49 protein-coding genes and 1 tRNA gene (1 of these 50 cut by a window edge) are annotated in these 57,671 nt (G+C 64.8%); 28 read left to right on the plus strand and 22 right to left on the minus strand.

Annotation, left to right across the window (positions count from 1 at the left end; translation table 11 throughout):
* Window positions 1–155, plus strand: the 3' portion of a protein-coding gene (locus M2331_RS08880) for a hemerythrin domain-containing protein (RefSeq protein WP_264573067.1). It extends 301 nt beyond the left edge of the window; the window shows 155 of its 456 coding nt (coding positions 302–456); its start codon lies off the left edge, out of view; the stop codon is at window positions 153–155.
* Window positions 156–161: 6 nt separating this feature from the next.
* On the opposite strand, the gene M2331_RS08885 is transcribed toward M2331_RS08880, so the two are convergent.
* Together M2331_RS08885 and M2331_RS08890 are read right to left on the minus strand one after the other, a co-directional pair.
* A complete protein-coding gene (locus tag M2331_RS08885; protein WP_264592342.1) occupies window positions 162–1,415 on the minus strand; it encodes a pyridoxal-dependent decarboxylase, exosortase A system-associated in 1,254 nt (417 codons plus the stop codon).
* Entirely contained in the window at window positions 1,412–2,956 is a 1,545-nt protein-coding gene (locus M2331_RS08890) for an AMP-binding protein (RefSeq protein ID WP_181559948.1), read from the minus strand. Before M2331_RS08890 ends, M2331_RS08885 begins: the two co-directional genes overlap by 4 nt.
* A gap of 143 nt (window positions 2,957–3,099) precedes the next feature.
* Here M2331_RS08890 and M2331_RS08895 point away from each other — a divergent pair, with 143 nt between their 5' ends.
* Window positions 3,100–3,405, plus strand: a complete 306-nt coding sequence (locus tag M2331_RS08895) for a phosphopantetheine-binding protein (RefSeq protein ID WP_181561439.1) — start codon at window positions 3,100–3,102, stop codon at window positions 3,403–3,405.
* A 185-nt stretch (window positions 3,406–3,590) separates the two neighbouring features.
* Window positions 3,591–3,887 carry a hypothetical protein gene (locus M2331_RS08900; RefSeq protein ID WP_181559949.1) on the plus strand — a complete coding sequence of 99 codons (297 nt, stop codon included), beginning with the start codon at window positions 3,591–3,593 and terminating at the stop codon, window positions 3,885–3,887.
* A gap of 111 nt (window positions 3,888–3,998) precedes the next feature.
* Here the strand turns inward: M2331_RS08900 and trxB are convergent, their stop codons facing one another.
* The 5 genes from trxB to M2331_RS08925 form a co-directional block, all read right to left on the minus strand.
* Window positions 3,999–4,970, minus strand: a complete 972-nt coding sequence (gene trxB, locus M2331_RS08905; RefSeq protein ID WP_181559950.1) for a thioredoxin-disulfide reductase — start codon at window positions 4,968–4,970, stop codon at window positions 3,999–4,001.
* Between the two features lie 163 nt (window positions 4,971–5,133).
* Window positions 5,134–5,868 carry a peptidase gene (locus M2331_RS08910; RefSeq protein WP_264573071.1) on the minus strand — a complete coding sequence of 245 codons (735 nt, stop codon included), beginning with the start codon at window positions 5,866–5,868 and terminating at the stop codon, window positions 5,134–5,136.
* Between the two features lie 55 nt (window positions 5,869–5,923).
* On the minus strand, window positions 5,924–6,763 hold the full coding sequence (locus tag M2331_RS08915) for a transglutaminase family protein (RefSeq protein WP_181559952.1): 840 nt from the start codon (window positions 6,761–6,763) through the stop codon (window positions 5,924–5,926).
* 18 nt (window positions 6,764–6,781) lie between these two features.
* Window positions 6,782–7,714: an alpha-E domain-containing protein gene (locus M2331_RS08920; protein WP_181559953.1), complete on the minus strand. Its 933-nt coding sequence runs from the start codon at window positions 7,712–7,714 to the stop codon at window positions 6,782–6,784.
* A gap of 79 nt (window positions 7,715–7,793) precedes the next feature.
* A complete protein-coding gene (locus tag M2331_RS08925; RefSeq protein WP_181559954.1) occupies window positions 7,794–9,200 on the minus strand; it encodes a circularly permuted type 2 ATP-grasp protein in 1,407 nt (468 codons plus the stop codon).
* Window positions 9,201–9,606: 406 nt separating this feature from the next.
* Here M2331_RS08925 and leuA point away from each other — a divergent pair, with 406 nt between their 5' ends.
* The gene (leuA, locus tag M2331_RS08930; RefSeq protein ID WP_181559955.1) at window positions 9,607–11,301 is read left to right on the plus strand and encodes a 2-isopropylmalate synthase; all 1,695 of its coding nucleotides are present in this window, start codon (window positions 9,607–9,609) and stop codon (window positions 11,299–11,301) included.
* Window positions 11,302–11,389: 88 nt separating this feature from the next.
* On the opposite strand, the gene M2331_RS08935 is transcribed toward leuA, so the two are convergent.
* Complete coding sequence (locus M2331_RS08935; RefSeq protein ID WP_181561440.1) at window positions 11,390–11,917, minus strand: cytochrome b; 528 nt, start codon at window positions 11,915–11,917, stop codon at window positions 11,390–11,392.
* A gap of 91 nt (window positions 11,918–12,008) precedes the next feature.
* Window positions 12,009–14,036, minus strand: a complete 2,028-nt coding sequence (locus M2331_RS08940; RefSeq protein WP_181559956.1) for a TonB-dependent receptor domain-containing protein — start codon at window positions 14,034–14,036, stop codon at window positions 12,009–12,011.
* A 122-nt stretch (window positions 14,037–14,158) separates the two neighbouring features.
* On the opposite strand from M2331_RS08940, the gene M2331_RS08945 reads away from it, so the two are divergent.
* On the plus strand, window positions 14,159–15,127 hold the full coding sequence (locus M2331_RS08945) for a helix-turn-helix domain-containing protein (RefSeq protein WP_181559957.1): 969 nt from the start codon (window positions 14,159–14,161) through the stop codon (window positions 15,125–15,127).
* A 4-nt stretch (window positions 15,128–15,131) separates the two neighbouring features.
* On the opposite strand, the gene M2331_RS08950 is transcribed toward M2331_RS08945, so the two are convergent.
* Window positions 15,132–16,124 carry a bile acid:sodium symporter family protein gene (locus tag M2331_RS08950; RefSeq protein ID WP_264592343.1) on the minus strand — a complete coding sequence of 331 codons (993 nt, stop codon included), beginning with the start codon at window positions 16,122–16,124 and terminating at the stop codon, window positions 15,132–15,134.
* Window positions 16,125–16,389: 265 nt separating this feature from the next.
* On the opposite strand from M2331_RS08950, the gene M2331_RS08955 reads away from it, so the two are divergent.
* Together M2331_RS08955 and M2331_RS08960 are read left to right on the plus strand one after the other, a co-directional pair.
* Complete coding sequence (locus M2331_RS08955; RefSeq protein ID WP_319800985.1) at window positions 16,390–18,399, plus strand: S9 family peptidase; 2,010 nt, start codon at window positions 16,390–16,392, stop codon at window positions 18,397–18,399.
* A 97-nt stretch (window positions 18,400–18,496) separates the two neighbouring features.
* Window positions 18,497–19,036, plus strand: coding sequence for a PEPxxWA-CTERM sorting domain-containing protein (locus M2331_RS08960; protein WP_181559959.1), 540 nt, complete (start codon window positions 18,497–18,499; stop codon window positions 19,034–19,036).
* A gap of 178 nt (window positions 19,037–19,214) precedes the next feature.
* Here M2331_RS08960 and M2331_RS08965 read toward each other — a convergent pair whose 3' ends face one another.
* On the minus strand, window positions 19,215–20,687 hold the full coding sequence (locus tag M2331_RS08965; RefSeq protein WP_181559960.1) for an aldehyde dehydrogenase: 1,473 nt from the start codon (window positions 20,685–20,687) through the stop codon (window positions 19,215–19,217).
* A gap of 209 nt (window positions 20,688–20,896) precedes the next feature.
* Between M2331_RS08965 and M2331_RS08970 the strand changes: the two genes are divergently transcribed.
* Complete coding sequence (locus tag M2331_RS08970) at window positions 20,897–21,322, plus strand: SRPBCC family protein (protein WP_220128537.1); 426 nt, start codon at window positions 20,897–20,899, stop codon at window positions 21,320–21,322.
* Window positions 21,323–21,341: 19 nt separating this feature from the next.
* Here the strand turns inward: M2331_RS08970 and M2331_RS08975 are convergent, their stop codons facing one another.
* Window positions 21,342–22,226: an SDR family oxidoreductase gene (locus tag M2331_RS08975; RefSeq protein ID WP_181559961.1), complete on the minus strand. Its 885-nt coding sequence runs from the start codon at window positions 22,224–22,226 to the stop codon at window positions 21,342–21,344.
* A gap of 161 nt (window positions 22,227–22,387) precedes the next feature.
* On the opposite strand from M2331_RS08975, the gene M2331_RS08980 reads away from it, so the two are divergent.
* Window positions 22,388–23,305 carry a ketopantoate reductase family protein gene (locus M2331_RS08980; protein WP_264592344.1) on the plus strand — a complete coding sequence of 306 codons (918 nt, stop codon included), beginning with the start codon at window positions 22,388–22,390 and terminating at the stop codon, window positions 23,303–23,305.
* A gap of 18 nt (window positions 23,306–23,323) precedes the next feature.
* On the opposite strand, the gene M2331_RS08985 is transcribed toward M2331_RS08980, so the two are convergent.
* Complete coding sequence (locus M2331_RS08985) at window positions 23,324–24,664, minus strand: HD-GYP domain-containing protein (RefSeq protein ID WP_181559963.1); 1,341 nt, start codon at window positions 24,662–24,664, stop codon at window positions 23,324–23,326.
* Between the two features lie 180 nt (window positions 24,665–24,844).
* Here M2331_RS08985 and ybaK point away from each other — a divergent pair, with 180 nt between their 5' ends.
* The gene (gene ybaK, locus M2331_RS08990) at window positions 24,845–25,318 is read left to right on the plus strand and encodes a Cys-tRNA(Pro) deacylase (protein ID WP_181559964.1); all 474 of its coding nucleotides are present in this window, start codon (window positions 24,845–24,847) and stop codon (window positions 25,316–25,318) included.
* Between the two features lie 9 nt (window positions 25,319–25,327).
* Here ybaK and M2331_RS08995 read toward each other — a convergent pair whose 3' ends face one another.
* Both M2331_RS08995 and M2331_RS09000 read right to left on the minus strand, forming a co-directional pair.
* Window positions 25,328–26,434 carry an ATP-binding protein gene (locus M2331_RS08995; protein WP_181559965.1) on the minus strand — a complete coding sequence of 369 codons (1,107 nt, stop codon included), beginning with the start codon at window positions 26,432–26,434 and terminating at the stop codon, window positions 25,328–25,330.
* A complete protein-coding gene (locus M2331_RS09000) occupies window positions 26,431–27,132 on the minus strand; it encodes a response regulator transcription factor (RefSeq protein ID WP_181559966.1) in 702 nt (233 codons plus the stop codon). The genes M2331_RS08995 and M2331_RS09000 overlap by 4 nt, the downstream gene beginning before the upstream one ends.
* 271 nt (window positions 27,133–27,403) lie before the next feature.
* Here M2331_RS09000 and M2331_RS09005 point away from each other — a divergent pair, with 271 nt between their 5' ends.
* Genes M2331_RS09005 through M2331_RS09015 form a run of 3 tightly spaced genes read left to right on the plus strand, consistent with a single transcriptional unit; the run spans window position 27,404 to window position 33,045 of the window.
* The gene (locus M2331_RS09005; RefSeq protein ID WP_264592345.1) at window positions 27,404–28,450 is read left to right on the plus strand and encodes an efflux RND transporter periplasmic adaptor subunit; all 1,047 of its coding nucleotides are present in this window, start codon (window positions 27,404–27,406) and stop codon (window positions 28,448–28,450) included.
* A 16-nt stretch (window positions 28,451–28,466) separates the two neighbouring features.
* Window positions 28,467–31,616, plus strand: coding sequence for an efflux RND transporter permease subunit (locus tag M2331_RS09010; protein WP_181559967.1), 3,150 nt, complete (start codon window positions 28,467–28,469; stop codon window positions 31,614–31,616).
* Window position 31,617: 1 nt separating this feature from the next.
* A complete protein-coding gene (locus M2331_RS09015; RefSeq protein WP_181559968.1) occupies window positions 31,618–33,045 on the plus strand; it encodes an efflux transporter outer membrane subunit in 1,428 nt (475 codons plus the stop codon).
* Here the strand turns inward: M2331_RS09015 and M2331_RS09020 are convergent.
* The gene (locus tag M2331_RS09020) at window positions 33,018–35,498 is read right to left on the minus strand and encodes a putative bifunctional diguanylate cyclase/phosphodiesterase (RefSeq protein ID WP_264592446.1); all 2,481 of its coding nucleotides are present in this window, start codon (window positions 35,496–35,498) and stop codon (window positions 33,018–33,020) included. The two genes, M2331_RS09015 and M2331_RS09020, sit on opposite strands and share 28 nt — an antisense overlap.
* A gap of 189 nt (window positions 35,499–35,687) precedes the next feature.
* On the minus strand, window positions 35,688–36,461 hold the full coding sequence (locus tag M2331_RS09025) for an enoyl-CoA hydratase-related protein (protein ID WP_181559970.1): 774 nt from the start codon (window positions 36,459–36,461) through the stop codon (window positions 35,688–35,690).
* 327 nt (window positions 36,462–36,788) lie between these two features.
* On the opposite strand from M2331_RS09025, the gene M2331_RS09030 reads away from it, so the two are divergent.
* The gene (locus M2331_RS09030; protein ID WP_264592346.1) at window positions 36,789–38,162 is read left to right on the plus strand and encodes a helix-turn-helix domain-containing protein; all 1,374 of its coding nucleotides are present in this window, start codon (window positions 36,789–36,791) and stop codon (window positions 38,160–38,162) included.
* A 21-nt stretch (window positions 38,163–38,183) separates the two neighbouring features.
* Here M2331_RS09030 and gor read toward each other — a convergent pair whose 3' ends face one another.
* Window positions 38,184–39,527 carry a glutathione-disulfide reductase gene (gene gor / locus M2331_RS09035; RefSeq protein ID WP_181559972.1) on the minus strand — a complete coding sequence of 448 codons (1,344 nt, stop codon included), beginning with the start codon at window positions 39,525–39,527 and terminating at the stop codon, window positions 38,184–38,186.
* A 249-nt stretch (window positions 39,528–39,776) separates the two neighbouring features.
* Here gor and M2331_RS09040 point away from each other — a divergent pair, with 249 nt between their 5' ends.
* From M2331_RS09040 to mltG, 3 genes are all read left to right on the plus strand, one after another.
* Window positions 39,777–40,010, plus strand: a complete 234-nt coding sequence (locus tag M2331_RS09040; RefSeq protein WP_181559973.1) for an acyl carrier protein — start codon at window positions 39,777–39,779, stop codon at window positions 40,008–40,010.
* 170 nt (window positions 40,011–40,180) lie between these two features.
* Window positions 40,181–41,440, plus strand: a complete 1,260-nt coding sequence (gene fabF, locus M2331_RS09045; protein WP_181559974.1) for a beta-ketoacyl-ACP synthase II — start codon at window positions 40,181–40,183, stop codon at window positions 41,438–41,440.
* Between the two features lie 8 nt (window positions 41,441–41,448).
* Window positions 41,449–42,420, plus strand: coding sequence for an endolytic transglycosylase MltG (mltG, locus tag M2331_RS09050; protein ID WP_181559975.1), 972 nt, complete (start codon window positions 41,449–41,451; stop codon window positions 42,418–42,420).
* Between the two features lie 7 nt (window positions 42,421–42,427).
* Here the strand turns inward: mltG and M2331_RS09055 are convergent, their stop codons facing one another.
* Window positions 42,428–42,832 carry a sugar transporter gene (locus tag M2331_RS09055; RefSeq protein ID WP_181559976.1) on the minus strand — a complete coding sequence of 135 codons (405 nt, stop codon included), beginning with the start codon at window positions 42,830–42,832 and terminating at the stop codon, window positions 42,428–42,430.
* An 86-nt stretch (window positions 42,833–42,918) separates the two neighbouring features.
* Between M2331_RS09055 and M2331_RS09060 the strand changes: the two genes are divergently transcribed.
* The gene (locus tag M2331_RS09060) at window positions 42,919–43,446 is read left to right on the plus strand and encodes a 2'-5' RNA ligase family protein (RefSeq protein ID WP_181559977.1); all 528 of its coding nucleotides are present in this window, start codon (window positions 42,919–42,921) and stop codon (window positions 43,444–43,446) included.
* 82 nt (window positions 43,447–43,528) lie between these two features.
* Here M2331_RS09060 and M2331_RS09065 read toward each other — a convergent pair whose 3' ends face one another.
* Window positions 43,529–45,910, minus strand: a complete 2,382-nt coding sequence (locus M2331_RS09065; RefSeq protein ID WP_181559978.1) for a TonB-dependent receptor — start codon at window positions 45,908–45,910, stop codon at window positions 43,529–43,531.
* A gap of 205 nt (window positions 45,911–46,115) precedes the next feature.
* Between M2331_RS09065 and M2331_RS09070 the strand changes: the two genes are divergently transcribed.
* Window positions 46,116–46,628 carry a MarR family winged helix-turn-helix transcriptional regulator gene (locus M2331_RS09070; protein ID WP_181559979.1) on the plus strand — a complete coding sequence of 171 codons (513 nt, stop codon included), beginning with the start codon at window positions 46,116–46,118 and terminating at the stop codon, window positions 46,626–46,628.
* Here the strand turns inward: M2331_RS09070 and M2331_RS09075 are convergent.
* A complete protein-coding gene (locus M2331_RS09075; protein ID WP_181559980.1) occupies window positions 46,625–47,857 on the minus strand; it encodes an NAD(P)/FAD-dependent oxidoreductase in 1,233 nt (410 codons plus the stop codon). The two genes, M2331_RS09070 and M2331_RS09075, sit on opposite strands and share 4 nt — an antisense overlap.
* Before the next feature lie 141 nt (window positions 47,858–47,998).
* Here M2331_RS09075 and M2331_RS09080 point away from each other — a divergent pair.
* Window positions 47,999–48,075 (plus strand) — tRNA-Met (locus tag M2331_RS09080).
* Between the two features lie 82 nt (window positions 48,076–48,157).
* On the opposite strand, the gene M2331_RS09085 is transcribed toward M2331_RS09080, so the two are convergent.
* On the minus strand, window positions 48,158–49,273 hold the full coding sequence (locus M2331_RS09085; RefSeq protein ID WP_181559981.1) for an NADH:flavin oxidoreductase: 1,116 nt from the start codon (window positions 49,271–49,273) through the stop codon (window positions 48,158–48,160).
* A gap of 293 nt (window positions 49,274–49,566) precedes the next feature.
* Here M2331_RS09085 and M2331_RS09090 point away from each other — a divergent pair, with 293 nt between their 5' ends.
* From M2331_RS09090 to miaB, 8 genes are all read left to right on the plus strand, one after another.
* Complete coding sequence (locus M2331_RS09090) at window positions 49,567–52,521, plus strand: M16 family metallopeptidase (protein ID WP_181559982.1); 2,955 nt, start codon at window positions 49,567–49,569, stop codon at window positions 52,519–52,521.
* Window positions 52,522–52,631: 110 nt separating this feature from the next.
* A complete protein-coding gene (locus M2331_RS09095; RefSeq protein WP_181559983.1) occupies window positions 52,632–53,219 on the plus strand; it encodes a NifU family protein in 588 nt (195 codons plus the stop codon).
* Between the two features lie 37 nt (window positions 53,220–53,256).
* Window positions 53,257–53,931, plus strand: coding sequence for a tRNA (adenosine(37)-N6)-threonylcarbamoyltransferase complex dimerization subunit type 1 TsaB (gene tsaB, locus M2331_RS09100; RefSeq protein WP_181559984.1), 675 nt, complete (start codon window positions 53,257–53,259; stop codon window positions 53,929–53,931).
* The gene (locus M2331_RS09105) at window positions 53,931–54,425 is read left to right on the plus strand and encodes a GNAT family N-acetyltransferase (protein WP_264592347.1); all 495 of its coding nucleotides are present in this window, start codon (window positions 53,931–53,933) and stop codon (window positions 54,423–54,425) included. The genes tsaB and M2331_RS09105 overlap by 1 nt, the downstream gene beginning before the upstream one ends.
* 109 nt (window positions 54,426–54,534) lie before the next feature.
* On the plus strand, window positions 54,535–54,954 hold the full coding sequence (locus tag M2331_RS09110; RefSeq protein ID WP_181559985.1) for a MucR family transcriptional regulator: 420 nt from the start codon (window positions 54,535–54,537) through the stop codon (window positions 54,952–54,954).
* A 135-nt stretch (window positions 54,955–55,089) separates the two neighbouring features.
* Window positions 55,090–55,521 carry a Fur family transcriptional regulator gene (locus M2331_RS09115; protein WP_181559986.1) on the plus strand — a complete coding sequence of 144 codons (432 nt, stop codon included), beginning with the start codon at window positions 55,090–55,092 and terminating at the stop codon, window positions 55,519–55,521.
* Entirely contained in the window at window positions 55,522–56,247 is a 726-nt protein-coding gene (locus M2331_RS09120) for a lysophospholipid acyltransferase family protein (RefSeq protein WP_181559987.1), read from the plus strand.
* 50 nt (window positions 56,248–56,297) lie between these two features.
* Window positions 56,298–57,647: a tRNA (N6-isopentenyl adenosine(37)-C2)-methylthiotransferase MiaB gene (gene miaB / locus M2331_RS09125; RefSeq protein WP_181561445.1), complete on the plus strand. Its 1,350-nt coding sequence runs from the start codon at window positions 56,298–56,300 to the stop codon at window positions 57,645–57,647.
* Window positions 57,648–57,671: the final 24 nt, after the last annotated feature.

Raw genomic sequence — 57,671 nt, forward strand, 5'->3', positions numbered from 1 at the left:
AGGAACCCGAAGCCTTTCGCGCCGCCCTCAGGCCCGCGCTGGAGGCTCTGGTCGACCGCATCCAGCGGGAAGAGCAGATGCTCTATCCGGCCTATCTGGAGTCGCAGGGCCTGAGTGGGATCGGGATTGCGCCCGATCAGGCATCAGCCGCCTGACGCGCATCAATCCTCTTCGACCAGCAACTCGGGGGCCGGGGCATGGCCCAAGAAGGCCGCCGGACTCGCACTCGCGCCATAAGCGCCGGCCATGAACAGCGCGACGAGATCGCCGACCGCGACAGGCGGGAGCATCACGGCATCGCCGAGCCGATCCAGTGGCGTGCAGAGGCACCCGACCACATGGACCGGCTCGCTCGCCGGCGGCTCATCGAAGCGGTTTGCCAGCGCTATCGGGTAATTGCGGCGGACCACCGTACCGAAATTGCCGCTGGCCGCGAGCTGATGATGCAGGCCGCCATCCACCACGGCGAAAGTCTCTCCGCGGCTTTGCTTCACGTCGATCACGCGGCTGAGGTAAATGCCGGCTTCCGCCACCAAGAAGCGTCCCAGTTCAAGCGCGAACCGGCTCTCGCGCAGGATCGCGGGGCGGTCGGCCAGCAGACGGTTCAGCCCGTCGCCGATGATGGAGAGGTCGAGCGACAGGTCACCGGGGAAATAGGGCACCCCGAAGCCGCCGCCGAGATTGACCAGCGGCGGGCTTAGCCCCACCTCCTCCGACAAGCGCGCGACAAGCTCCATGGTGGCCGACTGGGCCGCGACGATGGCCTGCGCATCCAGCGACTGCGAGCCGGCAAAGACATGCCAGCCACGCCATTCCGCTCCTGCGGCGATCAGGTGGCGGGTCAGTGCGGCCGCACGATTCGCATCCACGCCGAAGGGCCGCGCCCCGCCGCCCATCCGCATGCCCGAGCCCTTCAGATCGAAATCAGGATTGACGCGCACCGCGAGCCGGGGCCGGATATTGGCGCGTGCAGCCAGCGCGAGTGCGCGCTCGGCTTCGCGTTCCGACTCCAGGTTGATCGTCACGCCCGCGGCAAGGGCGTCGGCAAGCTCCCGGTCGGTCTTGCCCGGTCCGGCAAAGCTGATCCGGCTGCCGTCCACCCCGGCTGACCGCGCCATCTCCAGCTCACCGGCGGAGGCAATGTCGAACCCGTCCACCAGCCCCGCCATGAGTGAGAGAAGCGGCGCGAAGGGATTCGCCTTCATCGCATAATGGAGATCGACCCCGGCAGGCATGGCCGCCCGCAGGGCCCCGACACGCTGGCGGAGCTTGCCGGCGTCATAGAGAAAGGCCGGCGTCTCTCCGATCTGATCGATCAGCGCGGCCACGCCCTGTCCGCCGACCAGCAGCATGCCGGCCTCGCTCTCATAACCGGGCGGGATCGGCCCCATCGGCTTGGGCTTGAGGGACGTCATGCCAAGCCCTCCCCGGCCAGCGCGGCAAGCGCCACGCGGTCGATCTTGCCATTGGGGTTACGAGGCATCTGCGCCACAATCCTGATCTCCGCCGGTTGCATGAAATTGGGCAGCGTCTGCCGCAGCTGCGCGGACAGACGCCCACCGAGCGAGCCGCGATCGGTCTCGCATAATGCCGCTTCCGCCCGCACGAACAGCACGATGGCTTGGCCGAGGCGCTCATCCGCGCGACCAAGCGCACAGGCTTCGGCCACGCCCGCGACGGCCACCGCCGCCTCCTCCACCTCGCTCGGGCTGATGCGATTGCCGGCGCTCTTGATCATCGCGTCGTCCCGGCCGACGAAGCGCAGCAGGCCCTCGCCATCGCGCACCACGGTGTCGCCGGACCATACCGCCATGCCGCGATAAGCGGAAGCAGCCGGCGCCGGCTTGAACCGCTCCGCCGTCCGTGCTGCATCCTGCCAATAGCCTTGCGCCACCAGCGGGCCGCTATGAACCAGTTCGCCGGGCTCATCATCGGCGGTCAATGTGCCATCGGGGCGCACGACGAGCACTTCTGCATCCGGTATCGCCTGGCCGATGCTGTCGGGGTGGCGATCCAGCAGCGCGGGGGGCAGATAGGTGGAGCGAAACGCCTCGGTCAGCCCATACATGGCGAACACGTCCACACCGGGGAACGTCTCGCGCAAGCGGGCGATCAACGGACGGGTGAGCGCGCCGCCGCTGTTGGTGAGCCGACGCAAGGCAGCGCGCGCCTCTGGCGGCCAGTCGATCTCGGTCAATTGCACCCAGAGCGGCGGGACGCCGGCCAGCGTCGTGATCGCATGCCGGGCAGCGACTTTCGCGACCTCGCGCGGCAGCAGATAATCGAGCGGCACCACACATCCGCCGGCCCACCATGTCGAGAGCAGTTGGTTCTGCCCATAATCAAAGCTGAGCGGCAGGAGCGCGAGGGTACGGTCCGTCGCGTCGAGACCGAGGTAGCCGGCCACTGACCGCGCGCCAATCATCAGATTGGCGTGGCTGAGCATCACGCCCTTGGGCCTCCCGGTCGATCCCGATGTGTAGAGAATCTCGGCCAGATCGTCGGGGCGTCCCGTGCCGGGCGGCAACGTCGCGGCGTCCGCATCTTCAATCACTCCGAGCAGCGCGGCCTCTTCCACGCGCGCCACAGCCTCGGCCATATCGCCCGGCTCCAGCGTCCCCAGCCGCGCGGGTTGCGAGATCAGCATCACCGCGCCGCTATCCCGCACGATATGGGCAACCTGCGCCCGTTTGAGCAGCGGATTGATCGGCACATAGACATGCCCGGCCCGCACCACGGCCAGGGGCAGCAGCGCTGCCAGAAGGCCCTTGGGCAGCCACGCCGCCACCCGACTGCCGGCGGGCGCGCCTGCCCCGTCGAGACGCGCGGCGAGCAGGTGCGCGAGCCGCCCCACCAAGTGCTCCATCGTCGCATAATCGATCGCGCCGAACTTGCCCGCCAGAGCAATGGCAGTCGGCTCGCCCTGCTGTGTCAGATGGTCGAGGGGCGGTAGCATCCTCCGCCCATATCACGTTCTTTCAAGGCATGAATAGGCGCGCACGTGGCGAACGTGGATCGGCCGCAACAGTCGGGCAAGATCGGCCCGGCCCCGCATCGCCATGCTTTCCAAAATGATATCGACCCGCTAGGGGCCCGATGATGCAGACGAGCCAGGATCGAGAGGGCAATGGCGCCTCCAACAGCGCGGCCAGCGATGCGTTGCGCGCATCGCTCGTGGATGTGCTCGGGCTCGCCCCTCAGCGTGTCGATCTGTTCGACGAGGAGACGGGTCTGTTCGGGTCGCTGCCGGAACTGGATTCCATGGCTGTCGCCACCTTGCTGACCGATCTTGAGGATCGGCTCGATATCGTCATCGATGATGATGATGTGGATATGGACAGCTTCGAGACGTTCGGCAGTCTGGCAGCCATGCTGAGCCGCAAGCTGGACAGCCGCGCCGCCTGACAGGCGAACTCTTTCGCATTCGCTTGCCGCACGCCGCGCGCTGCACCGCGCCATCGGTTTGCATCAAATGCAATCGCTCCGCCGCTTTTTGCGTTTGTGAGCCATGGTGCAGCGCAGCACTATGGCCACGGAAGAACATGGGATGCCGAGCAAGGCTCTTTTGCAACTGACAAAGGAGACTGTTCGTGAAAAATGCTTTTTTTGCCGCCGCACTGCTTGCGTTTGCCGTCGTCACACCCGGCCACGCGAAAGAGGCTGAGAAGACCTTCACGCATGAAGGCGTCAGCTACACCTACACCGTCACCGAACTCGGCGACAGCCGCCGGGTGATCGAGGGCCGCGCAACGCCCGGCTCGACCTTCCGTCTCACCGTCGCCAAGGGCCGCGTGATCGGCAGCGCCAACGGCATGCCGGTATCCTTCCGCGTGAAGGATGCGGTCCTGCTGAACGAGACGCCGCTGACCAAGGTTGCCTCGCGCTAATCGCGACACGTGACCCGTCTGGGCTCGCGCTCAGGCTCAGGACAAAGGAAAGCCGGGCAGACCTTCGCGGTCGCCCGGCTTTTCACATTCTAGTTCACCGTGATGCCGCGCTCAGGCCGGCACATGCTCGCGCTGAGATTCAAAGTCGGCTTCCGCGAGGAACCGCTCGGCATCTAGCGCCGCCATGCAGCCCATGCCGGCCGCCGTCACCGCCTGACGGTAGATCTTGTCCGTCACGTCGCCGGCCGCGAACACGCCCGGAATGCTGGTACGGCTCGTGCCTTTCTCGACGACCAGATAGCCTTCATCGAGCGGCAGCTTGCCCTCGAACAGCTCGGTTGCCGGCTTGTGCCCGATGGCGACGAACGCGCCGTCCGTCTCGATATGGCTCTTCTCGCCCGTCTCGGTATCGATCAGATCGACACCGACGAGACCTTCCGGATCGCCACCGCCGACAAACCGCTCGACGGCCTTGTTCCACACCACCTTGATGTTGGGATGGGCGAACAGGCGATCCTGCAGGATTTTTTCCGCGCGCAGACTGTCGCGGCGGTGGATCAGCGTCACATCATGGCTGTGATTGGTGAGGTACAGCGCTTCTTCGACTGCGGTGTTGCCGCCGCCGATCACCACCACCTTCTTGCCGCGATAGAAAAAGCCATCGCACGTGGCGCAGGCCGAGACCCCCTTGCCCTGCAGCAGATGCTCGCTCTCCAGCCCCAGCCACTTGGCCTGCGCGCCGGTCGCGATGACCAATGTGTCGCCATAATATTCGGTGCCGCCGTCACCGGTCAGCTTGAAGGGGCGCTTGCTGAGGTCGACGTCGACGATCTGGTCGTACATCATCTGCGTACCGACATGCTCGGCCTGCGCCTGCATCTCTTCCATCAGCCACGGGCCCTGAATGACCTCGCGGAAGCCGGGATAATTCTCGACATCGGTGGTGATGGTCAGCTGACCGCCCGGCTGCATTCCCTGCACCACGATCGGCGCCATGCCGGCGCGCGCGGCATAGATGGCGGCCGAAAGACCGGCCGGCCCGGAACCGAGAATGATCATGCGCGAGCTGTGCGTGGCGGTCATGGGTCGATGTCTTCCTTCGCGGAGAGATAGGTCAGATCGTCGCTGGCACTGCCTAGCGAACGTCATTCGCATTTAGGGTTTGTGGCGCGGAACTCAATGCTCGGCGGACGAGGTTGGCCTTCAAATCGCCCCTCCTCTGAAGAGGAGGGGCTCAGATTAGGCACTACGATCCCGCGCCGATCATCGAGGGCAGCGAATCGAAGCCGGACTTCAGTACCTCGCCCCATTGCCGGGAAATGGTTGAGAATTCCGGGTCGTCCGCTTCGATCCGGCGACGGACGCTGAACTCATATTGATCGCGCGGGATGATGCTCAGATCGAGCGGCATCCCCACCGACAGGTTGGAGCGCAGCGTCGAATCCATGGAGACGCACACCGCCTTGGCGGCGTCGGAGAGCGACGTGGTCGGCTTGATCATCCGGTCAAGGATCGGCTTGCCATATTTGTGCTCGCCGATCTGGAAGAAGGGCGTGTCCGCCGTCGCTTCGATGAAATTGCCTTGCGAGTAGACCAGGTACAGGCGGGGCTTGCCGCCCTTGCGCTGCCCGCACAGCAGGATGCTGGCACTCAGTGAGGGGCTGGTGCCGCTCATCCCCTCGCGCATTTCCTTCTGAACCGCCTTCATCGCCTCGCCGACCAGATGGGCGGCGCGGTGCATGGTGGCGCAGTTCAGCAGGGTCTCAACCTCGGGATTGTCGACCGCGTCCTTCATGGCGCGGGAGAGCTTGGTGCGCACTTCCTGCGTGACCGAAAGGCTCCCGGAACACAGCAGCGCAATCGCCCGCTCGCCGGGGCGCTCATAAGTGAAGGTCTTGCGAAACATGCCGATATTGTCGAGCCCGGCATTGGTCCGCGTGTCAGAGAGCATCACCAGGCCGGCCTCGACCCGCAATGCCACGCAATACGTCATTTTATGCCCCTTTTTCATGCCCGCACCGAGCCGCCCGCCCGACTCACTGTTGCGTCTGGGATTGTGCGGTATCCTCAGATGGCAGACTGGCAATCTGCACGTCGTGCGACAATGCGGTTTCGCCCCCTGCGATCATCACGCCCCGAATCGGCGCGGCATCTGCGGCATCAAGGCCACAGCACAGGCGCACATGCCCCTCCACCGGGCAGATGCCCAGGGTAATATCGAACCCGATCCAGCCCAGCCCCTCTACCCAGGCTTCCGCCCAGGCATGGGGCTCATGGTCGCTATCCGGCCGCTCGTCGTCCCGCAGATAGCCCACCACATAGCGGGCCGGGATCAACAGGCTGCGCGCCGCTGCAATGAAGACATGCGCCTGATCCTGGCAAACCCCCGATTTCTGGGCAAAGGCCTGCGCGGCCGTGGTTTCCATGCTGGTGCTGCCGGATCGATATTCGATCTCCTCGTGCACCAGATCGGAGAGGGCGTGGAGGCTGGCGAGCACGCCCTCCTCCCGCCGCGCGCGCTGGGCCAGATCGGCAATCGCCGGGTCGATCTCGGTCAGCGGTGTTGCGCGCAGGAACAACTGGGGCCGTACCGCGCCATCGGCAGGCTTGAGCACGCCGGCGCAATCGACTGTCCGCACCGTCCCTTCTGAGAGGATCGTGACGCTGTCGACACGGCCGGGCGCACGCCACACTGCCTCGGCATCGCCATAACCGTTGATGATCCAGCGTTCGATGGGCTGGCCGTTCGCTGTCACCGTCCATTGCTCGACGGTTTGCGCGTTGCTGGTCGCGGGCAGCAGGCGCAGGCGCATGACCACGCCGCCAGCCTCCTCCTCATACCGATAGACAGTCTCGTGACGGATCGTGATCCGCATGGCCCGGTCGCCTCCCGCTCAGCCGAAATGATAGGCTTGTGCGATTTCGTGCCCAAGCATGTTGCACTGGACAATCTTGCTCTGGACGGTTTCGTGCAAGCCCCGGCGGAAAATATCTCCGCTATTGGCCTGCGCGAGCGTCTCCACCATCTCCTCGCTGCGCAGATTGGCCGGCGTGCGCTGGCCATGCCAACTGGCGAGCCGCTGCAGCCGATAGGCGATCTGGTCGAAGCAATAGAGCGTGCTGCGCGGAAACTGCCGATTGAGCATCAAGAAGTCCGTGATCTGCGCCGGCGTGTAGGAGCCGCCATAGACATGGTGATAGGCGCGGCTGCCCGACAGAGCGTGCAGCACCGAAGTCCATTGATAATGGTCGCGGTGACCGCCGACCACTTCGGTCTCCGGCAGCAGGACGTAATATTTGACGTCCAGCAGCCGCAACGTCATCTGCGCCCGCTCCAGCGCGCCACCGACCCGCAGGAAATCATGCCCCTCGTTGCGCAACTGGCCGCTCTCGGTGGCGCCGCGGAAGATCATCGCGCGGGTCTTCACCCAATCGATGATCTCGGCGAATTCACGGCGCGCATCGTTGACGCCATAGGTTTCCAGTTTGCGCCAGCCCTCGTTGAGCGCTTCCCACATCTCCTGGGTAAGCGCGGTGCGCACCGACTTGCCGTTCTGCCGTGCCCGCGCGAGGCAGGCGCGGATGGAAGCAGGGTTATCGGCATTGAGAATGAGATGTTCGACGATGTCGCTCTCGCGGATAATGGCATCCTTGCCGAACACATCCTCGCACTCGGTAACCTGCACGACCGAGCGCCACTCGTCACGCATCGTCGCGCCGGGGAGGATGGTCATCCGCTGCCCCATGGTGAGCAATCGCGCGGTGGCTTCGGCGCGCTCCATGTAGCGGGCCATCCAGAACAGATTTTCGGCGGTCCGGCTCAGCATGGGCGGCCTCCCTTTGGTTGGACCTGCATGTCGCAAACGGCCTCGCGCATCATGGCCGCCTCTCTCATCGCAGCCCCCCTCACCGGAGCACCCACGTGTCTTTGACGCCGCCGCCCTGGCTTGAATTCACCACCAGCGACCCTTCCGCCAGCGCAACCCGCGTCAAGCCTCCAGGCACCAGCCTGATCTCCTTGCCGACAAGGCAGAAGGGCCGGAAATCGACATGGCGCTGTACCAGCCCGACCGGCCCGAGTGTGGGCGCGGCCGAAAGGTCGAGCGTCGGCTGCGCAATGAACTCGGAGGGATTGGCGCGGATGCGCCCAGCATAAGCCTCGATCTCGCTCGCGCTGGCCTTGGGGCCGATCAGCATCCCATAACCGCCCGAGCCGTGAACTTCCTTCACAACCAACTCGGGGAGATGGTCCATCACATAAGCGAAATCGTCCGGCTTGGAACATTGCCAAGTCGGCACATTCTGCAGGATCGCCGTCTCGCCCAGATAGAAGCGGATCATCTCCGGCACATAGACGTAGATCGCCTTGTCGTCCGCGATGCCCGCACCGGGCGCGGAGCAGAGCGTTACGCCGCCCCCGCGATAGGCATTGAACAGCCCCGGCACGCCCAGCAGGCTATCGGGCCGGAAAGCGAGTGGATCGATGAAATCATCGTCGATGCGCCGGTAGATCACATCCACCCGGCGGGGGCCGCGTGTGGTCTGCATGAAGACCAGCCCGTCTTCCACGAAGAGATCGGCCGGCTCGACCAGCTCGACGCCCATCAGGTCGGCCAGATAGCTGTGCTCATAATAAGCGCTGTTAAACGAACCGGGGGTAAGCACCACGACCTGCGGCACGCCCTTGCAGGCGGGCGGCGCCACCTCCTGCAGCGAGCGCAGAAGCTGGCTCGGATAATCGTCCACCGGCGCAACCCGCTGCCGGGCAAACAGCTCCGGGAACATCCGCGTCATAATCTCGCGATTTTCCAGCATGTAGGAGACGCCCGAGGGCGTGCGACAATTATCCTCCAGCACCATGAAATCATCGAGACCGGTGCGAACGATGTCGATGCCGACGATATGGCTGTAGACCCTGCCCGGCGGGGTGAAGCCGGCCATCTCCGGCTTGTAGGCCTTGTTCTGATAGACGATGTCGCCCGGCACGATCCCGGCCCGGATGATTTCGCCGCGATTATAGACGTCGAGCAGGAAGGCATTGAGCGCCGCCGCGCGCTGGCGAATGCCGGCTTCCAGGCGCGCCCATTCCGCAGCGGTAAAGATGCGCGGCAGCAGATCGAAGGGAATAAGCCGCTCCGGGTCACCGCCCTCCCCGTACACAGCAAAGGTGATGCCGATGCGCCGGAAGATCGCTTCCGCCTCGCTCAATCGTCGGTGCAGCCCCTCGATGCCGGTCTCATCCACCCATTGCTGAACCACCGCGTAACAATCGCGAACGTCTCCAGCCTCACCCAGCATCTCGGAACATGTCATCAGCGTATGCGTTTCTCTATCTTATTGTGCATTGCAGCATAGTGAGCCGGGGAAATTCAAAATCAAGAGTAAAAATCGCGGGAGGGACGATCACGTTCCGCGCGGTTAAAAATATCTCGGCAAGGCGTCATAGCGGATTGACGCACCGCGAAAAATATGGCCGATTACCGCCGTTTTTCTACTTCATGCTGGACGGACGCTGATTTTCCGTGCATGGGAGCGCGCATGGACTTTTGGCTGGCCCTTCGCCTCACGCGACTTACGCGCCCTTAGGCGCGATACCCAAGCGGTTGCCGCAGGCGGCCCGCTGCGCCTAAGGGCCTTTTAGCCACAGAATCAGATCCTCATCAGTGCAAATGCATAGCGCCTGCGTGCATTTGGCTGTGAACAATGAAATGTCCGAACCATGATGCTGAGCGACCCGTCACAGAAATACCGTCCCTTCCCGCAAGTGGACCTGCCCGACCGGCAGTGGCCCTCGCGCACGATCACGCAGCCGCCCCGCTGGCTCTCAACCGATCTGCGCGATGGCAATCAGGCGCTGATCGATCCGATGGATACCGAGAAGAAGACCCGCTTCTTCGAGCTGCTGACCCGCGTCGGCCTCAAGGAGATCGAGGTCGGCTTCCCCTCGGCCGGCGCGACCGAGTTCGATTTCATTTCCGGTCTCGTCAAATCGGGCCGCATCCCGGACGACGTGATCATCCAGGTGCTCACGCAGGCCCGCCGTGACCTCATCGAGCGCACGTTCGAGAGCCTGCAGGGCGCGCGCCAAGCCATCGTCCACGTCTACAACGCCGTCTCTCCGGCGTGGCGGCGGATCGTGTTCAACATGGAGCGGCCGCAGATCAAGCAGATCGCCGTCGATGCCGCCAAGATCATTCGCGACGAGGCCGCCAAGCAGCCGAACACCGATTGGCGGTTCGAGTACAGCCCGGAGACCTTTTCCACCGCTGAACTGGATTTCAGCCTGGAGTGCTGCGAGGCGGTGATGGACATTCTCCAGCCCACGCCGGAGAAGCCGCTGATCCTCAACCTGCCCGCCACGGTCGAGGCCGCGACGCCCAATATCTATGCAGACCAGATCGAATGGTTCTGCCGCCACATCCGGAACCGCGACAGCGTGGTCATCTCGCTGCACCCGCATAACGACCGGGGCACCGGCGTGGCGGCGGCGGAGCTGGGCCTGATGGCCGGCGCCGATCGCGTCGAGGGCTGCCTGTTCGGCAACGGCGAGCGCACCGGCAATTGCGATCTGGTGACCGTGGCACTCAATCTTTACACGCAGGGCGTCTCGCCGGGCCTCGACTTCTCCAACATGGAAGAGGTCGTGCAGACGGTGACCTACTGCAACCAGCTCCCCGTCCATCCCCGCCACCCTTATGCCGGCGATCTGGTTTTCACCGCCTTCTCCGGCAGCCATCAGGACGCGATCAAGAAGGGTTTCGCCGCGCAGGAACAGCGCAATGACGAGATCTGGGACGTGCCTTATCTGCCCATCGATCCGGCGGATATCGGCTGCTCCTATGAAGCGGTGATCCGCGTCAACTCGCAGTCCGGCAAGGGCGGCGTCGCCTGGGTGCTGCAGCAGGACAAGGGCCTCAAGCTGCCCAAGCGGATGCAGGGCGATTTTTCCAAGGTGGTGCAGGACCTGGCGGACAAGTCCAGCCGTGAACTGCATGCCGCCGACATCTGGGAAGCGTTCGAGCAGCATTACTGCCTCACCGGCCCGCAGCCTTATGCGCTGGTCGACTATGTCGAGAGCGGTCCCGCCGGGAACCGTGTGTTCACCGGCAAGATCGTCCATGACGGCAAGGAGCGCAGCATTTCGGGCCGCGGCAATGGCCTGATTTCGTCGGTCCTCTCGGCCCTGCGCGATGAACTCGGCATCGGGCTCGACGTGGTCGATTATAATGAGCACGCCATCGGCACCGGCGGCAACGTCCGCGCGGCGGCCTATGTCGAATGTCGCACCGATGATGGCACCACATTCTTCGGCGTCGGCACGGATGAAGACGTGGCGACGGCATCGGTGAAGGCCGTGCTGTCGGTCGTGAACGCCTATCACCGCCGCCAGAATGCAGCAGCAAAAGCTGCCTGACAGAGAGATCCTTCAGAGCATCGATAAACCCGGCCGGAGCATCCTCCGGCCGGGTTTTTCATATCTCGCACAGGTTAGGGCCGCAGCGTCACACCATCCGGATAATCAGCCCATCCCGCCGGATGAACTGGTGCCACAGCGCCGCGCCGATATGGCCGATCACCAGCGCCCCGAAGATGAGCCCAAGCACCTCATGCGAACCGGCCACGGTCACGATGGCATCGCCCCGCGCCACCGCGAATTTGGGCACGTCGAAGACATTGAACCAGTTGAGCGGACGCGGCCCTGCCGAGGACATGATCCAGCCGGTGAGCGGCATGAGGATCATCAGGGCATAGAGCAAACGGTGCATCAACGCCGCCGCGCGCTTGGTGCGTCGGGATATGGTCGTCGGCAGCGGCGGCGGGCTGTTCATCAAGCGCCAGAGCAGCGCCAGTACGGACAGGACGAGGACGGTCAGCCCGATGGATTTGTGAATATTCATGACGCCGGGGATCACCGCACCCAGCGGATCGTGCCCGAGGCCGATCGCGATATTGGCGATAATCAGTAGCGCAATGATCCAGTGCAGCCAGATCGCCACCATGGAATAGCGCACCCCCGCGTAAGTCCCCATCACGTCCTCCAACATGCCAATGAGGGGCAGAATGCGGACAAGGACCCCGCTGCGCAAGAGGCCGCTCAAATATCCGAGCGCGACGGAGGTGCTATCCCGCGATCTGGATGCCGATCCAGAAGGTCTGAGGCGTGCCGAGGTCTGTGCTCACGGCGCCATTGGCCGAGGTCACCTGCCGGGTGACCACGCGTTCATCGAACAAGTTCTCGACCCGGCCGACCAGCGCCATCCGGCCGGTCAGTGGCACGCGGGCATAGCCGTCGAGTGTCGTCGCGGGGGGCATCCGGTCGGCCTGCAGATCGTCCTCATATTGCGGGCCGACATGGCGGACGGTGAGCGCAAGCCGGGCATTGCCAGGCGCATGCCAGCCCAGCGTGGCGCTGGCGCCATGGCGCGGGCTTTGTGCCGGTTGCAGGCCATCGAGTTGAGCCGCCGCGCCGCTCGCCTCCACGCGGCTGTCATTATAGGCATAGGATGCCGAGAGATCGAAATCCCCGAGCGTCATCGTCCCGCTCACTTCCACGCCCTTCGCCACAATCGCATCGACATTGCGGCGCTGGCGCAGATTGGTGCCGATCGTCACGTTCGCGACGGCATCGGCCAGATGATTGTAGAAGGCGGTGGCAGAGAGCGTCAGGCCGGGCGCCGGGGTCAGATCGAACCCGGCCTCGACACCGCGCAGCCGCTCGGGGGCGAGATCGGCATTGGCCTGCGTCGTCACCGGAAACACCGTGAAGCCGCGATACAGCTCGTTGATCGTCGGCAGGCGGAAGCTGGTATAGCCTGCTGCACGCAAAGCGACGCCCGGCGTTGCCTGCCAGATCAGCCCCGCGCGGAAGCTGCCCTCCCAATCCTCGCGGTCGGCATAGGTTACCGTCCTGACTGCGCCGGAGGCCGGCGTTCGCTCGGTGAAGCGCCCACCGCTGATCCGCCAATAGTCGAGGCGCGCGCCGCCGGTCAGGATGAGGCGCCCGAGCGACCAGTCATCCTCCATATAAATGCCGCTCGTGACCTGCCGGCCACTGGCTTCACGCCGCGCGGTGGCGGCGCCGGTCGTGGCGTTGAGCGCCTCCTCATACATGTCCGCGCTCGCGAACCGGCTATCGGCGCCGATCCGCAGCAGATGATCCTCACCCACCGGCGGGCGCACCTCCAGCTTGCCGCCGAGCCCTGTCGACGGAGTGTTGCGCTGGTTCAGCGTCGGGCGAAAGCTCGTCGCGCTGACCACGATGTTGCTGAAGTTGCGCAGTTGCAAATAGCCCAGCGCCTCGACCTGCCAGTCGCCGCGCCCGACATAACGGAGGCTGGCGTCCTGCCCTTCCTGCGCGCTGTCGGCCCCGGCGAAGCGCAAGGTCCGGTCATCGCGAAAAAGGCCGATCCGCGCCTGAATCTCACTTGTCTCGCCCACGGCGGCAACGCCCCGCGCGCTCACCGCCCATGTCTCGTAGCCCGCCGGAACGCTGGCCGCGACGCGCTGGTCCGCAGGCGTCGTCCAGAAACCGTCGCCGCGCGCATAGCTGCCGGAGATGGAGACGAAGCCATTGCCCAGATCGGGACTAAGGCTCGCCTCGATCTGCTGGGCATTGCGCGAGCCATAGAGCGCCCGCGCGCTGTAGCCCGGCAATTGCGTGCGGTCGGCGCTGAACAGTTCGATGCTGCCGGCGACCGTGCCGGCCCCGAAACTGCCCGCGCCGCCGCCCCGCGTAATCCGCGCCGCGCCAATACCGTCGAGCGGCAAAGCATTGAACGGGATGGAACCGAAGAAGGGATCGGCCAGCGGCACCCCATCGAGGAGCACGACCGCCCGGCTGGTCGCATTGCCGCCCAGCGCGCGCAGCGTGACGCCCTGCGCCGACGGGTTGGCCGAGCGGCTATCCGACCGGCGGAACTGCTGGAAGCCGGCGACATCGCCCAATGCATGTTCGATGGTGCCGGATGCGTCTTCCGCCAGCCGCGTCTTTTCGAGCGTGACCGATCCATAAGCCGGCGTGCCCGGCGGCAGCGCAAGCCCCTGCCCCAGCACCACCACATCCGGGCCGGTTTCCTGCGCGTGAAGGGGCATGGAGAGGAGCAGACTGGTGCCGCTGAGCAGCGCGACGAAACGGAAATGGGTCATCATGGGGCTGGGCCATGCCGGATCGGCCCGGCCTTGGCAACGCCGCGATAAATAAGCGGGGATGTCTGACCATTTGCTTTGACAAGGCCCGGCACCTGTCTCAATACAGGATTGGAGTTGAGGAGATGGAAGCAGTCAATCTCGAGGGTCTATCCTCGGTTGTCGACCTGAGCGGCTTTGATCGGGCCAAGCGCGCGGACATATGGGCTGGCGCGGCGCCGAATGTTTTTCCCGGCCTGTGCGTACAGGCAATCGAGGCCAATCCCACAATCGGAGCGATCCTGCATCGCCGTGTTGGCCCGGGCGCGCTGTTCGCCGTGTCCTCCGCCCCGGCCGAGGTGACATACGCGCCCACCGGCAGCCCGGAATCCCACCAGTTTCTCACCATGATGCTGCAGGCTGAAGGCAGCTCTCTTGCCACCCAGCGGCAACGCCAGTGCGAGATGGCGCCGGGCGACATCTGCTTTATCGACGAGCGCTACCCGTTCCGCCTGTGCGGTCTGGATTACAGCCAGCTGCTGCTGCTGCGGATGCCGCGCGCGCTGGTCATGAGCCGCTTCCCCGACATGGAGCATCTCGTCGCGACGCTCATTCCCGGGCGCGATGCCGGCACCTCCCTGCTCGCTCACACCGTGCTGCACCTGCTGCGCGTGGCGGGCGACCTGCGAGAGGCGCAGCAGCACGCGGCAATGAATGCCGTCATCCAGCTCCTTGGCGCGACCTCCGGCCTCGCGGTGGAGCTGGAGAATGTCCACTGGCGCGTGCAGAAGGCGCTCGACTACATCGAGCTCAATCTCTCGATCCCCGGCCTGACCGCCGAACAGATCGCGCAGGCGCAGCATATCAGCCGCCGCCGGCTCGATCAGCTAATGCGCGATGCGCTCGGCGTCTCGATCACCGGGCAAATCTGGAATCGCCGCCTGCAGCGCGCTGCCGACGATCTGCGCGATGCACGCTGGGCGGGCGCCTCGATCTCCCAGATCGCTTTTGCCAACGGCTTCGAAGACCCGGCCCATTTCGCCCGCGCCTTCAAGCGCCGGTTCGAGACGACGCCCGGGCAATGGCGCGCCCTCGCCCGGCCTTTGACTCACTGACCAGTCAGGACTCGTTCGGTGCCGCCGCAATCGCGCGGCGCTCATAGGCGCGCGCCAGGAACGCGCCGGTCACCAGCTGGACGATGTGGAACATCATTACCGGCAGGACGACGGCGCCGGCCATGGCTGCCGGGAAAAGCACATTCGCCATCGGCACGCCCGTCGCCAGCGACTTGACCGATCCGCAGAACACCAGAGATGCCTCGTCAGGACGCGCCAGGCCGGTCAGCCGCGCCGCCAGTCGCAGCACGATGACGATCACGGCCAGAATGAGCAGGCAGAAGCCGAGCAGAATGGCGATGTCGATGCCCGAGATCGCCTGCCAAAGGCCGCCGGTCACCGCCTTGCCGAATGCCCCATAGACCATCACCAATATGGCGCCGCGATCCACGAAGGAGGTCAGCATCTTGTGGCGCAGCAGCCAGGCGCCGATCCAGCCGTGCAGCGCCTGACCGATGGCGAAGGGGATCAGGATCAGGCCCACGATTGCCCAGACCGCATCCATGTTGATCGCCGCGCTGCTCGCCAGCAGCAGTCCCGTCAGCAGCGGCGTAAAGACCACGCCGGCCAGATTGGAAGCAGCCGCCGCGCACACCGCCGCCGGCACATTGCCCCGCGCGATCGACGTCAGCGCGATGGACGACTGCACCGTCGACGGCAGGCAGCACAGGAAGAGAATGCCGGTAAACAGCATCGGCTCGATGACCGGTCCGGAGAGCGGCTTGAGGGCGATGCCGATCAGCGGAAACAGCGCGAAGGTCGCCGCGAGAATGAGCAGTTGCAGCTTCCATTGGCCGATGGCGCCGACCACCGCCTCGCGCGGCAGACGCGCGCCGTGAATGAAGAACAGCGCAATCACCAGCACCTTGCCGAGCAGATCCACCGCCGGCACCAGACTGCCGCGCGCCGGCAAAAAGCTCGCCAGCAACAGCGTGCCCAACAGCATCAGCGTGAAGCGGTCGATCTTCAGCCAGGCAAGGCGACCGGTCTTTTTCAATTGCTATCCCCCAATCGGATGAATGTCTGGCAGGCACCCTTAGGGCCATCCCGGCAAAGCCCATAGGCTCATGGCGCACAAATTCTAGTCGGCAAAACCCTCGGACGTCTGCCGCACGCCTTGGCCCGCCATCCATAAAGCCTCAGCCGGCTAGCCCGTCGCGGAACCATTCGATATGCTCGCGCTATTCCGAAACAGCCGGCTCCCCCTTCCCAACGGACGACCGGCCCATCGAGAGACATGCTTTATGAAGAGGCCGACCTGCGTGACGACATTTGCCCTTGGTTTCATGCTGGCTGCCGGCGGCGTGCCCGCGACGGCGAGCTTCGCGCAGGATGCGCCGATCATCGAGCGGCAGCGCCTGTTCGGCAACCCAGACCGCGCCCAGCTGCGGGTGAGCCCGGATGGCAAATATCTCTCCTGGCTCGCCCCGCGCGATGGCGTGATGAACATCTGGGTCGCCCCGGCCGACCATCCCGATCAGGCCAAGCCGATGACGGCCGAGAAGGACCGGCCCATCGGCGTGCATTACTGGACCGCCGATTCCGCCATGCTGCTCTATGTGCAGGATAAGGGCGGCGATGAGAATTACCTGCTTTACGGGGTCGATGTCGCCACCGGCGCCGAGAAACTGCTCACGCCCTTCGAGAAAACGCGCGTGATGATCGTCGGCACCTCTACCACGATCAGCGACCGCATCCTCGTCGGCATCAACAACCGCGACGAGCGCTGGCACGATGTCTATAGCCTCAACCTGAAGACTGGGGCGCTGACCGAGGTCATCCGGGGCGATGGCTATGCCGGCTTCCTCGCCGACAATAATCTCGTGCTGCGCATGGCACTGCGGCCCAATGCCGAGGGTGGCTATGATTTCTTCCGGGTCACGAACAACGTCGTGGAAGACAAGCCCCTCTCCCGCACCACGCTGGAAGATGCCCTGACCACCCAGCCCGCCGGCTTCACCACGGATGGCAAGACGCTCTACTGGCTGGACAGCCGGGGCCGCGACACCGCAGCATTGATCGCGCAGGACGTCACCACGGGGAAGAGCCAGGTGCTGGCCGCCAATGACAAGGCCGATGTCGGCGGCGCGATGGCCGATCCCGTGACCGGCGAGATCGAGGCATATTCGGTGGAGTATCTGACCACAGAGTGGACGGCGATCGACCCGGATGTCGGCCAGTCGCTGGCATGGCTGCGCGAGCGACTGAAGGGCGATTTCCAGGTCACCTCCCGCACCCGCGACGATAGCGTCTGGACGATCTACAACGATCCCGTGACGGCCCCGGCCGCGGCCTGGCTGTACGACCGCAAGAAGGGCGAGCTCACCAAGCTCTATGTCAGCCGTCCCGATCTGGAAGGCGCGCCGCTGGTGCCCATGCATGCACGGGAGATCCCTGCGCGCGACGGCCTCACTCTGGTCTCCTATCTCACCCTGCCGCCGGGCAGCGATGCAGATGGCGGCGGCGTGCCGGACAAGCCGGCGCCGATGGTCCTGCTCGTCCATGGTGGGCCGTGGGCGCGGGACAGCTTTGGCTATAACAGCTATCATCAATGGCTGGCCAATCGCGGCTATGCTGTGCTGTCGGTCAATTTCCGCGGTTCGACAGGCTTTGGCAAAAGCTTCATCACGGCGGGCAATCTGCAATGGGGCCTCAAGATGCATGACGACCTGATCGACGCGGTCGATTGGGCGGTCAGCAAGGGCATCACAGCCAAGGACAAGGTCGCGATCATGGGCGGCAGCTATGGCGGCTATGCGACGCTCGCCGGCCTCGCCTTCACGCCCGACACCTTCGCGTGCGGCGTCGATATCGTCGGCCCCTCCAATCTGGAGACGCTGCTGAACACCATCCCGCCCTATTGGACCGCCGGCATCGAGCAATTTCACCAGCGCATGGGCAATCCCAATACGCCCGAGGGGCTGGCGCTGCTCAAGGCGGCCTCGCCGCTGCACAAGGCGGGCCAGATCAGCAAGCCGCTGCTCATCGGCCAGGGCGCCAACGACCCGCGCGTGAAGCAGGCGGAGAGCGACCAGATCGTCGAGGCGATGAAAGCCAATAACATTCCCGTCACCTATGTGCTCTACCCGGACGAGGGCCACGGCTTCGCCAAGCCGCAGAACAATATCGCCTTCAACGCGATCACCGAGAGCTTCCTCTCGGCCTGCCTCGGCGGGCGGGCAGAGCCGATCGGTGCCACGGTGAAGGACTCGAGCGCCAAGGTGCTGGCCGGCGCAGGCATGCTGCCGGGCCTGAGCGATGCGCTGAAGTAACTCGAAACAAAGGCAGGCCGGTGCCGCCCGGCCTGCCGCGATCTAGGCGAATGTTCGAAAATGAGACAGTCTGGCGCATCCTTTAGGGAGGCGTTCCATGTTGAAGCCTGTGCTCGCGGCCGCTCTGGCCACCCTGTCTCTCCCCGCTCATGCCATTACCCCATTCGAGATCAGCGGCACTGCCGATGTGTACCGGATCGATCAGGTCGCGCAGACCACGACCTATCTGGGCAAGACGACATTCTTCGCCAGCGGCGATCTCGCAGTGGGCGGTAATGGCGGTGGCACCATGCCCGGCGATTTCACCTATTCCGCCCTGTTCGGCCATGTGACGCGCTGGGACATCGGCTTTTCGTTCGGGCCGGAGACGGTTGATCCCTTCGATGGGCTGTTTCACGCCACGCAGGGCGGCGGCGTCTTCATGTCCGGCTACGAGGTGTTTGATCGCGCTGATCTGACGATCACCAGCGCGCACATGTGGCAGGATGAGAGCTGGCCGGCCGAACCCTTCCCCGATATCCGCTTCGGCTCCTTCGTCCCCGAACCCGCAAGCTGGGCCATGATGATGGGAGGCCTGGCGCTGGTGGGTGCGATGATCCGGCGGCGGGAGATGTCGTTGAGCTTGGCGCGGGCCTGAGGACCAAACCTCCCGAACAGCACCACTAGTGCTCCTGCGAAGGCAGGAGCACAGGGCCCAACCACAGCGCGCTATCGCCCTGGGCTCCTGCCTCCGCAGGAGCACAACCGTATTTTTACCCAGTTAGAACGCAAAGTGGCGCCCGCCCGCGTAGATCGCAGGCAGGCGCCGGACTGCATCAGGCGAAGTAAACCGCCTTCGTCTCGGTGTAGTTTTCGAGACCTTCGATGCCGCCATCGCGACCAAGGCCGGACTGCTTGAAGCCGCCGAACGGCATGTGGATGTCCACCATCATGCCGTTGATCGTCACCGACCCGGCGCGATATTCGCGCGAGACGGCGAAGCCGCGCTCGGCATCCTGCGTGTAGATTGCGCCGTGCAGACCGTAGACGGTGTCATTGGCCTTGGCCATCATGTCCGCCTCATTGTCATAATCGACGAACGAGACGACCGGGCCGAAAATCTCCTCCTGGAAGATCGTCATGCTCGGATCGACATCGGTGAACACCGTCGGCTCGATGAAGAAGCCACGGTTGAGGTCGGCCGGGCGACCGCCGCCGAGCGCAAGCTTGGCGCCCTCGGCCTTGCCCTTGGCGATATAGCCCTGCACGCGCTCAAGCTGGCGCTGCATGGTGAGCGGGCCCATGCCGGTATCGGCCTCGAACGGATCGCCGACCTTCACCTTGGAAACGGCGCTCGTATAGGCGTCGATGATCTCGCTCTTGCGGCTCTTGGGCACAAGTACGCGGGTCAGCGAGAAGCAGACCTGCCCGGTGATCGGCATGGAATAGGGCACGAGGCTCTTGAGCACATGGTCCATATCGGCATCGTCGAGAATCATCGCCGCCGACTTTCCGCCCAGCTCCAGGCTGACGCGGGCGAGACGCTCGGATGCGACGCCGGCAATGTGCTTGCCCGCCGCGGTCGAGCCGGTGAAGCTGATCTTGTCGATGCCCGGGTGACGGATGAGGTGATCGCCCACCTCGCGCCCGGCCGGCAGCATGTTGAACACGCCGGCGGGGATGCCCGCTTCCTTGATCGCTTCAGCGAGGATGTGCGCGTCGATGGGCGTTTCCGGTGAAGGCTTGCAGACCATGGTGCAGCCGGCGGCCAGCGCGGCTGCGACCTTGTAGACCAGCAGCACCAGCGGCGCGTTCCACGGCGTGACCGCCGCGACGACGCCGACCGGCTCCTTCACCACCCGCACCTTGTTGCCGCCCATCGAGCCGATGCGCTCATCGACGAACTTGTAGCTGTCGCACAGCTCGCCATAGAATTTGAACAGGCCGGGCACCTGATAGCTGGCCTTGCTGGAGAAGCCGATCACGGCGCCGACCTGGCCCGTCCAGGCCTCGGCCAGCTCGGGCATGCGCGCCATCAGAATGTCGGAGACCTTCTTGAGGTACACGCCGCGCTCCGCCGGCGCCATGCGCGGCCACGGGCCAGTGTCGAAAGCCTTGCGCGCGGCGGCGACAGCGACGTCCACGTCCGCCGTGGTCGGCTCGAAATAGGTGAGGACGGTTTCCTCGTCATGCGGGGTCACCACCGACAACTCATTGGTGCCGCTGCTCTTGCGCCATTCACCGTCGATGAACAGCTGTGCCGCGCCGCGATCCTTTATGCCTTTGATCGTCTTGTTGAAATTTTCCATGCCGAATCTCCTAAGATCGAACGTCCTCTTCGTGGCGCCTTAATTGGCGATTGGCGCGCGAAGGCGCAAGCATGCGATGGCCACTTTCCGGATCGATCCCTGCCTCATGCTGCATTGACAGGGCGCCCGGCCGTGCCGAAGAAGGAGCGGAAAGGCATCGCGAACCGATGGGAAGGCGAACGCCTGCCGGCAAAGAGAGATCAGCCATCATGACCAGCGAAATGATCACCGTCGAAGCGCTTGTGGAAGCGCCCATCGATCATGTCTGGCGGTGCTACACGACGCCGCAGGACATCATGCAGTGGAATGCGGCATCCGATGACTGGCATACGACCGCGGCAAGCGTCGACTTGCGTGAAGGCGGCGCATTCTCCTCGCGCATGGAAGCCAAGGATGGCAGCGTCGGCTTCGATTTCGCGGGCACCTACACCCGCATCGAACCGGAGCGCCTGATTGAATATGCGTTCGGGGAGCGCACGGCCCGCGTGACGTTCGCGTCCGAAGAAAATGGCACCCATGTTCAGGTGCAGTTCGAGCCGGAGGACGAACATAGCCGCGATTTGCAGCGGGACGGCTGGCAAGCGATCCTCGACAATTTCGCGCGCCACGCCAAACAGGCGCATCAGGCAGGCTGATCTGCCCAAGGGGTGGCGGTCAGTCGATCACGTTCATCGCCATGAGCCGCGCGACCGTCTCGTGCCGGAAGCGCTCGAAACTGCTGCGTGCGTCGGGCACCGGCAGACCGGTCACGAAAGCGGTTTCCAGATCCTGATGCATCGCGCGCATTTCCGGCAGGAATTCGCTGTGCGTGAGGATGTGCGGGCGGTTTTCGCGGATCGCCTCGACAACCAGCCGGCCCATTTCCAGAGGGTCCATGGCCGCGCGCATCGCGGCCCAGAAGCGCTTGACGAACACACCCTCCTCGCCCGGCGGCGCGCTGCTGTCATCTTCCGGCACCGGCATCAGCGCGCTCTGCACGGCGCCCGGATAGAGGCAGGACACGCCAATGCCATGCGGCGCCAGATCGAGCCGGAGCGTCTGGGTGTAGCCGCGCACGGCATATTTGCTCGCGGCATAAGCGCCGGCGCCGGGCAGCGGCACCATGCCGGCCATGGAGGCTGTGTTGATGACATGGCCGCCCTCACCCTGCGCCTTGATGATCGGCACGATGATCTTGCAGCCGTTGACCACCCCGCCCAGATTAATCCCGATGGTCCGGTCCCAGTCCTCAAAGTCAGGATCATCCGCCGCACCGCCACCGCCGACGCCGGCATTGTTGGCCAGCAGGTGGATCCTGCCGAACACGTCCAGCGCCTCCTGCGCCGCTGCGCGCAGGGCGGCCCGGTCGGTCACGTCCACCTTGATGAAGTGCGTGGCATTGTTACCGGTCATGAGCTCGCGGGCGGCGTCGAGATGATCCTGATTGTAATCGGCGATGACGAGCTTCATGCCCTCGGCCAGAAACGTGCGCGCCATGCCAAGGCCAATGCCGCTTGCCCCGCCCGTCACGAAGGCAACCTTGCCCGCAAAATTCTTCATGCCCGCCTCTCCTCATGGTCCGTGCGCCTTTGAACGTCACGCATTGCAAACAGGGTAACCCGCCGGAGGATCGGCGCCAAGCGGCTTGACCCATGCCGGACCGGACGCCATCAGGGCGGCGCGTGAAGGCTGCCGGGCAGCGATGGAATAAGGAGACGCAGGTGCAGTCCATTTTGGTGATCGGCGCGGGTTCGATGGGCTGCCTGTTCGCGGCACGTATTGCCGAGAGCGGCGCGGACGTCCTGCTCATCGATGTCGACAAGACCCGCATCGAAGCGATCGACCGCGACGGCATCCACCTCACCGACGACAATGGCACGCGCACCATCTCGCTGCGTGCCGGGCTTGCGGCCGATGCCCAGCCGCCCATCGACCTCGCTCTGCTCTTCACCAAGGGGATGCACAGCCGCTCGGCGATCCAGTCGATCGCGCATCTCGCGGCCAGCGGCACCTATGTGCTCACGCTCCAGAATGGTCTTGGCAATCCGGAGATTGTGGCGGAAAGTTTTCCTCAGGACCAGATCCTCAAGGGGATCGCCGCACTTCCTGCCGACCTCCATGGCCTCAATGGTGTGGAATCCCACGGCACCGGCCATGCCGAGTTGGGCGCGATGACGCCGGCCGGCGCGCAAGCGGCGCAGGATGCGACCGCCCTGCTCGCCCGCGCCGGTTTCGACGCGCGCTACAGCACGGACATTGATGTCGCGATCTGGGAAAAGGTCGCCTTCAACGCCGCGCTCAACCCGCTCGGCGCCGTCACCGGCCAGCCCAATGCCGGCGTGGACAACGCCCCCGGCCGCCGCATCATCGCAGCGATCGTCGACGAGGTGGTGGCCACGGCCAAGGCCCATGGGGTGACGGTCGACCATGCTCGCATCACCGCCAGCATCGACCATGCCCTGGCCGAACATCGCGGTCACAAGGCTTCCATGCTGCAGGACATGATTGCCGGCCGTGCCAGCGAGATCGACTTCATCAACGGCGCCATCTGCGATCGCGCCCAAGCGGTCGGCGTCCCCGCGCCCAGCAATCAGACGATGGCCGATCTCGTTCGGTTGATGGAGATGGCCCGGCGATAATCCGAGCTATAACATCTTTTATTGCAGCGCCTTGCAGGCCGCATTGAAGACCATCTCTCGCAGTGCCGGAAAATCGTCGATGCCGTAGTCGGCAGCGTCATCGCTGCAGGCGATCTCGACGCGGCCTTTCCACAGCCGCAGGTCAATATCCTCCGGCTTGATCACCCGGCGCGCGGCGATGTCGTAGAAGCTCCAGACGCGCGGCGTGGTATATTCGCCGACATTCTGCTCCACCACCAGCGCCAGGCGCCCGTTGCTCAGGCGCACCACCGAGCCGATGGGGTAGACGCCCACGCTCTCGATAAAGTGATCGAGAATCTCGTCATCCAGCTCGCCTTCCATGCCCCGCATCAGGCCGAGCGCGGCATTGGGGTCGATCCGTGGCCGATGCGGCCGGTCGGACGTCATTGAGTCATAGACGTCGCATACCGCCGCCATGCGGCCAAACAGGCTGATATTCTCGCCAGTCAGTTGGTTGGGATAACCGGAGCCATCGCAGCGCTCGTGATGCTCAAGGCAGACCAGTGCGACATCCTCGGCAATTTCGCCGCCCATCTGGAGGAACTCATAGCCGAGCGTGGTATGCGTCTCGACGATCTTGCGCTCGCCCTCACTCAGATCATCGCTGATCGTCGCCACGTCAATGGGCAGATGGCCCATGCCCACGTCCATCAGCAGCCCGGCCAGCCCGGCTTCCTTCACCCGAGCATCATCGAGGCCCATCTGGCGGCCCAACGCGATCATCAGCGCGCTCACCGCCAGGCCGTGCGCATAGAGCGAACTATTCTCGCGGCGGATGCGCATCAGGCCGTTGAAGGCGTGCGGATTGCGCTGCACGGAGGCGAACAGATCCTCGATCACCGGCTCCACCTGCCCGCGCGAGATCGCTTTGCCCAGCCGCGCCTGCTCGAAGACGGCGCTCATCACGCGATTGGACCGCGCCACGACGGCCTTGGCATGGCCCACCTCCGCACCGACGCTCAAGGCCGTCGTGGAGCGTGGGTTGAACGGAACGACGTTCGATCCGCTCGCGCGCTCCGGCACCAGCTTGCGCAGCCGCTCCATGCGCACCCGCTCGGCGAGGCCAACACCGCCGGAGGGCGCAGACGAGCCCGCCGCCACGAGCGGTCGACGCAGCGTCGTCGCCGACGGACGCGGACCGCCCGCACCCGCGACATCATCGCCCTTGTCGATGTCGATCATCACGCCCTCGACCTCGCTGGCGCGCAGGTCGGCGAGTATCTGGGGGTCGGTCAGCAGGAATTTCGTCCGCCAGAACGGGTGCTTGAGCCACGGCCCTTCAAGTTTGTGAATGAACATGCCGAGTTTCACGTCAGCAACATCGATTCTCTTGAGCATCTGGACTCCGCCGGTCAGGTACGAGCGACGACGATGGCGCCCGCACGATACTGAACGGCTAAGAGCCATGGTTATTTAATGGTTCGCCTTGTCCATGCACCATGATTGTCGGCCTTTTTACGGCCAGGGACGAAACGGCGCTGCATTGACATCGTGAACAGGACGCAGCACGCAGCGCGCATGGCAAAGGAAACCCGCGCCACTCGGGCGCTGAGCAAGGCCGGCATCGCCTTCACCGTCCATCTCTACGATTATGATCCGGCTGCCGCCCATATCGGCTTGCAGGCCGCCGAGGCGTTGGGTGAGCCACCAGAGCGCGTCTTCAAGACACTCATGACGCTGGTGGATGGCAAGCCGGCCTGCGCCATCGTCCCGGCGAGCAGCGAAGTGGGGATGAAGAAGTTCGCCGCGGCCCTGTCCGCCAAGAGCGCTGCGATGATGAAGCCGGCCGATGCCGAGCGCCTGAGCGGCTATAAGGTCGGCGGCATCAGCCCCTTCGGCCAGATGAAGCCCATCCGCGCGGTGATCGACGAGAGCGCTTTGGCCCAGCCGCACATCTATCTGAATGGCGGCCAGCGCGGCCTGCAGCTATGCTTGGCGCCAGATCAGGCGGTCGCCGCGCTCGGCGCGACGGTGGCGGCCATCACCACCTGACGCACAGGATCACGCGAGATCGCCTTGCGTGGGCGCCGACGGGCCGCGCGGCTTCCATCGCGACAGGGTGAGGGTGAAGCAGGAGCCCCCATTGACCGTGCGGTAGGTCGCCGCACCGCCATGCGCCTCAGCAATGCCCCGCACCACGGAGAGGCCAAGACCGCTGCCTTTCGCCGCTCCGCCCTGCTCCATATAGCGACGGAACGGATCGAAGGCATGGCGGGCGAACTCCTCCGTCATCCCGGGGCCCTCGTCGGTCACGCTCAGGAGCACGCTGGACGAGGAGATGCGCAGCGTCACGGCCAATTGACCGGGATCGGCATGGCGATGGGCATTCTCGAGCAGCGCCATCAGGGCCTGTCGAATACGTGCGGTATCGACATAGCATAGGCCGCGATCGAAGACGGTGACGATGCGGAAGCCCGCGGTCTCCAGCTCGGGCTGCATCAGCCGGACGACCGTCTCCATTTCTTCGGCGAGATCGACCTGCTGGAAGCGCATGTCCAGCCGGCCGCCTTCCATGAGGCTCACCGTGCGTAGATCCTCGATCAAGCGGGTCAGGGCATTCACTTGCGTGACGAGCGAGCGCAGCAGCGGCGGATCGGGCGCAAACACCCCGTCGGCGAGGCCCTGGAGACGCCCGGAAAGGATCGTCACCGGGGTGCGCAGTTCATGCGCGATGGTCGCGTTCCAACGGCGGACGGCCTCCCCCGCCTGCTCCAGCCGGTCGGCCAGCAGATTGAAGTCCTCCACCAGCATCGTGGCCTCGGTCGGCGCCCGATCATCGCTGCGCGCACGGACCTTGATATTGCCATCCGCAATGATCCGAGCGGTCTGCGCAACCGAAACCAGCGGCTGAACGATCCGCCGGGCCAGTCGCGTGGCCACCAGCACGGCGATTCCGGTCGAGACGACGCAGAACAGCCCGATGAGCAGCCATTCGATGCCGTGCGGGCGCCAGTCATCCGTCAGCGGAAACAGCATATGCGGCGCTACACGGATGATGACGCCATAAAAGATATAGAGCCCGATGATCGTGATCAGCACCGAGGCGACGGTGGAGATCACCGTGGACAACACGATCTGCCGCCCCAGACCGCCTGCCGGCTTCTTCATGAAATATCTGCCAGGCGAAAGCCGACGCCGCGCACATTATTGATGAAGCCGTGGGCGCCGGCGTCCTCCAGCTTGCGCCGCAGCTTGCTCAAATGCGTATCCACCGTCCGGTCGAGCGCGTCGCCGCCCGGCAGGCAGGCATCGACCAGTTCACCACGCGAGAACGCCCGCCGGGGCGCGCGCGCCATGTGCGCAAGAATGCGGAACTCGGTGAGGGTGAGAGACAGGCTCACGCGTTGCGGATCGTCCCCGACAATCACGCTGGCCAGATGGCTATCCATATCGATTTCGATGGGCCCTACCCGCAGGGTGGAGCCCCGGCTGCCACCCGACCGGCGCAGCACGGCGCGCGCCCTTGCGGCCACCTCCAGCGCGTTGAACGGCTTGACGACATAATCGTCCGCGCCGATGCGCAGCGCCTGCAGTTTGTCGATATCCTGATCGAGCGCAGTCAGCATGATCACCGGGGTCGAGCCGCGACGCCGCAACTCGGCCAGAACGTCCCAGCCATTGAGCCGCGGCATCTGCACATCGAGCATCACGAGGTCCGGCTTGAGGGCAAGGTGCAGCTCCAGCGCGGTCCGCCCATCTGCGGCACGGACCGTCCGGAAGCCCTCCCGTTCCAGATAGGCGGCGATGACATCGGCGATTTCCGGTTCGTCTTCCGCGACCAGCACGAGCGCGTTTTCGGCATCCATAGCATATCCTTCTGCCTGCAAGCCGTTACCGCAGTTCCAAACGGGGGGCCACCTGCCTCCACAATTTCTCTACACTTGACCAACACTGCCTCGACAAGCCAGTCCCAAAGGGCCAGCGCGGACAAGCAAAAATCAAGAGTCGGACATGATGACAAAATGCCCCCCCAGGCGCTCCAGCGCCTATATCGTTATCGCGTCGATGGCGCTTGTATTGTCCGCCTGCTCAGGAGGTGAGACCCCATCCTCGCCTCCGCCGCCAGAGGTATCGGTCGTGAAGGTCTCCCCCTCGCGTGTCGACGTGGCGGACGAACTGCCGGGCCGGGTGATGGCCTTCCGTGTGGCGGAAATCCGCCCGCAGGTGAATGGCGTCATCCAGCGCCGGCTGTTCGAGCAGGGCTCCGAAGTGCGGGCCGGCCAGCCCCTGTTCCAGATCGATGCGACCCCGTTCCGGGCGGATACGCAGAGCGCCGCGGCCGCCGTGCAGCGCGCGCAGGCTGCTTTGAACCGCGCCCGCATCCAGGCCGAGCGCCTGGCGCCGCTGGTGAAGGTCGATGCGATCAGCGGACAGGCCTATGACGATGCCGTCGCCGCGCGCGATCAGGCCGCTGCCGACCTCGCCCAGAGCCGCGCCACGCTGGCGCGCCAGCAGGTCGATCTCGGTTTCGCCACGATCCGCTCGCCGATCAGCGGCCGGATCGACCAGTCCATGGTGACCGAGGGCGCCCTCGCCGCAGTCGGCGGAGCAGAACCGCTCGCCACCGTCCAACAGATTGACCGCGTCTATGTGGACGTGCGTCAGCCGGCCGCCCGCCTCGAAACGCTGCGCGAGGCGGCGCGTGCCGGCAATTCCGCCCAGGGCGCGCCCGTGGAGATCCTCTCGTCTGAGGGCAAGCCCTATGCGGAGACCGGACGCCTGCTCTTCTCCGGCATCAGCGTCGATCCCGGCACGGGCGAAGTAATCGCCCGGGTCGAGGTGCCCAATCCCACGCGGGCACTGCTGCCCGGCATGTTCGTGCGCGCGCGTCTGCCCCGCATGGTCCTCCCCAATGCGCTGACTCTGCCGCAGCAAGCCGTGCTGCGTGATCCCGCCGGTCAGGCCAGCGTCCGGATTGTTGGGAAAGACGGCAAGGTCGAGCTGCGGCCGGTGCAGACCGGGGATGTACGCGACGGAAACGTCCTGATCACGCAGGGCATCAAGGCTGGTGAAACCGTGATTGTCGAAGGGCAGGACCGGGTCCAGCCCGGCGCCACCGTTTCGGCCAAGCCATGGCGCCCTGCCGCCGCCGCCAAGCCCGCCGCGCCCGCGGCCGCGCGCTGAAGACGAAAGCGAACCCATGCCCCGTTTCTTCATCGATCGGCCCGTTTTCGCCTGGGTGGTCGCCATCGCGATCATCCTTGCAGGCGTCATCGCCATCCCGCGCCTGTCGCTGGAGCGCTACCCGAGCATCGCGCCGCCAAGCGTCGAGATCACCGCGACCTATCCCGGTGCCACGCCGCAGACGCTGAATGACAGCGTCGTTAGCCTGATCGAGCGCGAACTCTCAAGCGTGCGCAACCTGCTGTACTTCGAGAGCTCGACGGACACCTCAGGTCAGGCGACGATCACCGCGACCTTCCAGCCGGGGACCAATCCGGAACTGGCGCAGGTCGACGTGCAGAACCGGCTCAAGGCCGCCGAGCCGCGCCTGCCGCAGATCGTCCGCCAACTCGGCATCCAGGTCGATTCCGCCAATCGCAACTTCCTCAATCTGGTGAGCCTGGAATCGTCTAACGGCCAGCAGAACCTCGAGGAACTGTCGGATTATGCAGCGCGCTATGTAGTCGAGGAGCTCAAGCGTCTCCCCGGCGTCGGTCGTGTCCAGCTGTTCGGCGCCGAGCGCGCGATGCGCATCTGGGTCGATCCGGCAAAACTGGCGTCCTACGACATTGCGATGAGCGATATCACGGCGGCGATTGCGGCGCAGAACACACCGGTTTCGCCCGGCGTGCTGGGCGGCGAGCCGATTGCCGAAGGCCAGCGCGTCAAGGTTCCGATCACCGTCGAGGGCCAACTGAAAACCCCCGAGCAGTTCCGCGAGATCGTGCTGCGCGCCGGGACCGACGGCTCCGCCCTCAAGCTGGGCGATGTCGCCCGCGTCGACCTTGGTTCCGCGTCCTACTGGTTCCAGACTCGCCTCAATGGCAAGCCCGTCGCCTTGATGGCCGTCCAGCTCGCGCCCGGCGCCAATGCGGTCTCCACCTCCGCCCGCGTGCATGAGCGCATGGTCGAGCTCGCCAGGGCCATGCCCAATGGCATGTCATACCGCATTCCGTTTGACACCGCGCCTTATGTGAAGATCTCGATCGAGAAGGTCATCGAGACACTGGTCGAGGCCATGGTGCTCGTCTTCCTGGTGATGTTCGTCTTCCTCCAGAAATTCCGCTACACCATCATTCCCGCCGTCGTCGCGCCGATCGCCCTGCTCGGTACCTGCGCGGTGATGATGCTGGCCGGCTATTCCGTGAACGTGCTGACCATGTTCGGCATGGTCCTCGCCATCGGCATCATCGTCGACGATGCCATCGTCGTGGTCGAGAATGTCGAGCGCATCATGGCCGAGGAAGGGCTGCCGCCCAAGGAAGCGACGCGCAAGGCCATGGGCGAGATTACGGGTGCGATCATCGGCATCAGCCTCGTCCTCACCGCCGTGTTCGTGCCAATGGCATTCTACAGCGGCTCGGTCGGCGCGATCTACCGGCAGTTCACCATCTCCATGGCGGTCTCCATCCTGTTCTCGGCCTTCCTTGCCCTAAGCCTGACGCCGGCGCTCTGTGCGACATTGCTCAAGCCGGTCACTGGCCATGAGACCAAGAAGGGCTTCTTCGGCTGGTTCGACCGCAAGTTCGACACGATGACGCACGGCTACCACAATTGGGTGACGCGCGCCCTGAAGCGCAGCGCGCGGATGATGGCGAGCTTCGCGGCCATCGTAGTGCTGATGATCGTCGGCTATACGAACCTTCCTTCCTCGTTCCTGCCCGATGAAGATCAGGGCTATTTCATGACCGTCTTCCAGCTCCCGTCGGACGCGACGTCCGGCCGGACGCTGGAAGCGCTGGAAGTCTTCGAAAGGCACACCGCGCAGCGCGCCGGCATTGCCGACACCATCTCGGTGCTGGGCTGGGGCTTCTCCGGCGCGGGCGCCAATGTCGGCCTCGGCTTCACGATGCTCAAGGACTGGAGCGAGCGTGACGGCGCGACCGCATTTGGCGAGGCCGGTGCAGCCAATCAGGCCACCGGTGCCGGCGTGCGCGAAGGGCTCGTGATGAGCCTCATCCCGCCGTCCATCGACGGCCTTGGCACCACCGGCGGCTTTTCCGCGCGCCTTGAGGACCGCTCGGGCCGTGGGTTCGATGCCCTGATGGCCGCGCAGTTCCAGCTGCTCGGCATGGCCGCGAAAAACCCGGCCCTTGCCGGTGTCTACCCGGAAGGCTTGATGCCGGGTACCAGCGTCGAGATGGTGATCGATCGCCAGAAGGCGCAGGCCATGGGCGTGCCCTTCGAGTCCATCACCTCCACGCTGAGCGGCGCCATGGGCTCGGCCTATGTCAACGACTTCCCCAATAATGGCCGGATGCAGCAGGTCATCGTGCAGGCGGATGCCCCCTTCCGCATGAACCTGGAGGACGTGCTCAAGCTCTATGTCCGCAACGCGGCCGGAAACACGGTCCCGCTCTCGGAGCTGGTCACGCCGCGCTGGGAGACCATGCCGCTGCAGCTGGTGCGTTATAATGGCTATCCCGCCATGCGCATTGCCGGCCAGCCCGCGCCCGGCCACTCCAGCGGCGAGGCCATGGCGGAGATGGAGCGGCTTGCGAGCCAGCTGCCGCCCGGCTTCGCCATCGAATGGACCGGTCAGTCGCTTCAGGAAAGGCTCGCTGGCAATCAGGCGATCCTTCTGCTGGGCCTCTCGATGCTGGTCGTCTTCCTGGTGCTGGCCGCGCTGTACGAAAGCTGGGCAATCCCGGCGGCGGTGATGCTGGTCGTGCCGCTCGGCGTGCTCGGCGCCGTGCTGGCGGTCACCCTGCGCAGCATGCCCAACGACGTGTTCTTCAACGTGGGCCTCATCACGATCATCGGCCTCAGCGCCAAGAACGCGATCCTGATCGTGGAGTTTGCCAAGCACGCTTATGATAACGGCATGTCTGCGGTCGACGCCGCGTTGCACGCCGCGCGCCTGCGCTTGCGGCCGATCCTGATGACCAGCTTCGCCTTCACGCTCGGCGTGGTTCCGCTGATGCTGGCGGGCGGTGCGAGCAAGGAAACCCAGCGGGCCATCGGCACGGGCGTCTTCGGCGGCATGATCAGTGCCACCATTCTCGCGATCTTCTTCGTCCCGGTCTTCTTCGTGGTGGTGATGAAGCTGGTCGAGCGGCAAAAGCGCAAGAAGCATGTCGATGGTTCATCGCAGACGCCCGCCGCCTACCCCGCATCGGAGAATTGAGATGCGTAAATTTGCCCTCGCAGCGCTGCTGCTGACCAGCGCCTGCTCGATGAACCCGCGGCTGGAGACACCGCCTGCCCCGGTTGCGCCGGTCTACCCGCTCGCCTCTCCCGAAGAGGCAGCCAGTGCCGCGGCACTGGACTGGCGCGAGATGTTTGGCGATCCGCGCTTGCAGCGGCTCATCGAGCTGGCGCTGGAGAACAACCGCGATCTGCGCGTCGCCACGCTCAACGTCGAGGCTGCCCGCGCGCAGTTCCGCGTCGCCAGGGGCGCGCAATTGCCGACGCTGGATGCCAGCGCCGCTTATTCCCGGCAGCGCGTCTCGGCGGCCGCCTCACAAACCGGCGCTGGGGCGGAGTTCAGCCAGTTCTCCGCCAATGCCGCACTGACCAGCTTTGAGATCGATCTGTTCGGCCGCCTCCGCTCGCAGAGCGAGGCCGCCTTCGAGCGCTATCTCGCCACCGACGAAGGCCGCCGCGCCGCGCGCATCGCGCTGATCGGGTCGATCGTCGATGCCTATCTGGCCGAACGGCTCGCCGAGGAGCAGCTTGCCCTCACCGACCGCACGCTGGGCGACTGGCAGGATTCGCTCGCGATCACTCGCCGTCTCCAGCAGGCGCGGCAGGTCAGCGGGCTCGATGTTGCGCAGGCGGAGGGCCAGGTCAGTCAGGCCCAGGCCGATCAAGCGATGCGCACGCGGATGCTGGCCGAGGCGCGCAACGCGCTGCAATTGCTGGTCGGGGCGCCCCTGCCCGCCGACCTGCCCGCCCCCATCGCGCTCATGGACCAGCCGATCCGCACCCAGCTGCCGGTCGGCCTGCCCTCCGCCCTGCTCGCCAGCCGGCCGGACATCCGTCAGGCCGAGCATGAGCTGGTCGCCTCCAATGCCGATGTCGGCGCCGCCCGCGCCGCCTTCTTCCCGCGCATTTCGCTCACAGGTCTGTTCGGCTTCACCAGCATGGCGCTGGACAGCCTGTTCGATAGCGCAAACCGCAGCTGGTCGTTCACGCCGCAGATCACCCAGTCGATCTTCAACGGCGGCAGTTTGCAGGGCCAGCTCGATCTGGCGAAGGTTCGCAAGTCGATCGCGATCGCCAATTACGAAAAGGCTATTCAATCTGCGTTCCGCGAGGTCGCAGACGGGTTGGCCGGGCGGGAGACCTATACCCGTCAGATCGAAGCCCAGCGTGGCGTGGCCCAGTCGGCCGCGCGGCGCGCCGAGCTTTCCCGCCTGCGCTATCAGGCCGGGGTCGATGCGCGGCTGGAACTGCTCGATGCGCAGCGCAGCGAATATGCTGCGCGGCTCGCGCTGCTGGAATTGCGGCGTCAGGAGCTTTCCAGTGCCGCCGGCCTCTACCGTGCACTGGGCGGGGGCGATGAGCCGACCGCGGCGACTGCTGGTCAGCCGACGCCGCCGAACTCCCAGTGACCATAGGCTTTCCCGCGCAGCAGTGACGGCACCTGCGACGCCGGAACCGGCTTGCTGAACAAAAAGCCCTGCCCCAGCGTGCAGCCCCGCGCGCGGAGATAGCGGGCTTGCGCGACGGTTTCGACGCCTTCCGCGACCGTCTGCATCCCCAAGCGCCGGGCCATCTGCAACACGGCGTCGATAACCGCCGTCGCGCCGGGGGTGCTGTCCTCGATCCGGTCGATGAACGACTTGTCGATCTTGATTACGTCGACGGGAAATTGCTGGAGATGGCTGAGCGAAGCGTAGCCCGTGCCAAAATCATCCAGCGCAACCATCACGCCAAGGCCGCGCAGCTCCTCGAGCATCCGCGCGACTTCTGGCCCCAATTGCCCGATGAGCACAGTCTCCGTCACTTCGATGTCGATCTGGGCAAGACCCTGGCGATGGGTCCGGGCGGCATCCTCCAGACGGGCCGGCAAACTCGGCGCGCGAAAATCGCCCGCAGACACGTTGACCGCGATCCGCCCCGGTTCCAGCCCATCGGCCCGCCAGCGCGCGATGTCCGCAAAGATGCCGCAGATCATCCGGTCGGTCAGCCGCACCGACATTTCGGCATCCGAGAACGCCGCTTCGATGGCCGCAGGCGGCAGAACCTGGCCGTTCTCGGCCACCCGCAACAGCGCTTCCCAGCCGTCGATCTGCCCAGTCTGGAGGTTCACCTTGGGTTGGTAGAACGGCACGATGCGGTCCTCGTCCAACCCTGCGCGCGCCATGACGAGCATGCGGGTTCGCCTCTCGGATGCTACCTTGAGGGACGGGGAGAACTCCCGGACGGAGCCGGGCATGTCGGCCTTGGCTGCATAGAGAGCAAGGTCAGCCGCGATCAGGAGGTCCCCGGGCTCAAAGCCATCGCGCGGCCAGACAGCGACACCGACGGAAAAGCTAACCGGAATGCGCAGTTCTTCGATCTGCACCGGCACTTCAAAGCAGCGCTTCAAGGCGTCCGCTACCGGGCGATATGCGTCCGCCGCAGACAGGCCAGGCAAGATGATCGCAAATTCATCGCCGCCCAGCCGAGCCGCTGTCGCCCCTTCGGGGATACAGGAGGACAGGCGCCGAGCGACCTCTACCAACACCCGGTCGCCTGCGGCATGCCCAAGCGAATCGTTCATTTCCTTGAACCCATTGAGATCCAGGATCATGAGCGCCACCGGATCTCCGGAGTCACATGCCGCGTCGATCGCGGCCTGGATGCGAACGCCGAAGAGCGCCCGGTTCGGAAGCCTTGTGAGATGGTCGTGATACGCAGCCCAATTCAGCTCGGCCTGCGCCTGCTTCTGCTTGGTGATATCCAGTATCGACCCGACAAGCCGGACTGCTACGCCCTTGTCGCCGCGCACGATGACACTTCGCGCCTTGGTATCGATGAACGTCCCTTTGGCCGTGCGAAACCGAAACTCCTCGAGCCAGAACTTCTGGCCACTCTCCAGGGCCCGCCTCTGGTTCGCGAGGACCCGCTCCCGGTCATCGGGGTGAATACGCTCGATCCACCAATCGAAATGCGTGGCCTGATCCAGTTCCGGATAGCCCAGAACTTTTTTGTACGCCCCGCTCCAAGTCGTGATGCCCGTGGGCAGGGAGCAGTCCCATATCACGTCGTTCCCAGCTTCCGCAGCCAGGCGGTAGCGCTCCTCGCTCTGCCTGAGCGCGGTTTCGGCGATCACATGGTCGTGAATGTCTTCCAGCGTGCCATACCAGGCGAGGACTTTGCCATCTTCACCCCGGTGAGGCCGCGCCCGCGCCCGGTACCAGCGGTACATCCCGTTCGCCATGCGGATGCGATAGCGGACATCGGCGGCATCCGACTGATTTTTGACAACGTCTGCCCATAAGGCCTGAACGGTCGGAAGGTCATCAGGATGAACGGCCTGCGTCCATCCATATCCCAGCCCAGCCTCTAGATCGAGGCCCACCTGTTCAGCCCAAAGCGGGCCAATTTCGGTGATGCGTCCCTCCGCATCGGCCATCCAGGCGATCTGGGGATTGAGCTCGACATAGGCGCGATGATGCGCTTGCACATGGGCAAGCTCATCGAGTGCCTCGGCAAGCAGGCCGTCATCCGCCGATGCCGCACTTCCACCCATCAATCCACGCCAGGCCAGAACAAGGGCGGTCATGAAGAGCAGACTGGCCACGCCTTCGACGATGATACGATCCATGTCAGGCCCGGTAGTCGTTCCGGCACGCGCACCCAAGGCCGCAACCCCTGTCAGCAGGATCGCTGAAAAGGAAACGCCTGTCACCAGCCCCGCCATCACAAGCCAGGCCCAACGTATGCTCTGCGATTTCATGTTGAACGTATGACCGAGAATGGCCGTGGCTGTTAAAATGCCAGACCCGCAAATCGCCACAATGATCAGCATGCCCCGAATCTGCTGATCAACCACGACCAGATGGTAAAAGCTCTCCACGCCGTCCAATCGTCTCTGAGTTTAGGAGAGTGCTAAGCGTTCAAAGGTTAGTAAAACGTTGCCATAGGACGAAACGAACGGGCTATCGTCAGATCGATCAAATGGTGCTCACAAAGCAGGAAAGATGACGCAAAGAAAAATCGCAGTTTTCGGCTCGACCGACGAGCCGAATTCCGTAGCGTTTCTCGCTCAATCCCCCTGGAAGCGCGGCACCCGCTTCTCCAGAAAGGCCGCGACGCCCTCCTGAAAATCCGCGCTGTGGCCGGCCGCTGCCTGATTGGCGGCTTCGATGCCCATCGTCTCCGACAGGCTGTGATTGAGTGCGGCAGCGACCTGCTTACGGATCATGCCGATGGCGCGGGTCGGCCCCTGCGCGAGTTTGAGGCCAAGACCGCGTGCGGTTTCGCCGAGCCTCTCGTCGTCGGTCACGCGGGCGACCAGTCCGGCGTCCTGCGCCTCCCGAGCGCTCATCGGCTCACCAAGAAGCGCCAATTCCAGCGCCTTGGCGCGCCCGGCGCTCTTCGCGACCAGCCATGTCGCGCCAGCATCGGGCACGAGCCCGATATTGACGAAGCCAAGCTGCAGATAGGCAGAGCGCGCCATCACCACGATGTCCGCTGCTAGCGCCAAGGCAACGCCAGCGCCGACAGCCGGCCCGTTGATCGCGCTCACCACCGGGATATCGAGGCCGGCCAACCGCAGGAACAGAGGATGATAATAGGTCGCCAGGGTCTCCCCGAGATCGGCGCCGATGCCTTCGCTATCGGCCAGATCCGCGCCGGAGCAGAACGCCCTGCCCGTCCCGGTGATCAACACGGCCCGCGCACCTGCACGCACGCCCTCATCAAGCTTGCGGGTCAGGTCTGCCAGCAGGCCTGTGGACAGGGCATTGAGCCGCTCGGGACGGTTGAGGGCAAGGGTCAGCACCCCATCGTCCAGCGTGGACAGCACGATCTCGCTCAACCCATCCTCCCTTGCAGAGCGGTTGCCAGCCGCTGTTCTCACGGGGCGCAGGCTAGCATCGTACCGGCGCGCCGCAAGCGTCGCGCCAGAGCGAGTTTGGATCGGCAAGCGCCGGCAACAATTTGCGGAATTGCGAAATGAACTGGTTCCGCTACGGTGCGGGCGCCTTGAAGGACGTCCTGGTTTATCGGCACAGGCGCTAACCCGCGGATGAAAAATTTGCGGATCGTGCCCGCTGTCCCGGCCAGTGCGGCGATCCCTCACCCCGACTCGCAACCCCGGAGACAGTCCTTGCCACGCGGAAACAGATTGTTCGTTGGCCAGAAAGTGCGCGACCTGCGTCTGCAGAGCCGGCTCGATCAAGCGGACATGGCCCGACTGCTGGGCATCTCCGTCTCTTATCTCTCGCAACTGGAGAATAACGACCGCCCCCTCACCGCGCGGGTGAAAGCGGCGCTGGCGGCGACCTTTCCGCTCGACTGGTCCGATTTCGACGCCCGGCCCGAGGAGCAGTTGCTCGGCGCCTTCAACTGGGCGCTCGCCAATCCCGGCCATCGCTCACCGCCTCCCGATCCCGAGCGGACCGAGCGGCTGCATGTTCAATATCCTGAATTCGCAGCGCGCTATGTGGAATTGCATCACGCGCTCCGACAGACCGAGGGTCGACTGGCCATGGCCGAACAGGCGCTCGGTAACGGCCTGCTGCCGGGCGCACGCGCGACTTTCGATCAGGTGAGCGATCGCCTGCGGCTGTTCGACAATTATTTCCACGATCTCGACACCGCCGCCGAGGATCTCGCCACCCAGCTCAGCATCGGCGCGCGCTCCGATGCTGAAGCCACCATTGCGACGCTCAGCGCGGCACTGCGCGACGAACATGATTGCACTGTCAGTCGCGAACCACTCAAGACCACGCTGTTGCGCGCGCCCTCCCCCGATGGCCGGACCTTGCACGTCAATGACCGCCTGCCCGCCGCGAGCATCGCCTTCCAACTCGCCAGCCATATCGTGCATTTGCGCGGGCTGGCCGATTCCACGATGCGCGCCGTCATCGCCCAGCATCCGGTCGGCGCGCCTGCCGATGCCCTGCTGCATCACGCGCTCGTCAATTATGGCGCTGCCGCCTTGCTCATGCCTTATGGCCTGTTCCGCGAGACGGCCCGGACGCTCCGCCATGATGTCGATGCGCTGGCGGCGCGGTTTGGCGTAAGCATCGAGCAGGTCGCGCATCGCCTCGCCACGCTGCAGCGACCGGGGCAGCGCGGCATTCCCTTCTTCTTCTGTCGCATCGATCCCGCCGGCAACATCACCAAACGACACAGCGCGACGCGGCTCGACTTTGGCAGCTATGGCCCGCTCTGCCCCCGCCTCAGGCTGCACGAGGCGCCGACGCGGCCCGATTACAGCGGAGCGGAGCGCGCGGAAATGCCCGATGGCGTGCACTACATCCTGCTCGCCCGCGCCATCGCGCGACCGGACCGCCGCCATGCCATCGTGCTCGCCTGCGAACACGATTATGCCGCCCATCTCGCCTGGGCGGACGGGCTGGACCTCGCCGATGATACCGCAGTCACCCCCATCGGGCCGGGCTGTCGCCTGTGCCCGCGCGAAGGCTGCCCACAGCGCGCCTTCCCGCCCATCGACCGCCCGATCCATGTCGAGCGGGATGGCCGGCACATCATTCCCTACAGCATCGGCTGAAGGGCGTGCCGGCCTGAACCTTCAGCGCATCAGCACCAGCTCTTCCGCCATGCTCGGATGCAGCGCGACGGTGGCGTCGAAATCGTCCTTGGTCAGCCCCGCCTTCACTGCGATGGCCGCCGCCTGCAGGATCTCGGGCGCATCCGGGCCGATCATATGGATGCCGACCACCCGCCCGGTCGTTTCCTCGCAAATCAGCTTGTAGAGGCTGCGCTCGTTGCGATTGGCGAGCGTGTTCTTCATCGGCCGGAAGTCGGAGGTATAGACCTTGACCGCGCCCAGCGTGTTGCGCGCCTCGCCCTCAGTCATGCCGACCGCGCCGATCGGCGGATGGCTGAACACGGCGGATGGAATGCAGCCATAATCCACCGTCCGCGGATTGCCGCCAAACACGGTGTCGGCGAAGGCATGGCCCTCCCGGATCGCCACCGGGGTGAGCTGCACCCGGTCGGTCACGTCGCCGACTGCGTAGATGCTCTCGACGTTGGTGCGGCTATATTCGTCGACCTTGATCGCGCCCTTCTCCGTCTCCACGCCAACCTTGTCCAGGCCCAGCCCGTCGATCTTGGGATTGCGGCCGGTGGCGAACAGCACCAGATCGGTCTCGATCGGATCGCCACCCTCGATAAACACCTTGAGGGAGCCATCCTCCTGCTTCTCGATCTTTTCGAGCGGGGCGTTGAAGCGGAAGTTGATGCCCTTGGCCATGCTGATCTGCAGCAGCCGGTCGCGAATCTGCTCGTCATAACCGCGCAGGATCTGGTCGCCGCGCAGCAACACCGTCACCTGACAGGCGAACTCGTGGAAAATGCCGGCGAACTCGTTGGCGATATAGCCGCCGCCAAAGATCGCGACGCGCTTGGGCATCTTTTCAAGATGGAAAACCTCATTGGAGGTGATCCCCAGTTCCGCGCCGGGCGCATCGGGCACATTCGGCCAGGCGCCGACCGCGATGAGGATGACCTTGGCGGTCACCAGCTTGCCGCTGGCCAAGCGAACTTCATGAGGCCCCTCCACCGTCGCGCGCTCATGGAAGGTCGTCACCTTGTTATTGTCGAGCGTCTGTTGATACAGCCCTTCGAGCCGGGAGACCTCGCCGATCACATTGTCGCGCAGGGTGGGCCAGTCGAAGCTGCAATCGGAAATATCCCAGCCGAAACGGCGGGCATCCTTGATGTCCTCGGCGAAATGCGCGCCATAGACGAGCAGCTTCTTGGGCACGCAGCCCCGGATCACGCATGTTCCGCCGACCTTGTGCTCCTCCGCCACGGCGACCCTGGCGCCATGCGCGGCCGCAATGCGCGAAGCCCGCACGCCGCCCGACCCAGCACCGATTACGAACAGGTCAAAGTCATAGTCGCTCATCAGGAGAGATCCTCGGATTATCTTGATCGTGTCCGCGCATATGGGCGTGAGCGCACCGCGCGCAAAGCAATTTTGCGAGGGGCGCCACCAGATTCGCTACGTCTTCCGGCGCCGCGCAACGCTGTGACTGGACGGAAAGGCGCCGCGCACGGGGCAATTGCGCCCGCTATCGCTAGCCTCTTGTCACGCCCCGCCCTAGGCTCTAGGGCATCTGCAGATTGAAGACCAAAGTAAAGCAAAGGACCTCTCATGAGTGAGACCGCGGATCGCGTGAAGAAGATCGTCGTCGAGCACCTCGGCGTCGAGGCGGACAAGGTGACCGAAGACGCGAGCTTCATCGACGATCTGGGCGCTGACAGCCTCGACATCGTCGAGCTCGTCATGGCTTTTGAGGAAGAGTTCGGCGTCGAAATCCCCGACGATGCTGCCGAGAAGATCGCCACCGTCAAGGACGCGATCGATTTCATCGACGGCAAGCAGTAAGATAGCGGGAGCCCGGTTCGCGGCCTCGTCGCGGACATGCACCGGCCAGTGAATACACATGGATACGGCTCTCCGGTTGCGGGTTTGACTCGCCATGGGAGGGCCGTTCGTGTTTGATCAGCGCCTGGCGTTCCGGGCAACTGGCCGGGTGACTGGATCAGGAGAGTGAAATGCGTCGTGTCGTCGTAACAGGTCTCGGCATGGTTTCGCCCCTTGGCGGCGACGTGGAGACAAGCTGGAAGAACATCATTGCCGGCCGGTCGGGCGCGGAAACGATCACCCGTTTCGACGCGACCGATTTCCACACCAATTACGCCTGCGAAGTGAAGGCCCCGGATCATGAATTCGGCTTCGACCCGAACAAGCGCGTGGATCACAAGGTCCAGCGTCAGGTCGATCCGTTCATCGTCTATGGCATCGACGCGGCCGGCCAGGCTATCGAAGATGCCGGCCTGACCGAAATGAGCGAGGCCGAGCGGCTGCGCACCGGCTGTTCGATCGGTTCGGGCATTGGCGGTCTGCCGGGCATCGAGAGCGAATCGCTGGTGCTGGAGCATAAGGGCCCCAAGCGGGTCTCGCCGCACTTCGTCCACGGTCGCCTGATCAACCTGATCTCCGGTCAGGTCTCCATCAAATACGGCCTGATGGGCCCTAATCACGCCGTCGTTACGGCCTGCGCGACGGGCGTTCACTCGATCGGCGACGCTGCGCGGATGATCGCGCTCGATGATGCCGATGTGATGCTCGCTGGCGGCGCGGAAAGCGCCATCTGCCCGATCGGTATTGCCGGCTTCGGTCAGGCGCGCGCGCTTTCGACCGAATTTCGCGACGAACCCTGGCGCGCCAGCCGTCCGTGGGATCAGGCTCGGGATGGCTTCGTCATGGGCGAAGGGGCCGGCGTGGTCGTGCTCGAGGAATATGAGCGCGCCAAGGCGCGCGGCGCGAAGATCTATGCCGAAATCCTCGGCTACGGTCTCTCGGGCGATGCCTATCATGTGACGGCACCGCACCCCGAGGGCTCGGGCGCCTATCGCGCGATGGAAATGGCCATGCGCAGGTCCGGGCTTTCGCTCGCCGATATCGATTATGTAAACGCCCATGGCACCTCCACCCCGCTCGGCGACGAGCTGGAGCTGGGTGCAGTGCGGCGGCTGTTCGGCCCGGCGCTGGAGACGATGTCTATGTCGTCGACCAAATCGGCCATCGGCCATCTGCTCGGCGGTGCCGGCGCCGTCGAGACGATCTTCTGCATCCTCGCCATGCGTGACCAGATCGTGCCGCCCACGCTCAATCTGGATGATCCCAGCGACAGCTGCCAAGGTGTCGACCTCGTTCCGCACACGGCAAAGCAGCGGAAGGTCAAGGCCGTGCTCAACAACAGCTTCGGCTTTGGCGGCACCAACGCCAGCCTTGTGCTCAAGGCTCTCTGACGGCCGCAATGCGCCGCATCGTCATCACGGTCGCTGCTCTGCTGCTGGCCGGATTGGCCGTTGCGGCGCTTCTCTTTGTCCATGGCTGGTCGAGGCCCGGCCCGCTTGAAGCCGACGCGACGATCATCGTTCCCGAGGGCGCGACGCTGCGCAAGGCGGCCGATGAGCTGGAGGCGCAAGGCGCTATCGGCTCCGCCACCGCCTTCCTTGCCCGTGCGCGGGTGCTGGGCGGCGATGGATCGATCAAGGCGGGCGAATATCGCATTCCCCGGCGGGCGAGCAGCGCCGACATTCTGGGCATTCTCCAGAGCGGCAAGACTCTCGTCCACCTCGTCACCATCCCTGAAGGGATGCCCTCCATCCTCGTACATGAGCGGCTGATGGCCAATGCCGAGCTGACCGGAGACATTCCCGTGCCCGAGGAAGGCTCGGTGATGCCGGACAGCTATGGCTACCAGAAAGGCGAGACCCGCGCGGCAGTGCTGGGCCGGATGCAGGCCGCGATGACGAGCTTCATTGCCGCGCAGTGGCCCAAGCGCTCGGCTGCAACGCCAGTCAAGACACCTTCGCAGGCCCTCACCCTCGCCAGCATCGTGGAGAAGGAAACCTCCATCCCCGCCGAGCGACCGACGGTGGCCGGTGTCTACGCCAATCGGCTGCGCGAGGGCATGATGCTGCAGGCCGACCCCACGATCATCTACCCGATCACCAAGGGCAAGCCGCTTGGGCGCCGCATCCTCCAGTCGGAGATTCGCGCGGTGAACGACTATAATACCTATGCGATGACCGGCCTGCCCAAGGGGCCGATCGCCAACCCCGGACGCAGTTCTATCGAGGCCGTCCTGCGGCCGGCGGCAACGAAAGCGCGCTACTTCGTCGCGGATGGCAAGGGCGGGCATATCTTCGCGGAGACGCTGGCCGAGCATAATGCGAATGTGCGCAAATGGTATGACATCCGCCGTCAACGCGGCGAAATGTGAGCTTTGCTCAGCGGAGCAAACCCCTGCTCCGCAACCGCAGCGCATAGCCCAGTTGCAGCAGCGCAATCAGCACGATGAAGGCCGGGAACAGCGCCGCACTGGTGCCCTTGACCGCCAGCAGATCGTTGCCGATGAAGGAGTAGCTGAACTGGACCAATATGGCGATCAGCGCGATGACCGAGAACCAGACGGCGGCGGCACGCCGTGCCAGAAGGGCAACGGCGCCGGCAAACGCGGCGGCAACGGCCACGCCGTAGCTCAGCCAGGCCCAGCGCGGCATGTTGGCCCAGATTTCCGCCTGATAGGGATCGGCCATGGCCAGCTCTTCGAGATTGGCGGTCGATTGGACAAGGAAGGCGGCGATGCCGATCAGGGTCCATATCAGAAACAGAATAGCCGGAATCCGCGACATGCTCCGGCTGCGATGGTCCCCCACACCCGTCATCACACACCCCCTCCCCATGGCTTGTTGCACGGCCATTTTAGCCCGGTTCTGACATGACGCAAACTGTCCTCGAACTGCCCCGCGGCCCCCTCATCGTCACCGCTCAGTTGAGGAGCGCGGACCAAGCATGGGCCGACGGGCTGCGTCAGACCCATTATCCCGCCGCTCGCAATCAGGTGCCCGCCCACATCACCTTGTTCCACCATCTCCCGCCTTCCCTGCATGCCGAACTGCGGACGATGCTGAAGGGACTGGTCGATCGTCCCCCACCTCCGGCCAGTCTGGGCGAGCCGTTCGGGTCAGGCGGCCTTGTCGCGCTGGCGGTGGAGAGTGGCGAACTTCTCGACATACGCGCCATGATCGCCGAGCGGTTTGAGCGGCACCTCATCCCGCAGGACCACGCACTCAAGCGCCTGCACATCACGGTCCAGAACAAGGTCGCTCCCTCCGTCGCGAAGGAGACGCTGGCGCTGTTGCGGACACAGATCCGCCCTGCCCCTCTTGGCATCGCCGGCCTTGCGGTATGGGTTTATGAAGGCGGCCCCTGGTCTGCCCTGAGCCAGCACCGCTTTCGTCGCTGATCGTCGTCACAAACGAAACGGCCCGCTTCATCACGAAGCGGGCCGCTGCATCAGCCGGGCCTTGCCGGCCGTTTCGTCACAATCAGAACGAGATCGACGCCTGCACATACCAGCTGCGCGGACGTGCGTAGATCTTCTCGGCATAGCCGAGCGTGCCGAGCGACGCATTGCCCTGCACCAGATACAGCTCGTCGAACAGGTTCTGCACGCCGCCGGTCAGCTTCCACCCGGTCGCCTTGTTGGCGAGCGTGACGGATGCATTGCCGACGAAATAGCCGTCCTGCTCGATCTCCGGCACGCTGCCGGTGATGAACTTGAGGCTGGCGCTGTAATTGCCGTCGAAGCGAGGCGTCAGCGTCACGTCGTCGTTGAGCGGGATCTCATAGCCGATGCCGAAATTGCCCTGGAAGGAGGGCGTGAACGGCAGGTCATCGCCCGGCTGAACCGTCGCCGTCGCGCCCGGAACAGGCGTGATGCTCAGGATCTCATCGTTGAGCGTGCTCGCCGCGATGTCGATCCGCAGGCCGTAAGCGCGCGGATGATAGCTCAGCTCGCCTTCAAGCCCGCGAATACGCGCCTTGCCGCCGTTGAACAGCAGCGGCACGACACCCTGACGGAAGATCAGCTGGATATTGCTGTAATCCGCCTGGAAAGCCGCCGCGTTGAAGCGGAAATCGCCGAAATCGAACTTGGCGCCGATCTCGTAGCTATCCACCTTCTCCTCGTCGAACGGCGTCGGCACATTGCCCGGAGGCGCCGCATTGTAGCGGGTGTTGAAGCCGCCCGACTTGAAGCTGCGCGAGTAGGAAATGTAGGTGCTGACATTGCGCGTCCACGAATAGCGCACGCTCGCCGAGCCGGTCAGCGCAGAGAAGCTCTGCGAATAGGGGCCCGGATAGATGAACAGCGGGCCACCCTGCGGGATCGCCAGCGTCGGCAGCGGATCCGGGTCCGGCAGCGTGGCTGGGAACAGGTTGAACACGATGCCGTGATATTTCTTCTTGTCCCGCGTGTAGCGCAAACCGCCAGAAATCTCGAGATTCTGGATCGGCTTGACCGAAAGCTCGCCGAATACCGCGATGGAATCCGTTTCCAGATCAGAAACCTGCAGGTCGCGCGAGCCGGGGCCGCCTGCCAGCAGGGACCCGATGACCGGCGGCGACGGCGGGAAGGCCAGCGGCACGGTCGCCCGCTCGTTGGTCTTCTCATTGAAGTAATAGCCACCGATGATGCCGTTGAGCACCGGCGATTCATACTGCAGCTGGAGTTCCTGGCTATACTGGTCGGACTGCGAGCCCACATCCGTGGTGATCAGCAGCAGCGGGGTATTGTCCGCATCGCGCACGCCGCGCGACTGGGTGGAGCGATAGGCGCTGATCGACTTCAGCAGGACATTAGAGGTCACATTCGCGGTGACCGTGCCCGAGACGCCCCAGACTTCCGAAGTACTCAGCACCGGGGCCGTGCCGCCATTGACGAACGGGCCCTTGTCCTGGAAATTGTTGGCGCAGCGAGCATCGTTGATCTGCGGCACGTTCGGCGCACCGAAGCGCGGATCGCCCGGCGTGAGCGGCGCGAACGGGATGGTCGCGCCGGGGCAGCCGGCCGCCACGCTCGCGATCGCCGCGACCGGTGCGTTCCGGTTCACGCCGGCGAAGACGAACGGCGCACCGTTCTCGTCCCGCTTGGTGTAGTCACCGCGGATGTTCACCTTGATGTCCGGGCTGGCTTCCCAATAGAGCGCGCCATTCAGCGTCGCGCTATCGTCATTGCCGAGATCAATGCCGTCATATTCGCGGATCACATAGCCATCGCGCTTGCGGAAACCGCCCGAGACGCGCGCCGCCAACGTGTCGCCCAGCGGAATGTTGAGGGCGGCAAAGCCTTCCATCAGACTGTCCGAACCAAGGCGCAGGCGCACATCCGCACCAAACCGGCCCAGCTCAGGTTGCTTGGTGCGCACGAGAATGGCACCGCCAATGGTGTTGCGGCCGAACAGCGTGCCCTGCGGGCCGCGCAGCACTTCAACGCCGGCGATATCGCCGAAGTCGATGGCGCCACCGACGGCGCGGCCGACATAGACTTCATCCAGATAGATGCCCACGCCCGGATCGACCGCCGCCGTGGGATCGAGCTGGCCGATACCGCGGATGAACACCACCGTCGCGGCGGAGTTGCCGGAGAGCTGGCCCGCCGTCTTGAACTGGAGGTTGGGTGTGATCGTCTCGAGATCGGACGTCTGGTTAATCTGACGGTCTTCGAGCACCTGCGCATCGAAGGCGGAGATCGCGACCGGCGTATCCTGCAGGGATTCGGCCCGGCGACGCGCGGTCACGATGATCGTGCCGGCATCCGATTCCGTATCCATCGCCTGGGGCGTCTGGGTCGCGGCCGTATCCTGCGCCAAGAGCGGCGTGGAGATCAGCGCGCCGAGCGCTGCGCCAATGAGAAATGGGGCTTTCATGATATCCTCCCTGTGGTTTCTTGGTCGGCGCAGCGAGGCCGCGCGTGCCCCGGAGGGCATTGACCTGGCCGCGAAAATAAGCCCATCATGCGCAACTAGCAATGCGGCATAACAATCAGTGCGCGGCTGTGATATACGCGCAACACACCGTTAGCTGGGAAATGATTTTCGGGCGGGAAGCCATAGCCATGAGGCAACCGCAAGCATGAGGAGGGGAGCGATCGACCAACCTGCCGAACCGTCCGATGCTCTTTCGCTCGGTCTTCTGGGCGATCTAGCCGGCTATCATCTTCGCCGCGCCTTCGCGGTAATGTCTGCGGACTTCTCCCGCACCTTTGCCGATAGCGACATGCGGCAAGTGCTCTTTGCTGTGTTGTCGGTCGTCTCTGCCAATCCCGGCATCAGCCAGGGCCGGGTGGGCACCGCGCTCGGCATCAAGCGCACCAATATGGTGACCCTGGTCAATCAGCTCGTCGCGCTCGATTTCGTGACGCGCCGGCCTTCGACAGCGGACCGCAGGGCGTTTTCCCTTACGCTGACGGACAAGGGCGCCGCCGCCTTCACCGAGGCCGCCGCACGCATCCGCCGCCACGAAACCCAGCTTCTGGCGCATCTCGATTCACGAGAGCAACAGTTGCTGATCGATCTGCTGCGCAAGATCAGGCCGGTGGGCGCCGAGGGCTTGTCCCCCTCGGACGCGCTCGACGTCAGCCGCTAGGCGACGCCGACCTCTTTCAACGGGATTTCGCCATCCGCCAGTTGCGCCCGGTCCAGGCGGCTCCCGGCGACGACATGGGCGCGGCCCTGCACATAATCCTTGGTGCGGTTGACGCAGTCGAGCGCGATGACATGCCCCTGCCGCAGATAGACGACCGAGAAGCTGCGCGAAGCCGGGTCGCCGCGCACGATGCACTCGTCGAAATCCAGCGACAGGCCGATCGTCTGCAAGCGCAGATCATATTGGTTGGACCAGAACCACGGCACCGCCTCGTAGGGAGCGGGGTTGCCCATGATATGCTGCACGGCCGTGCGAGCCTGATCATTGGCATTCTGCACCGATTCGAGCCGCATCCGGCGCCCCGCCGCAAAGCGGTTCTCATGCGCGGCGCAATCGCCGATCGCGTAGACGTCAGGCAGCGAGGTCTCGCAATATTGATCGACATCTACGCCGTTGCCGCCGCTCGCCCCCGCGAGAATCAGCGGCCCGGTCTCCGGCACAATGCCGATACCGACGATCACCGCATCAGCCGGGATCACCTCGCCATCGGCCAACCGAACGCCGGTGGCCTGCCCCTGATCACCGGTCTCGATGGCATCCACCGAGGCCGAAAGGCGCACGTCCACACCATGGGCGCGATGTTCCTGCGCGAAGAAGTCGGACAGTTCCGGCCCGGCAACGCGCGCCAGCAGCCGCTCCTGCGCCTCCAGAAGCGTGACCTGCTTGCCGAGCTTGCTCAGCACTGCCGCCGCTTCAAGGCCGATATAGCCGCCGCCGACGATGGCGAACCGCTCCGCCGTGGGCAGAATGGCCATCAACCCATCGACATCGGCGCGCGACCGCACGGTGAACAGGCCGCTCGCCGTCGAGCCCGGACAGGACAGCCGCCGGGCCGAGCCACCGCCCGCCCAGATCAGCTTGCCATAGGAAAATTCCGTACCCTTGGCTGTGACCACCTGATGCGCGACCGGATCGATCGTCTTGACCCGTTCCCCGAGGAACAGCGAAATCGCCTGATCCGTCCAGAAGTTGGCCGGGCGCAGCAGGATGCGCTCGAAGGTCTTTTCGCCGGCCAGATAGTCCTTGGACAGCGGCGGACGCTCATAAGGAAATTCCGGCTCATCGCCGATCAGGCCAACGGAGCCCTCATATTTGAGCTGGCGAAGCAGGATCGCCGCCTGCGCACCGGCATGGCCTCCCCCCACGATCAAGCAGTCGAAATGCTGCACGTCATCTCCCCAATGCAAATTACCCCGCGGCCTTGCCAGAGAAACGAAGGTGCCGCAATCGAACGGTCAACCATTGACCATCCGATTTCGCCTGCGTATAGCGCGCCGGCCTGACGCCGCAAGGCGGCAGCAAGCCCTTGGGGCGGAGTAGCTCAGCCGGTTAGAGCAGCGGAATCATAATCCGCGTGTCGGGGGTTCGAGTCCCTCCTCCGCTACCATCCTTTCAGCATCGTAGATCGCAAGCCGCGCCTTGTCCGAGGCTGGAAGAGCGCGCCGTAGACGTGGCGCGCCCTCCCCTGCTCAGACGAGTTCCTGAAGGTCTGCCGGGCTGAAGCCCTTGAGATCGCTCCACGCCTGCTGCTGCACCTTGCGGGGCCATTGCGGATCGCTGATCAGCGCGCGGCCCACGGCGATGAGGTCGAATTCGTCGCGCTCCATCCGCTCGATGAGGCGATTGAGCTCCACGCTTGTCGAGCTTTCACCGCCGAAAGCCGCCAGAAACTCGCCCGAGAGGCCGACGGACCCGACGCTGATCGTCGGCGCGCCGGTTAGCTTCTTGGCCCAGCCAGCAAAATTGAGGCCGGCCTCGCCGTCGATCTCCGGGAATTCAGGCTCCCAGAAGCGGCGCTGCGAGCAGTGGAGGATATCGACGCCGGCATCCACCAGCGGCTGCAGCCAGTCCTCCATCTCGGCAGGCGTCGCGGCCAGCCGGGCGGAATAATCCTGCTGCTTCCACTGGCTAACGCGCAGGATCACCGGGAAATCTGGCCCGACGGCCGCGCGAATGGCGGCGACGACCTCACCGGCAAAGCGCGCCCGCTCGCGGATGGTAGATCCGCCATAGCGATCCTCGCGGACATTGGTGCCGGACCAGAAGAACTGGTCGATCAGATAGCCATGGGCGCCGTGGATTTCGATGGTATCGAAGCCGAGGCGCTTGGCGTCGGCGGCTGCCTTGGCGAAGGCCGCCACGGTATCGGCGATATCCTCCTCGGTCATCGCGACGCCGCGCGGTTCGCCGGGCGCGAGCAGACCGGAGGGGCTTTCCACCGGCGCGTCCGGCTCCCAGCCGCTACCGGTGCGAGTCGAGCCGGTATGCCAGAGCTGCGGGCCCATTCGCCCGCCGGCGGCATGGACCGCCTCGATCACCCCCGCCCAGCCGGCCAGGGCCGCCTCGCCATGGAAGAACGGAATGCCCGGATCGTTGCGCGAGGCTGGCCGGTCGATCACCGTGCCTTCCGAGAGAATGAGCCCTGCCCCGCCTTCGGCCCGCCGCCGGTAATAGTCCGCATTGGGCTGGCCAGGGATGCCGCCAGGCGCCTTCGCCCGCGTCATCGGCGCCATCACGATGCGATTGGGGAGGGAGAGCGATTTGAGTTGAAAGGGCCGAAAAAGTGCGTCGCCAATGCCAGGCATAGCCGGTAACTCCAGGGTTCAGAGTGGGTCGTCGGCTTGGTAGATAGGGGCGCGACGCCAAATGCCAAATGCCTGGGAGGATTTGCCGGCAGCGCCCCATCAGGCAGACCCAGCCACAAGCGCGGTCATCTGGCGTTCAGGCTGGGATGCGATACCTGCGGCGTGCCGACCGACCGCCTGTACGCGCAACCAACCCGCGCGCTCATCTTCCGCCAAGGCCGGCATTTCCGCCCGACCATCATTGCCCTGAGTTTCAGGGTGACCCCGCACGCAATGGGCAATAGACTGGCATCATGACCTTTTCCGATATCTTCCGGCCCATCGTTTCCGCGACCGTTGTCCTCGGCCTGATCGCTTCGGCGCCACTGGCCGCACAGGGCGAGGTGCCCGGCCTTCTTCAGCCGCAATCCAAGGCGGGCGAGCCGACGCTCAAGCCCACCGTTCCGGCCGAGCGCCCGTGGCTCTACGAGAAGAGCGACGTGCCCATCGACCCGGCATGGCAGTTCGGCGTGCTGGACAACGGCCTGCGCTATGCGGTGCGCCGCAACGATGTGCCGGCCGGACAGGTATCGATCCGCGTGCGGGTGGATGTCGGCTCGCTGATGGAAGAGCCTGCCGAAGCCGGCTTTGCGCATTTCATCGAGCATCTCTCCTTCCGTGGATCGCGGGATGTACCCGATGGCGAATCGAAGCGGATCTGGCAGCGGCTGGGCGCCGAGTTCGGCAGCGACAGCAACGCGCAGACCACGCCCACCGGCACCACCTATGCGCTCGATCTGCCGCGCGCGACCAACGAAGGCATTGACGAGAGCCTGCGCATTCTCGCCGGGATGATGCAGCAGCCCAACATCAGCAAGGCGCCGGTGGAGGCCGAGCGCGCCGTGATCCTCGCCGAGCGGCGCGAGAGCCTTGGCCCCGGCGCCCGGCTGGGAGACGAAATCCGCGCCTTCTATTTCGCCGGCCAGCGCCTCGCCAGCCACAGCCCCATCGGCACCGAGCAGACCCTGCTCAAGGCGACGCCGCAGGCCCTGCGTGCCTTCCACGACCGCTGGTATCGCCCCGACCGCACCGTCATCGCCATTTCCGGGTCCATGGAGCCGGCCGCGCTCGAAGCGATGGTCCGCGCGCATTTCTCCGGCTGGAAGGCCAAGGGCCGCGCGACGCCGCTGCCCGACTTCGGCAAGCCCGATCCCTCCGCCCCGGCCACGAAGGTGATCGTCGAGCCGAGCGTGCCCTATAGCGTGGGCCTCGCTTATCTGCGGCCATGGGTGTTCAACGAGGACACGATCGTCTTCAACCAGATGCGACTGGCCGACATGGTCGCGCTGGAGCTGATCAATCGGCGCCTCGAAGCCGTGGCCAGCGACGGTGCGTCGTTCGTGCAGGCCAATGTGTCGCTGGATAACAGCATGCGCTCGGCCAATGCGACCTATGTGACCATCGTGCCCAATGGGAGTGATTGGGAGAAGGCGCTGCAGGAAGTGCGCGCGATCATCGAGGATGCTCGCCGGGTCGCCCCCAGTCAGGTCGATATCGACCGCGAGTTTCAGGGCATGGAAGCAGGCTTCGCTGCGCTGGTAGCCAGTGCAGCCATTGAGGGTAGTCCCCAGCAGGTCGAGAGCATTGTGCAGGCGGTGGATATTCGCGAGACGGTCGTGTCCCCGCAGGACCAGCTCGCCATCTACCAGTCCTCCAAGAAATATATGACGCCCGAGCAACTGCTCGCGGCGACCAACCGGCTTTTCTCCGCCACGGTGGAACGCGCGCTGCTGAGCCTGCGCGCGCCGCAGGACAATGCCGAACAGCGCCTGCAGACTGCCTTCAGTGCGCAGGTCGAGCCCAATTCCCGCGCCCGCCTGAGCGATTCGCGGGTGACCATGGCCGCGCTGCCCAAGCTGCCCGCGCCGGGCAAGGTCGCCTCGCGCACTGACCTCGGCGTGCTGGGCATCCAGAACGTCACGTTTGAGAATGGCGTTCGCTTGCTTGTCGCCGGCAATCAGGCCGAACCGGGGAAAGTGCATATCAATGTGCGCTGGGGCCATGGCCGCCAGAGCTTCGCGCCGGACGAGCGCGCCGCCTTGTGGGCGGTGCCCTATGCGCTGACTGCCAGCGGCATCGGCGACCTCGGCCAGCGGGAACTGAACGATCTGATGAGCGGCCGCCGCCTGTCGCTGAACTTCGGCATCGATGACGATGCGTTCACGCTCAGCGGCACGAGCAGCCCGCAGGATTATCCCGATCAGCTGCGCCTGTTCGCCTCCAAGCTGGCCTTCCCCCGCTGGGATGAGGCCCCGCTGCGCCGCTCCATGGCGATGCTTGAGGCTAGCTATGATCCGGTGCCGGCCTCCGCTGCGGAAGCCATTGGCCGCGATCTTGAATGGATGCTGCGTGACAAGGATGCCCGCTTCAGCCCGGCCTCTCCGGATGATCGCACGGCGTTGACGCTGGATACCTTCCGCAAGGTCTGGGCGCCCCGCCTCGCCAACGGCCCCATTGAAATCCAGGTGTTCGGCGATCTCGATGTCGAGCAGGCAATTGCCGCCGTGGCCGCCAGCTTCGGCGCTTTGCCCAAACGCGCGGACGCACCGCCACCGGCGCGCAACCTCGCGCTCAACTTCCCCGCTCATGTCGCGACCCCGGTTCGCATCGTCCATGACGGGCCGGACGAACAGGCCGCCGCGATCATCGCCTGGCCGACCGGCAGCGGCGTCGCCGACATTCGCGAGAGCCGCCAGCTTGAGATGCTGGCCCGCATCATCACCGACCGGCTGTTCGAGCGGCTGCGCTCCATCGACGGTGCGGCCTACACGCCTACCGCATCGAGCAACTGGCCGGAACGGATGAACGGCGGCGGCTTCCTGGTCGTGCAGACCCAGCTGAAGCCCGAGCGCATCCCTTATTTCTATCAGCTCGTGGATGAACTGGTGCGCGATCTGACCACCAATCCGGTGACGGAGGATGAACTCAACCGCCAGATCGCGCCGGTGCGTCAATTGTTGACGCGCGCGGCCTACAGCAATGCCTTCTGGATGGACCAGTTGCAGGGCTTCTCCCGCGACGAGAACCAGCTTGGCTATGCGCGCGCCCTTGGACGTGACCTCACCAGCATCACGCCGGCCGACCTGCAGGCGCTCGCTGCCCGCTATCTCGTGCCGGAGAAAAGCTGGTCCGCGGTGATTCTGCCCGAGAGCGCGCCGGCCCCGGCGCTCGGCACATCGGCCGGATCGGCATCCGCTCCGACGCGCTAGGGGCCAACTCGCCCCTTGCACGAGCGCCGGGGACGGCCCAAATGGGAGGCAGTCGCATCCCTGGCCGGCGCGCGTTCAAGCCGGCCTCCGTCCTTCGCGCGAGAGCCAGCATGTTCATCGAAACCGAGCAGACCCCCAATCCCGCAACCCTGAAGTTTCTGCCGGGGCGCCCGGTCATGACCTCGGGCACGCGCGATTTCGCCAGCGCAGACGAGGCGACGGCCTCGCCGCTCGCCGAGGCGTTGTTTAACCTCGGGGATGTGACCGGCGTGTTCTTCGGCCGGGATTTCATTTCGGTCACGGCAGCGCCGGGCGTTGCGTGGAGTTCGCTGCGCACCGACGTGATCGCGATCCTGCTCGACCATTTCTCGGCGGACATGCCGCTGTTCGCGCCGGGCACGGCGCACGATATCCGCGTTCCGGCGGAGAATGAGGACGATGGCGCCATGCCCGGCGACGACCCGGCCGATGCCGACATCGTCGCGCAGATCCGCGAACTGATCGACACCCGCGTGCGCCCCGCCGTCGCCAATGATGGCGGCGATATCGTCTATCGCGGCTTTGAGCGCGGCACGGTCTTCCTGCGGATGCAGGGCGCATGCGCCGGCTGCCCCTCCTCAACCGCGACACTCAAGAACGGCATCGAGCAGCTGCTCAAGCATTATGTGCCGGAAGTGACCGAAGTCCGGGCCGTGTGAGCCGATCGATGCGCCGGATCGTTCCCCCACGCGCACGATGAGCCAGCCCTTGGCGCAGCGCACGCTCATCATCGATTGCGCCACGCCGGCGCTCTCCATTGCCCTGTTCGATGGCGACGGGCTGATTGACGCGACGCATCGCGAGTTGGGGCGCGGTCATGCCGAAGCGCTGCTGCCCGCCATCGCTGCGCTGCCCGAGGGCGGGCGCGCTGACGCCATTCTCGTGGACATTGGCCCCGGCAGCTTCACCGGCGTGCGCGTGGGGCTGGCTGCCGCGCGCGCGCTGGGCTTCGCATGGCAGGTGCCTGTGTCCGGATATGGCTGTCTCGATCTGGTCGCCGCCATCGCCCGCGCCGAGCTTGCACCGACAGAGCCGTTCGCAGTGACAATGGTCGGCGGACATGGCGAAATCTTCTGGGCGGAAGCGGCATCGCCCGTCACACCCGACAGCCCGCCCCTCATCGTCCGATCCACGCCAATCGACGAACTGGCGGCGTCTCTCAACGTCGACCTGCTCGTCGGCTCGGGTGCCCAGACGCTGGTCGATGCCGGCGCGCGGGGCCAGCCCGTTCCGTTGCTTCCCGATGCCCGCGCGGTATTCCGCCTGCCGGTCACGCAGCGCACCCGCCCGCCCGTGCCGGATTACGGACGCGGGGCAGACGCCAAGCCTATGGCTGCCGCAAGCAAGCCCAGACCAGCGCCGGTTCGCTGATGCAGGACAAGGAGGCGCTCCGCATCGTGGCCAGTCTCGATCCTTGCATGGACGAGATCGGCGCCGCCATGCAGGTGATGTCTGCCGCCTTCCCACCGGAATTTGGCGAAGCATGGTCCTCTGCGCAATTGATGGGCATGATGCAGTTGCCCGGCTCCATTCTGGTGACTGGCTACACCCATGCCGGACCGGTCGGCTTCGGCCTGATCCGCAGTATTGCCGGCGAAGCGGAGCTTCTTTTGCTTGCCGTCCATCCGGATCATCGTGGGCGGACACATGGCCGCCGATTACTTGATCGCTGCATGACAGAGGCCGAGGGAACCGGCGCAGAAACAATTTTTCTGGAAGTGCGATCAGGGAATCCAGCTCTTCATCTTTATATCAAAGCCGGCTTTCATCAGTATAATGTTCGACTTAACTACTATTGTGGATCGAACGGTTCCCGGTTTGATGCTTTGAGTTTGAAACTCGTTTTGGGACAGTCAGCGTCCTGAGTCCGAAACTTCTCTTGCGCTCATCGTTCAATCCCCATAATGTTTAATGGTAGAATATAGCCTAAGAATAGCGATTCTACGGGTCGCAAGTTGATAATGGGAACTTCATATGTCCGATACTAACGCTCAAGACGAAGTGCTGATCACGCTCACCTCGGATATCGTGGCTGCCCACGTATCCAATAACAGCGTGGCTGTGTCGGACGTGCCGACGCTGATCCAAAATGTTTACAGTGCGCTGGCCGGTCTTCAGCAGGACGTCCCGCCGCCGCAGCCCAAGCAGGAGCCGGCCGTATCTGTTCGTTCTTCGATCAAGCCCGATTACATCGTGTGCCTGGAAGACGGGAAGAAGCTGAAGATGCTCAAGCGGCATCTCATGACCCATTATCAGATGACGCCGGAAGACTATCGCGCCAAGTGGGGCCTCCCCGCTGACTATCCGATGGTCGCGCCCAACTATGCCGAGCAGCGCCGCACGCTGGCCAAGAAGATCGGCCTCGGCACCACGCGCAAGCGCGGCCGCAAATAATCCCGCGCCCCGCGCGCGAATACAAAAATCGAACGATGCCGCCTTTGCACAAGGGCGGCATTTTTCTTGTCCGCCAATCGTCAAAAAGCCGAAATTGCGGGTTCCAGAACGGGCAAATTCAGCTACACAGTCCCCATGTCCCGGACGATTGACATAGAAGCGCTGTGCGCAGAGCGCGGCCTGCGCATCACCGAGCAGCGGCGTGTGATCGCCCGCGTGCTTTCCGAAAGCGAAGACCATCCCGATGTGGAAAAGCTGCACGAGCGCGCCTCCGCGATCGACAGCAATATCTCCATCGCCACGGTGTATCGCACTGTGCGCCTGTTCGAAGAGGCAGGCATATTGGAGCGTCATGATTTCGGCGATGGCCGCGCGCGCTATGAGCCGGCGCCAGAAGCCCATCACGATCACTTGATCGACGTGGAGTCGGGCAAGGTCGTGGAGTTCGTGGACCCGGAGCTGGAGCAGCTCCAGCGCCAGATTGCCGAGAAGCTGGGCTATCGGCTCGTGGATCACCGCATGGAGCTCTACGGCGTCTCGCTCGATCGCGATCGCAGCAAGGACTAAGTGAGCCGCCTGCGCGCGCTCGCGAGGCTTGCGCGCCTGATCGGCGTCGTCATTGCCTGCGTCATCCCGCATCTTCTCGCCCGGCGCCGCGGCGTTTCGCCCTGGCCCCAGCGCTTTCTCGCGCGCGCCGCGCACGCGACGGGCTTTGACGTCCGCATAGAGGGCACGCCCTTGCTGCACGATGTGTTCTTCATCGCCAATCATGTGAGCTGGATCGACATATTGGCGCTGGGCGGCGCCACGGGGACCGCGTTCATCTCCAAGGACGATGTCGCGCGCGCGCCCATCCTTGGCTGGCTCGCCGCGCAGAACAATACCGTGTTCATCACCCGCGAGCGGCGCGGTACCGTCGCCGGGCAGATCGACGCCGTGCGCACCGCACTGGCCGCGCATCAGCCCATCGCGCTGTTCCCTGAAGGGACGACGGGGGATGGCCAGTCTCTGCTGCCCTTCAAGCCGGCGCTCTTTTCGGTTCTTCTCCCGCCGCCCCGCTCGATCCTCATCCAGCCGGTCGTCATCGATTATGGCGCGGGAACCGATCTCGTCGCCTGGAAGGAGGGCGAGAGCGGCATCGCCAATGCGCTCCGCATCCTCGGCGCGCGTGGCCGGCGCACCCTGACGCTGCGATTCCTCGATCCATTCGATCCCGGCGATCATCCCGATCGCAAGGCGCTGGCCGCCAGCGCACGCGCGAGGCTTGCCGCGGCCATGGGCCTGCCCGGCTGAACGGCAGGCCCCGCAGCGGCCTGCCCTTCCCCCCTCGTCCTAACGGCTGTATAGGCGCGGGCATGACCCAGACCCCACCCAAGACCTACCATGTCAAATCCTTCGGCTGCCAGATGAACGTCTATGATGGCGAGCGCATGGGCGAGTTGCTGGCGGCGCGCGGCATGACAGCGGCGGGCGATGGTGCCGAGGCGGATCTGGTGGTCCTGAACACCTGCCACATCCGCGAGCGGGCCGCCGAGAAGGTCTATTCGGACATTGGCAGGCTGCGGCGGGAGGACGGCACGCGCCCGATGATCGCGGTCGCCGGCTGCGTGGCGCAGGCGGAAGGGTCGGAAATCACCCGGCGCACCAAGGCCGTCGATATCGTCGTCGGCCCACAGGCCTATCACCGCCTCCCCGGCCTCATTGACGATGTGGTGGCGGGCCGCGAAGCCGTCGATACGGACATGCCGGCCGATTCCAAGTTCGACGTGCTGCCGGGTCGCGCGCGCCGGTCGGCGCCATCCGCCTTCCTGACGGTCCAAGAGGGGTGCGACAAGTTCTGCACCTATTGCGTGGTGCCCTATACGCGCGGCGCGGAAGTAAGCCGCCCTTGGAACGCCATCATGGATGAGGCGCGCGCGCTGGTCGATGCTGGCGCCTGCGAGATCACCCTGCTCGGCCAGAATGTGAATGCCTGGTCCGGCGAAGACGAAGCCGGTCGCCCGCAGGGGCTGGACGGGCTCATCCGCGCGCTGGACAGGCTGCCCGGCCTTGCACGCATCCGCTACACCACCAGCCACCCCAACGACATGACGCAGGCACTGATCGATGCCCATGCCGAGGTACCGGCGCTCATGCCGTTCCTCCACCTGCCCGTGCAGGCCGGATCGGACCGCATCCTCAAGGCGATGAATCGCAGCCACAGCCGCGACTCCTATCTGCGCATCATCGAACGCGTCCGCGCGGTCCGGCCGGATATAGCCCTGTCCGGCGATTTCATCGTCGGCTTCCCCGGCGAGACCGATGCCGAGTTCGAGGAGACGCTGAGCATCGTCAACGAGGCGCGCTACGCGCAATGCTTCAGCTTCAAATACAGTCCGCGCCCGGGCACGCCTGCAGCCGATATGGAAGGCCAAATCGCGCCAGAGGTGATGGACGAACGCCTCAAGCGCCTGCAGGCCGCGCTGAACGTTCATCAATTGGCGTTCAATCAGGCCAGCGTCGGCCAGCGCACGACCATTTTGCTGGAGCGCAAGGGGCGGCACGCCGGGCAACTCATCGGCAAGACGCCTTGGCTCCAGTCGGTCCATATCGATGGCACGAGCGCGGCCATCGGCGATCTGATCGCGGTGGATATTCTCTCGGCCGGGCCCAACAGCCTCGCCGGCGCGCTCGCCAGTCCGCTTGCCGCCTGAGGTGGGCGGGCGCGGGCAACGGTC

This window comes from Sphingobium sp. B10D7B (assembly GCF_025961955.1).
Classification (GTDB): Bacteria; Pseudomonadota; Alphaproteobacteria; order Sphingomonadales; family Sphingomonadaceae; genus Sphingobium.

Bases quoted from the DNA above. Each gene is read 5' to 3' on its own strand.
- M2331_RS08895 (WP_181561439.1), top strand. From the start codon at position 3,100: ATGCAGACGAGCCAGGATCGAGAGGGCAATGGCGCCTCCAACAGCGCG.
- M2331_RS08960 (WP_181559959.1), top strand. From the start codon at position 18,497: ATGTTGAAGCCTGTGCTCGCGGCCGCTCTGGCCACCCTGTCTCTCCCC.
- M2331_RS09085 (WP_181559981.1), bottom strand. From the start codon at position 49,273: ATGCCTGGCATTGGCGACGCACTTTTTCGGCCCTTTCAACTCAAATCG.
- M2331_RS08945 (WP_181559957.1), top strand. From the start codon at position 14,159: ATGGAAGCAGTCAATCTCGAGGGTCTATCCTCGGTTGTCGACCTGAGC.
- M2331_RS08885 (WP_264592342.1), bottom strand. From the start codon at position 1,415: ATGACGTCCCTCAAGCCCAAGCCGATGGGGCCGATCCCGCCCGGTTAT.
- M2331_RS08890 (WP_181559948.1), bottom strand. From the start codon at position 2,956: ATGCTACCGCCCCTCGACCATCTGACACAGCAGGGCGAGCCGACTGCC.
- M2331_RS08920 (WP_181559953.1), bottom strand. From the start codon at position 7,714: ATGCTGAGCCGGACCGCCGAAAATCTGTTCTGGATGGCCCGCTACATG.
- M2331_RS09090 (WP_181559982.1), top strand. From the start codon at position 49,567: ATGACCTTTTCCGATATCTTCCGGCCCATCGTTTCCGCGACCGTTGTC.
- trxB (WP_181559950.1), bottom strand. From the start codon at position 4,970: ATGACCGCCACGCACAGCTCGCGCATGATCATTCTCGGTTCCGGGCCG.
- gor (WP_181559972.1), bottom strand. From the start codon at position 39,527: ATGAGCGACTATGACTTTGACCTGTTCGTAATCGGTGCTGGGTCGGGC.
- M2331_RS09070 (WP_181559979.1), top strand. From the start codon at position 46,116: ATGAGGAGGGGAGCGATCGACCAACCTGCCGAACCGTCCGATGCTCTT.
- M2331_RS09115 (WP_181559986.1), top strand. From the start codon at position 55,090: ATGTCCCGGACGATTGACATAGAAGCGCTGTGCGCAGAGCGCGGCCTG.
- M2331_RS09000 (WP_181559966.1), bottom strand. From the start codon at position 27,132: ATGGATGCCGAAAACGCGCTCGTGCTGGTCGCGGAAGACGAACCGGAA.
- mltG (WP_181559975.1), top strand. From the start codon at position 41,449: ATGCGCCGCATCGTCATCACGGTCGCTGCTCTGCTGCTGGCCGGATTG.
- M2331_RS09105 (WP_264592347.1), top strand. From the start codon at position 53,931: ATGCAGGACAAGGAGGCGCTCCGCATCGTGGCCAGTCTCGATCCTTGC.
- M2331_RS08985 (WP_181559963.1), bottom strand. From the start codon at position 24,664: ATGCTCAAGAGAATCGATGTTGCTGACGTGAAACTCGGCATGTTCATT.
- M2331_RS08965 (WP_181559960.1), bottom strand. From the start codon at position 20,687: ATGGAAAATTTCAACAAGACGATCAAAGGCATAAAGGATCGCGGCGCG.
- M2331_RS09040 (WP_181559973.1), top strand. From the start codon at position 39,777: ATGAGTGAGACCGCGGATCGCGTGAAGAAGATCGTCGTCGAGCACCTC.
- leuA (WP_181559955.1), top strand. From the start codon at position 9,607: ATGATGCTGAGCGACCCGTCACAGAAATACCGTCCCTTCCCGCAAGTG.
- tsaB (WP_181559984.1), top strand. From the start codon at position 53,257: ATGAGCCAGCCCTTGGCGCAGCGCACGCTCATCATCGATTGCGCCACG.
- M2331_RS08995 (WP_181559965.1), bottom strand. From the start codon at position 26,434: ATGAAGAAGCCGGCAGGCGGTCTGGGGCGGCAGATCGTGTTGTCCACG.
- M2331_RS08935 (WP_181561440.1), bottom strand. From the start codon at position 11,917: ATGGGGACTTACGCGGGGGTGCGCTATTCCATGGTGGCGATCTGGCTG.
- ybaK (WP_181559964.1), top strand. From the start codon at position 24,845: ATGGCAAAGGAAACCCGCGCCACTCGGGCGCTGAGCAAGGCCGGCATC.
- M2331_RS09060 (WP_181559977.1), top strand. From the start codon at position 42,919: ATGACGCAAACTGTCCTCGAACTGCCCCGCGGCCCCCTCATCGTCACC.
- M2331_RS09015 (WP_181559968.1), top strand. From the start codon at position 31,618: ATGCGTAAATTTGCCCTCGCAGCGCTGCTGCTGACCAGCGCCTGCTCG.
- M2331_RS08925 (WP_181559954.1), bottom strand. From the start codon at position 9,200: ATGACATGTTCCGAGATGCTGGGTGAGGCTGGAGACGTTCGCGATTGT.
- M2331_RS08975 (WP_181559961.1), bottom strand. From the start codon at position 22,226: ATGAAGAATTTTGCGGGCAAGGTTGCCTTCGTGACGGGCGGGGCAAGC.
- M2331_RS09110 (WP_181559985.1), top strand. From the start codon at position 54,535: ATGTCCGATACTAACGCTCAAGACGAAGTGCTGATCACGCTCACCTCG.
- M2331_RS08970 (WP_220128537.1), top strand. From the start codon at position 20,897: ATGACCAGCGAAATGATCACCGTCGAAGCGCTTGTGGAAGCGCCCATC.
- M2331_RS09065 (WP_181559978.1), bottom strand. From the start codon at position 45,910: ATGAAAGCCCCATTTCTCATTGGCGCAGCGCTCGGCGCGCTGATCTCC.
- M2331_RS08940 (WP_181559956.1), bottom strand. From the start codon at position 14,036: ATGATGACCCATTTCCGTTTCGTCGCGCTGCTCAGCGGCACCAGTCTG.
- M2331_RS09095 (WP_181559983.1), top strand. From the start codon at position 52,632: ATGTTCATCGAAACCGAGCAGACCCCCAATCCCGCAACCCTGAAGTTT.
- M2331_RS09010 (WP_181559967.1), top strand. From the start codon at position 28,467: ATGCCCCGTTTCTTCATCGATCGGCCCGTTTTCGCCTGGGTGGTCGCC.
- M2331_RS08915 (WP_181559952.1), bottom strand. From the start codon at position 6,763: ATGCGGATCACGATCCGTCACGAGACTGTCTATCGGTATGAGGAGGAG.
- fabF (WP_181559974.1), top strand. From the start codon at position 40,181: ATGCGTCGTGTCGTCGTAACAGGTCTCGGCATGGTTTCGCCCCTTGGC.
- M2331_RS09055 (WP_181559976.1), bottom strand. From the start codon at position 42,832: ATGTCGCGGATTCCGGCTATTCTGTTTCTGATATGGACCCTGATCGGC.